The 57364-nt window shown below is 59.7% G+C and carries 52 protein-coding genes and 1 pseudogene (2 of these 53 cut by a window edge); 33 read left to right on the top strand and 20 right to left on the bottom strand.

The window, feature by feature from the left end:
* Positions 1–214, bottom strand: partial view of an aldehyde dehydrogenase gene (locus OHJ17_RS11630; protein WP_004180137.1) — the 5' end (the start) only. It extends 1220 nt beyond the left edge of the window; the window shows 214 of its 1434 coding nt (coding positions 1–214); the start codon lies at positions 212–214; the stop codon falls past the left edge of the window.
* Between the two features lie 269 nt (positions 215–483).
* Between OHJ17_RS11630 and OHJ17_RS11635 the strand changes: the two genes are divergently transcribed.
* Both OHJ17_RS11635 and OHJ17_RS11640 read left to right on the top strand, forming a co-directional pair.
* Positions 484–2082 carry an ABC transporter substrate-binding protein gene (locus tag OHJ17_RS11635; protein WP_002906804.1) on the top strand — a complete coding sequence of 533 codons (1599 nt, stop codon included), beginning with the start codon at positions 484–486 and terminating at the stop codon, positions 2080–2082.
* 16 nt (positions 2083–2098) lie between these two features.
* Positions 2099–2332 (top strand): YdcY family protein, encoded by a 234-nt coding sequence (locus OHJ17_RS11640; protein WP_004180136.1) that lies wholly within the window; start codon positions 2099–2101, stop codon positions 2330–2332.
* Positions 2333–2340: 8 nt separating this feature from the next.
* Here OHJ17_RS11640 and OHJ17_RS11645 read toward each other — a convergent pair whose 3' ends face one another.
* Together OHJ17_RS11645 and OHJ17_RS11650 are read right to left on the bottom strand one after the other, a co-directional pair.
* Positions 2341–2790, bottom strand: coding sequence for a DMT family transporter (locus OHJ17_RS11645; RefSeq protein ID WP_004180135.1), 450 nt, complete (start codon positions 2788–2790; stop codon positions 2341–2343).
* On the bottom strand, positions 2787–3305 hold the full coding sequence (locus OHJ17_RS11650) for a GNAT family N-acetyltransferase (protein ID WP_002906796.1): 519 nt from the start codon (positions 3303–3305) through the stop codon (positions 2787–2789). Before OHJ17_RS11650 ends, OHJ17_RS11645 begins: the two co-directional genes overlap by 4 nt.
* Positions 3306–3467: 162 nt before the next feature.
* On the opposite strand from OHJ17_RS11650, the gene OHJ17_RS11655 reads away from it, so the two are divergent.
* Together OHJ17_RS11655 and OHJ17_RS11660 are read left to right on the top strand one after the other, a co-directional pair.
* Positions 3468–4049, top strand: coding sequence for a helix-turn-helix domain-containing protein (locus OHJ17_RS11655; protein WP_002906794.1), 582 nt, complete (start codon positions 3468–3470; stop codon positions 4047–4049).
* Positions 4050–4114: 65 nt separating this feature from the next.
* A complete protein-coding gene (locus OHJ17_RS11660) occupies positions 4115–5152 on the top strand; it encodes an NADP-dependent oxidoreductase (protein WP_002906792.1) in 1038 nt (345 codons plus the stop codon).
* Positions 5153–5215: 63 nt separating this feature from the next.
* On the opposite strand, the gene rihA is transcribed toward OHJ17_RS11660, so the two are convergent.
* Entirely contained in the window at positions 5216–6151 is a 936-nt protein-coding gene (gene rihA / locus OHJ17_RS11665) for a pyrimidine-specific ribonucleoside hydrolase RihA (protein WP_032433141.1), read from the bottom strand.
* Between rihA and OHJ17_RS11670 the strand changes: the two genes are divergently transcribed.
* The gene (locus OHJ17_RS11670; protein ID WP_020324766.1) at positions 6113–6343 is read left to right on the top strand and encodes a hypothetical protein; all 231 of its coding nucleotides are present in this window, start codon (positions 6113–6115) and stop codon (positions 6341–6343) included. The genes rihA and OHJ17_RS11670 overlap by 39 nt on opposite strands.
* Positions 6344–6432: 89 nt before the next feature.
* Positions 6433–6735: a DUF406 domain-containing protein gene (locus OHJ17_RS11675; RefSeq protein ID WP_032433140.1), complete on the top strand. Its 303-nt coding sequence runs from the start codon at positions 6433–6435 to the stop codon at positions 6733–6735.
* A 97-nt stretch (positions 6736–6832) separates the two neighbouring features.
* Here OHJ17_RS11675 and OHJ17_RS11680 read toward each other — a convergent pair whose 3' ends face one another.
* Complete coding sequence (locus OHJ17_RS11680) at positions 6833–8539, bottom strand: amidohydrolase (protein WP_032433139.1); 1707 nt, start codon at positions 8537–8539, stop codon at positions 6833–6835.
* Between the two features lie 197 nt (positions 8540–8736).
* Positions 8737–10842 (bottom strand): TonB-dependent receptor PqqU, encoded by a 2106-nt coding sequence (gene pqqU / locus OHJ17_RS11685; RefSeq protein WP_002906783.1) that lies wholly within the window; start codon positions 10840–10842, stop codon positions 8737–8739.
* 258 nt (positions 10843–11100) lie between these two features.
* On the opposite strand from pqqU, the gene OHJ17_RS11690 reads away from it, so the two are divergent.
* Both OHJ17_RS11690 and OHJ17_RS11695 read left to right on the top strand, forming a co-directional pair.
* Positions 11101–12162: a 7-bladed beta-propeller protein YncE gene (locus OHJ17_RS11690; RefSeq protein WP_020802162.1), complete on the top strand. Its 1062-nt coding sequence runs from the start codon at positions 11101–11103 to the stop codon at positions 12160–12162.
* 168 nt (positions 12163–12330) lie between these two features.
* Positions 12331–12552: a YgdI/YgdR family lipoprotein gene (locus OHJ17_RS11695; RefSeq protein WP_002906779.1), complete on the top strand. Its 222-nt coding sequence runs from the start codon at positions 12331–12333 to the stop codon at positions 12550–12552.
* A gap of 50 nt (positions 12553–12602) precedes the next feature.
* Here OHJ17_RS11695 and ansP read toward each other — a convergent pair whose 3' ends face one another.
* The gene (gene ansP, locus OHJ17_RS11700) at positions 12603–14057 is read right to left on the bottom strand and encodes an L-asparagine permease (protein WP_014907513.1); all 1455 of its coding nucleotides are present in this window, start codon (positions 14055–14057) and stop codon (positions 12603–12605) included.
* 189 nt (positions 14058–14246) lie between these two features.
* A complete protein-coding gene (locus tag OHJ17_RS11705; protein WP_002906776.1) occupies positions 14247–15134 on the bottom strand; it encodes a LysR family transcriptional regulator in 888 nt (295 codons plus the stop codon).
* A gap of 273 nt (positions 15135–15407) precedes the next feature.
* Here OHJ17_RS11705 and OHJ17_RS11710 point away from each other — a divergent pair, with 273 nt between their 5' ends.
* The 11 genes and pseudogenes from OHJ17_RS11710 (at position 15408) to nadS (ending at position 25036) form a co-directional block, all read left to right on the top strand.
* The gene (locus tag OHJ17_RS11710) at positions 15408–15959 is read left to right on the top strand and encodes a P-loop NTPase family protein (RefSeq protein WP_032433138.1); all 552 of its coding nucleotides are present in this window, start codon (positions 15408–15410) and stop codon (positions 15957–15959) included.
* A 91-nt stretch (positions 15960–16050) separates the two neighbouring features.
* Positions 16051–17058 (top strand): MsnO8 family LLM class oxidoreductase, encoded by a 1008-nt coding sequence (locus OHJ17_RS11715; RefSeq protein WP_012541571.1) that lies wholly within the window; start codon positions 16051–16053, stop codon positions 17056–17058.
* On the top strand, positions 17048–18169 hold the full coding sequence (locus OHJ17_RS11720; protein WP_012968083.1) for a M20 peptidase aminoacylase family protein: 1122 nt from the start codon (positions 17048–17050) through the stop codon (positions 18167–18169). The genes OHJ17_RS11715 and OHJ17_RS11720 overlap by 11 nt, the downstream gene beginning before the upstream one ends.
* Before the next feature lie 24 nt (positions 18170–18193).
* Positions 18194–20457, top strand: a pseudogene (locus OHJ17_RS11725) (NtaA/DmoA family FMN-dependent monooxygenase).
* Positions 20458–20468: 11 nt separating this feature from the next.
* On the top strand, positions 20469–20978 hold the full coding sequence (locus tag OHJ17_RS11730) for a GNAT family N-acetyltransferase (protein WP_020802144.1): 510 nt from the start codon (positions 20469–20471) through the stop codon (positions 20976–20978).
* Between the two features lie 9 nt (positions 20979–20987).
* Positions 20988–21914: an amino acid ABC transporter permease gene (locus tag OHJ17_RS11735; protein WP_032433136.1), complete on the top strand. Its 927-nt coding sequence runs from the start codon at positions 20988–20990 to the stop codon at positions 21912–21914.
* Positions 21898–22677: an amino acid ABC transporter ATP-binding protein gene (locus OHJ17_RS11740; protein ID WP_002906697.1), complete on the top strand. Its 780-nt coding sequence runs from the start codon at positions 21898–21900 to the stop codon at positions 22675–22677. Before OHJ17_RS11735 ends, OHJ17_RS11740 begins: the two co-directional genes overlap by 17 nt.
* A 38-nt stretch (positions 22678–22715) precedes the next feature.
* Entirely contained in the window at positions 22716–23567 is an 852-nt protein-coding gene (locus OHJ17_RS11745; protein WP_072093194.1) for a transporter substrate-binding domain-containing protein, read from the top strand.
* Between the two features lie 77 nt (positions 23568–23644).
* Entirely contained in the window at positions 23645–24262 is a 618-nt protein-coding gene (locus OHJ17_RS11750; RefSeq protein ID WP_004175955.1) for a glutathione S-transferase family protein, read from the top strand.
* Positions 24263–24332: 70 nt separating this feature from the next.
* The gene (gene pptA, locus OHJ17_RS11755; protein WP_002906690.1) at positions 24333–24560 is read left to right on the top strand and encodes a tautomerase PptA; all 228 of its coding nucleotides are present in this window, start codon (positions 24333–24335) and stop codon (positions 24558–24560) included.
* A gap of 179 nt (positions 24561–24739) precedes the next feature.
* The gene (gene nadS, locus OHJ17_RS11760; protein WP_004148529.1) at positions 24740–25036 is read left to right on the top strand and encodes a NadS family protein; all 297 of its coding nucleotides are present in this window, start codon (positions 24740–24742) and stop codon (positions 25034–25036) included.
* A 566-nt stretch (positions 25037–25602) separates the two neighbouring features.
* Here nadS and OHJ17_RS11765 read toward each other — a convergent pair.
* Genes OHJ17_RS11765 through OHJ17_RS11775 form a run of 3 tightly spaced genes read right to left on the bottom strand, consistent with a single transcriptional unit; the run spans position 25603 to position 30237 of the window.
* A complete protein-coding gene (locus OHJ17_RS11765) occupies positions 25603–27219 on the bottom strand; it encodes a carbohydrate porin (RefSeq protein ID WP_032433135.1) in 1617 nt (538 codons plus the stop codon).
* 43 nt (positions 27220–27262) lie between these two features.
* The gene (locus OHJ17_RS11770) at positions 27263–28645 is read right to left on the bottom strand and encodes an MFS transporter (protein ID WP_004151222.1); all 1383 of its coding nucleotides are present in this window, start codon (positions 28643–28645) and stop codon (positions 27263–27265) included.
* A gap of 23 nt (positions 28646–28668) precedes the next feature.
* A complete protein-coding gene (locus tag OHJ17_RS11775) occupies positions 28669–30237 on the bottom strand; it encodes an alpha-L-rhamnosidase-related protein (RefSeq protein ID WP_038434967.1) in 1569 nt (522 codons plus the stop codon).
* Between the two features lie 204 nt (positions 30238–30441).
* Here OHJ17_RS11775 and OHJ17_RS11780 point away from each other — a divergent pair, with 204 nt between their 5' ends.
* Positions 30442–31266, top strand: coding sequence for a helix-turn-helix domain-containing protein (locus OHJ17_RS11780; RefSeq protein ID WP_004180112.1), 825 nt, complete (start codon positions 30442–30444; stop codon positions 31264–31266).
* Positions 31267–31320: 54 nt separating this feature from the next.
* Here OHJ17_RS11780 and OHJ17_RS11785 read toward each other — a convergent pair whose 3' ends face one another.
* Positions 31321–31902, bottom strand: a complete 582-nt coding sequence (locus tag OHJ17_RS11785) for a flavin reductase family protein (RefSeq protein ID WP_004151228.1) — start codon at positions 31900–31902, stop codon at positions 31321–31323.
* A 211-nt stretch (positions 31903–32113) separates the two neighbouring features.
* Between OHJ17_RS11785 and OHJ17_RS11790 the strand changes: the two genes are divergently transcribed.
* The 4 genes from OHJ17_RS11790 (at position 32114) to nhoA (ending at position 36418) form a co-directional block, all read left to right on the top strand.
* Positions 32114–32818, top strand: a complete 705-nt coding sequence (locus OHJ17_RS11790; RefSeq protein ID WP_004189827.1) for an ABC transporter ATP-binding protein — start codon at positions 32114–32116, stop codon at positions 32816–32818.
* On the top strand, positions 32815–33783 hold the full coding sequence (locus tag OHJ17_RS11795) for an ABC transporter substrate-binding protein (RefSeq protein ID WP_004189830.1): 969 nt from the start codon (positions 32815–32817) through the stop codon (positions 33781–33783). Before OHJ17_RS11790 ends, OHJ17_RS11795 begins: the two co-directional genes overlap by 4 nt.
* A 57-nt stretch (positions 33784–33840) precedes the next feature.
* Entirely contained in the window at positions 33841–35496 is a 1656-nt protein-coding gene (locus tag OHJ17_RS11800; RefSeq protein WP_021313430.1) for an ABC transporter permease, read from the top strand.
* A gap of 76 nt (positions 35497–35572) precedes the next feature.
* Positions 35573–36418, top strand: coding sequence for an N-hydroxyarylamine O-acetyltransferase (nhoA, locus tag OHJ17_RS11805; protein WP_032433133.1), 846 nt, complete (start codon positions 35573–35575; stop codon positions 36416–36418).
* A 431-nt stretch (positions 36419–36849) separates the two neighbouring features.
* On the opposite strand, the gene narI is transcribed toward nhoA, so the two are convergent.
* The 6 genes from narI to OHJ17_RS11835 form a co-directional block, all read right to left on the bottom strand.
* On the bottom strand, positions 36850–37530 hold the full coding sequence (narI, locus tag OHJ17_RS11810) for a respiratory nitrate reductase subunit gamma (protein WP_004175972.1): 681 nt from the start codon (positions 37528–37530) through the stop codon (positions 36850–36852).
* Positions 37527–38222 (bottom strand): nitrate reductase molybdenum cofactor assembly chaperone, encoded by a 696-nt coding sequence (gene narW / locus OHJ17_RS11815; protein ID WP_004180106.1) that lies wholly within the window; start codon positions 38220–38222, stop codon positions 37527–37529. Before narW ends, narI begins: the two co-directional genes overlap by 4 nt.
* Positions 38222–39766, bottom strand: a complete 1545-nt coding sequence (gene narH, locus OHJ17_RS11820; RefSeq protein ID WP_032433132.1) for a nitrate reductase subunit beta — start codon at positions 39764–39766, stop codon at positions 38222–38224. The genes narW and narH overlap by 1 nt, the downstream gene beginning before the upstream one ends.
* Positions 39763–43503 carry a nitrate reductase subunit alpha gene (locus OHJ17_RS11825; protein ID WP_032425011.1) on the bottom strand — a complete coding sequence of 1247 codons (3741 nt, stop codon included), beginning with the start codon at positions 43501–43503 and terminating at the stop codon, positions 39763–39765. The genes narH and OHJ17_RS11825 overlap by 4 nt, the downstream gene beginning before the upstream one ends.
* Positions 43504–43617: 114 nt before the next feature.
* On the bottom strand, positions 43618–45000 hold the full coding sequence (locus OHJ17_RS11830) for a NarK family nitrate/nitrite MFS transporter (RefSeq protein WP_032433131.1): 1383 nt from the start codon (positions 44998–45000) through the stop codon (positions 43618–43620).
* Between the two features lie 174 nt (positions 45001–45174).
* Complete coding sequence (locus OHJ17_RS11835; protein ID WP_004888643.1) at positions 45175–45750, bottom strand: TetR family transcriptional regulator; 576 nt, start codon at positions 45748–45750, stop codon at positions 45175–45177.
* A 123-nt stretch (positions 45751–45873) separates the two neighbouring features.
* On the opposite strand from OHJ17_RS11835, the gene kmrA reads away from it, so the two are divergent.
* The gene (kmrA, locus tag OHJ17_RS11840) at positions 45874–47373 is read left to right on the top strand and encodes an efflux MFS transporter KmrA (protein WP_267303270.1); all 1500 of its coding nucleotides are present in this window, start codon (positions 45874–45876) and stop codon (positions 47371–47373) included.
* On the opposite strand, the gene OHJ17_RS11845 is transcribed toward kmrA, so the two are convergent.
* Positions 47368–48258: an IclR family transcriptional regulator domain-containing protein gene (locus tag OHJ17_RS11845; protein WP_009485870.1), complete on the bottom strand. Its 891-nt coding sequence runs from the start codon at positions 48256–48258 to the stop codon at positions 47368–47370. The genes kmrA and OHJ17_RS11845 overlap by 6 nt on opposite strands.
* A gap of 115 nt (positions 48259–48373) precedes the next feature.
* Between OHJ17_RS11845 and OHJ17_RS11850 the strand changes: the two genes are divergently transcribed.
* The 7 genes from OHJ17_RS11850 (at position 48374) to benD (ending at position 54626) form a co-directional block, all read left to right on the top strand.
* A complete protein-coding gene (locus tag OHJ17_RS11850; RefSeq protein WP_020803485.1) occupies positions 48374–49537 on the top strand; it encodes a muconate cycloisomerase family protein in 1164 nt (387 codons plus the stop codon).
* A gap of 19 nt (positions 49538–49556) precedes the next feature.
* Complete coding sequence (gene catC, locus OHJ17_RS11855; RefSeq protein ID WP_002906471.1) at positions 49557–49847, top strand: muconolactone Delta-isomerase; 291 nt, start codon at positions 49557–49559, stop codon at positions 49845–49847.
* Between the two features lie 66 nt (positions 49848–49913).
* On the top strand, positions 49914–50840 hold the full coding sequence (gene catA / locus OHJ17_RS11860; RefSeq protein WP_004175986.1) for a catechol 1,2-dioxygenase: 927 nt from the start codon (positions 49914–49916) through the stop codon (positions 50838–50840).
* 109 nt (positions 50841–50949) lie between these two features.
* A complete protein-coding gene (locus OHJ17_RS11865; RefSeq protein ID WP_004175987.1) occupies positions 50950–52332 on the top strand; it encodes a Rieske 2Fe-2S domain-containing protein in 1383 nt (460 codons plus the stop codon).
* A complete protein-coding gene (gene benB, locus OHJ17_RS11870; RefSeq protein WP_023280145.1) occupies positions 52332–52817 on the top strand; it encodes a benzoate 1,2-dioxygenase small subunit in 486 nt (161 codons plus the stop codon). The genes OHJ17_RS11865 and benB overlap by 1 nt, the downstream gene beginning before the upstream one ends.
* A 9-nt stretch (positions 52818–52826) precedes the next feature.
* Positions 52827–53843, top strand: coding sequence for a benzoate 1,2-dioxygenase electron transfer component BenC (gene benC / locus OHJ17_RS11875; protein ID WP_023280144.1), 1017 nt, complete (start codon positions 52827–52829; stop codon positions 53841–53843).
* A 9-nt stretch (positions 53844–53852) separates the two neighbouring features.
* The gene (benD, locus tag OHJ17_RS11880; RefSeq protein ID WP_004143751.1) at positions 53853–54626 is read left to right on the top strand and encodes a benzoate diol dehydrogenase BenD; all 774 of its coding nucleotides are present in this window, start codon (positions 53853–53855) and stop codon (positions 54624–54626) included.
* Here benD and yddG read toward each other — a convergent pair.
* Positions 54623–55501, bottom strand: coding sequence for an aromatic amino acid DMT transporter YddG (gene yddG, locus OHJ17_RS11885; RefSeq protein WP_002906464.1), 879 nt, complete (start codon positions 55499–55501; stop codon positions 54623–54625). The genes benD and yddG overlap by 4 nt on opposite strands.
* 225 nt (positions 55502–55726) lie before the next feature.
* On the opposite strand from yddG, the gene fdnG reads away from it, so the two are divergent.
* Positions 55727–57364, top strand: partial view of a formate dehydrogenase-N subunit alpha gene (gene fdnG / locus OHJ17_RS11890; RefSeq protein WP_087744780.1) — the 5' portion only. 1410 nt of this gene lie beyond the right edge of the window; the window shows 1638 of its 3048 coding nt (coding positions 1–1638); it begins with the start codon at positions 55727–55729; the stop codon falls past the right edge of the window.

A 57364-nucleotide genomic window follows, 5' to 3' on the forward strand; every position in this document is an offset into this window, starting at 1 on the left:
CGAGCAGTAAGCGACGTCGTTCCGCCGGCGCAGTATCGCGCCACAGCGGAAAGGCGCAGGCCGCGGCTTCGACGCAGCGTTTGCCGTCGGCGAGGCTGGCGGCAGCGGCCACCGAGGCTGCCTCATCGTGGGCCGGGTGGCGTCGGGTAAAGGTGCGGCGGCCTTCGGCATCGTGCCACTGGCCGTTAATGTACAGATTGCAGGTGATTGTCATGGTGGAAACCTCTTGTTCTGCGGTTCCCCCAGTGTACCGGGCGGCACTGACGGGAAGCGTGAGCCGGGCGGTTATCGCACATTTTTTTGCAGGAATTTTGTGTGGCTCACAACATCCCGAAGCCCACTGGCGTAAAAAGCAGCGCAACGTCGATTAAACCAGCAAATTCCACGCGTTTTGCATAAGGTGATAGCCATTGATTATTTGCCGCCGTCAGGCGGCTGTGCTGTTATTACCGTTCTTATAATCAATAATCAGGACTTATAACCATGTCTACAGGGAAAACCACGCTGGCGCTGCTGCTGAGCGCACTGCTGCCGGCCGGCGCCGCCTGGGCCGCAGGCAATGACACTCTGGTCTACTGCTCAGAAGCCTCTCCGGAGTCCTTCAATCCGCAGATCGCCAGCTCCGGTCCGTCGTTCGTCGCCAGCTCGCAGGTACTGTATAACCGTCTGGTGAGCTTTGACCCGGTGAAAAATACGCCGATCCCGTCGCTGGCCACCGAGTGGCACGTCTCTGAGGATGGCAAAACCTGGACCTTTACTCTGCGTCAGGGGGTGAAGTTCAACAGCAACAAATTCTTCAAACCGACCCGCGATTTTAACGCCGACGACGTCCTGTTCTCCGTGCTGCGCCAGATGGATCCTCAGCATCCTTATCACAAGGTGTCGCAGGGGAACTATGAATACTTCCACGACGTGGGCCTCGATAAGCTGATTAAATCGGTGAAAAAGGTGGATGATTACCATGTCCAGTTCGAGCTCAACGAGCCGAACGCGGCGTTTCTTGCCGACTGGGGCATGGACTTCGCCTCTATTCTGTCGGCAGAGTATGGTGAGGCGATGCTGAAGAAAGGAACGCCGGAAAACGTTGATAACTGGCCTGTCGGTACCGGGCCGTATGCGCTGCAGCAGTATAAAGTGGATTCGCAAATCCGCTATATTGCCAATCCCCACTACTGGGAAGGCGAGGTACCGACCAAGCACTTAATCTTCTCCATTACGCCGAACGTCGAGACCCGTCTGGCGAAACTGCAGACCAACGAGTGCCAGATTATTCCCGCGCCGTCGCCGGTACAGTTCCCGGTGATTAAGGGCAATAAAGATCTGGCGCTGCATGCGGTTGAGGCGCTGAACGTCGGCTATCTGGCGTTTAACACCGAGAAAAAACCGTTTGATAATGTGCTGGTGCGCCAGGCGTTAAACTACGCTACCGACAAGCAGGCGATCGTCAAGGCGGTATTCCTCGATTCCGGCAGCGTGGCGAAATCACCGATCCCGTCGACGATGCTCGGGTATAAGAAAGATCTCCCGGACTACGATTACGATCCGCAGAAAGCCAAAGCGCTGCTCAAGCAGGCGGGTCTGGAGCAAGGCGCGGAAGTGACCCTGTGGTCAATGCCGGTCCAGCGCCCCTACAACCCAAACTCAAAACGCATTGCCGAAATGATCCAAAACGACTGGGCGAAAGTGGGGGTGAAAGCCAAAATTGTCAGCTATGAATGGGGCGAATACCTTGCCGGTATGCGTAAAGGGGAGCACGACAGCGCCCTGTATGGCTGGATGTCGGACAACGGCGATCCGGACAACTTTGCTGGCACATTGCTCAGCTGTGATAATATCCAGACCGGCTCCAACGCCGCCCGCTGGTGTGATAAATCCTATGACGCGCTGGTAAAGAAAGCGCTGTTGGTGAGCGATCCGCAGGCGCGGGCCAAACTCTACGAACAGGCGCAGGAGATCTTTTATCAGCAGGCGCCATGGATCACCCTGGCGACCGGTAAAACCTTCTATGCGACGCGCAGCAACGTCAGCGGCTACACCGTCAGCATGATGGGGAGCGATTTTTCCAAAGCGAAGCTGAATTAAGCGAAAGGAGAACAGGATGGCACATCTGGATGAGGTTATCGTCAAAGTCGATGACGCCCTGGCCGAGGGCGTTATCGCGCATATGAATGAGCTGCTAATCGCCCTGAGTGATGATGCGCAACTCAGTCGTGAGGAACGCTATATCCAACAGCAGCGTCTGCGCACCGCCATCGCCCATCATGGGCGACAGCATCAGGAAGAGCAGGACGCGCGCCGCGAGCAGTTGACCAAAGGGGGCGCGATCCTCTGAAGATGCGCTCAGAACTGGCGTCTGGCCACCAGCCAGGCGCCCACCACCAGCATCACCGCCCCGCATAACGGTCCGATCAGCGCCCGCACCGGCACGCCGTGGGCGCGAACTAAATCCATGATCAACCCGCCCACCAGCTGGCTGGCCACCAGTACCGCAATGGTCGTCGCCGCGCCAACGTTTTGATAACCGCTGATGCTGGCGAAGACGAAAAAGGACCCCAGCAGGCCGGGGATCAGCGTCCACCACTTCACGCTCAGGGCCAGCTCCTGAAAGCCGGCGACGCCCTGGCGCAGCAGTAACATCGTCACGAAGATAACGATCCCGACCAGCGAATTGAGCAGCATAGCGATAAGGATCGTCGACGCCGACTGGGTGATGCGCACCATCAGAGTGTTCTGCACTACCAGGCCAACGCCGGCGGCGATCAGGCAGGCGAGAGTGAGCGACGCGTTCATGCTTTGCCGTCTGGGTCCTGACGCGCATCCAGCTGCAGCTGCATAAAGGTCAGATCCAGCCAGCGGCCAAATTTGGTGCCCACCTGCGGCATCTGCCCGGTGGTGATAAAGCCCAGCGTTTCATGCAGATGCAGCGAAGCGTGATTCTGCGACTCGATGCCGGCGACCATCACATGTTTATTCAGCCGTCGCGCTTCGGCGATCAAGGCGACCAGCAGTTTGCGGCCCAACCCTTTCCCCTGATGTTCGGGATGAACGTACACCGAATGCTCCACGGTATGGCGAAAGCCGTCAAACGCCCGCCAGTCGCCAAACGAGGAATAACCGGTAATGACGCCGTCTTCCTCGCTCACCAGTACCGGAAATCCAGCCAGCTGGCGGGCTTCAAACCAGGCGATGCGGTTGTCGGTATCCACAGTTTTATCATTCCAGATGGCGGCGGTATGGACGACGGCATGGTTATAGATCTCGGCGATCGCCGCGCAGTCGTCTTTAATGGCAGGGCGAATGGACATAGCAAACCTCAATTTTTCGTACACTATAGTAGTACAATATTATTACAATAATGAACGCCACGCTGTCATCCGTTTTCAGCATAATTTTAACGGCTAACCCGGGAATAACACGTCTCGGTGGATGGTTGTGTAATGGGGGGGCGCACACTATAGTGTTACGTTATGAATACTATAGAAGACAACCTCAATCAGCGTATCAGCGCGCGCATCCGCATCGAGCGCGAGTCCCGCGGCTGGTCGCTGAACGACCTCGCCGAACGGGCCGGCGCCTCGCGGGCGATGATCCATAAAATCGAGCGCGGCGAAAGCAGCCCGACCGCCTCGATGCTGGGCCGCCTTTCCGGCGCCTTCGGCATCAGTATGTCGACCCTGATCGCCCGCGCGGAAATGCAGGAGGGCAAGCTGCTGCGCTTTGCCAGCCAGCCGGTATGGCGCGACCCGCAAAGCCACTATCTCCGCCGCCACGTTTCGCCGCGCAGCGATTTGCCGATCGATCTGGTGCAGATTGAGCTGCCGCCCGGTAGCGATGTGCCGATGCCCGCCGCGTCCTATGCGCTTGCCCGCCAGCTAATCTGGCTGCAACAGGGCGAGCTGGTGTTTGTCGAAGGCAATACCCGCCATGAGATGCAGGCGGGGGATTGTCTGGAGCTTGGCCCGCCCAACGATTGTCGCTTTATTAATGAATCCGCAGAGACCTGCGTCTATCTGGTGGTTCGCCTTAATCAATCGCCATCCGGCTCTTAATGGTAAAGCACGTTGCGCATAAAGCAGCTAGCCTCAGTACAGTCTGCTAACAAGAGGAGTTTGCTATGACAGATCAACCGCAACGCCATCGCCGCTGGGTGCTGGCTTCCCGCCCCCATGGTGAACCGACGGCAGAGAATTTCCGCCTGGAAGAGAGCGAAGTGCCGACGCCGGGGCCGGGGCAGGTTCTGCTGCGTACCGTTTATTTATCGCTCGACCCGTATATGCGTGGGCGCATGAGCGACGCGCCTTCTTATTCGCCACCGGTGGCCATTGGCGCGGTGATGGTGGGAGGCACCGTGAGTCGCGTGGTCAGCTCAAATCATGCCGATTATCAACCCGGCGACTGGGTGCTGGGCTACAGCGGCTGGCAGGATTATGAACTCTCCGACGGCAGCGGACTGGTGAAGCTGGGTGACAATCCGCAACACCCGTCCTGGTCGCTGGGAGTTCTGGGGATGCCCGGCTTCACCGCCTACATGGGTTTGCTGGACATCGGCCAGCCAAAGGCGGGCGAAACGCTGGTGGTCGCCGCGGCGACCGGGCCGGTTGGCGCCACGGTTGGACAGATCGGCAAAATTAAGGGCTGCCGCACCGTCGGCATCGCTGGCGGCGCGGAAAAATGCCGCTATGCGGTTGAGACGTTAGGCTTTGATCTCTGCCTTGACCATCGTGCGGATGATTTTGCCGAACAGCTGGCCCAGGCTTGCCCGCAGGGTATTGACGTTTATTATGAAAACGTCGGCGGCAAGGTTTTTGACGCGGTGCTGCCGCTGTTGAATACCGCAGCGCGGGTACCCGTCTGCGGGCTGGTGAGCGGCTATAACGCCACCGGGCTGCCGGACGGGCCAGATCGTCTGCCGCTGCTGATGGCGACCATCCTCAAAAAGCGCATCCGGATGCAGGGCTTTATTATCGGCCAGGATTACGGGCATCGGATCGCCGAATTCCAGCAGCAGATGGGGCGCTGGGTGCAGGAGGGGAAAATTAAATATCGCGAACAGCTGATCGACGGTCTGGACCAGGCGCCGCAGGCGCTGATCGGTCTGTTAAAAGGCGAGAACTTCGGTAAGGTAGTGATCCGCGTCGCGGCGGACGACTAGCCTGGCGGGCTTCGACTGCACAGGCCCCTTTTTCCGCCAGGGAAAAGGGGCCTGGCATAGAGGTCAGGCGTAGAAGGCTAACCGCTGGGCGAGCAGATCGACAAAGGCTTCGCGGTCCACATCCAGCATCAGGGTCGTATTGGGCCGATTACCGGTCAGATGGTAGTAATCGACCACCGTCATCCCCTGGGTATATTTGCCTTCCGTTTCTACGCCAACCCAGCGTTCGATCGTGGTAAAGATCTCCGGCTTGAGGAGCCAGGCGATGGTGCAGGGATCGTGCAGCGGCGCGCCGTCGAAGCCCCACTTTTCATCTTTGTGGTAGGCCATAAAGAAGTCGAGCAGTTCGGCGACGATGGTCGACACCGGGTTGCCAATCTGGCGGAATCGCTCGATATCGGCGGGAAGGATTTGCGCCTTATGGGTGACGTCAAGGCCCGCCATGACCACCGGGATCCCGGACTGAAAGACCACTTCCGCGGCCTGCGGATCAACGTAAATATTAAACTCCGCCGCCGGCTGCCAGTTGCCCAGCCCCATGGCGCCCCCCATGATCACGATGCGGGCGATCTTCGCGTGCAGCTCCGGATGGCTGGCGAGCAGCAACGCCACGTTAGTCTGCGGCCCGGTGGCCACCAGGGTCACCGGCTCCTGGCTTTCCCGCAGCACGCTGGCCATCAGTTCGACGGCGGTGCAGTTCTGCGGCGCAAAGGCCGGCTCAGGCAGGCTCGGGCCATCCAGTCCGCTCTCGCCGTGCACGTTATCGGCGATGATCAGATCGCGCATCAACGGCTTCCACGCGCCGCCGGCAACCGGAATGTCCGGCCGGTTCAGCAGCGTCAACATACGCAGCACGTTGCGCAGGGTCTTCTCCGGGGTCTGGTTGCCCGCGGAAGCGGTGACGGCTTTCACCTCCAGCTCCGGCGAGGCGAGGGCGAGGACCAGGGCGATCGCGTCATCATGTCCCGGATCGCAATCAATCATAATCGGCAGTGCCATAGCAGCTCCTTGTTGGCGATGTTCTGTGACCAGACTAACGCTGCGAGTCGAGGCAGACGAGATGGTGTGCAGAATAGTGTGATGGAGACCACGATTGCTGCGAGGGCAACGCGTATCGTTACGCGACCGTCCGTAAACATGGTGCCTCGTTTTGCGGTGGCGCAAGATGGCGCCCGGCGCGGCGCGATATAATAGAAAAATTGCTAATCCTTACGGATATTAATGGTTTGCTTTTCGGCGGGCGGGTTCTTATCCTTAAGAAAACTCAAGAGGTTATTACGATGAAAGATGTAGTAGATAAATGCAGCACCAAAGGCTGCGCCATTGATGTCGGGACGATCATTGATAACGAGGACTGCGTCTACCGGGCCGAGAAGGTGTTCCCAAGCCGCGAAGAAGCGGAATCCACCGTAGCCGCCGTGCGCGAACGTGCTGCCGCCGCAGCGCCGGCCAGTGAACCGCCGCAGGTCGATTACACCATCGTCGCCGCCGCTGGCGACGCGGTGAAACTCGACCTCTCCATCGCCTTCTCCTGCCAGGCAGAAAAGATCATTTTCGAGTTATCCCTGCGAAATCTGCTTTAATTCGCTCCTGTAGCGGAAGCGCGATGCTCTGGCGGGCAGACGCCTTCCGCTGATGCAGCACGCTGCCCGCCCGGCGACCTGAGCCGGGTGAGCGCGGTTAGTCTTGAAAGACGACGTTTCCGCCAACCATGGTCATCACCACGCGGCTGGCGCCAATCTCCTCATGGGCTACGGCGAAGATATCGCGGTCCAGCACCTGAAAATCAGCGACTTTGCCGACCTCTATCGATCCGCGTACCGCTTCTTTCCCTTCCTGATAGGCCGCATTGATGGTGTACATCCGCACGCCGTCCGCCACGCTAATTGCCAGTTCCGGGCGAATAACGTTGCCGCTGGAAGATGATTTGCGGGTGACCGCTGCCTGAACCATTTTGCGCCAGTTCACCAGCGCCATAATGCCATCTGACCCGCCGGCGATGATGACCCCAAGGTCGATGATATCCCGTAGCCCTTTGCAGATTTCCCCCTTGATGCCACAGTAGCGGGCGCGCTGTTCATAGTCATATGCCGGGCCGCCGAGTGAAGGTTGTTCGGAAAGCAGAATGCCGTATTTTGCCGCCATCACGAAATCTTGCCGATCGCCCATTGAGCCGTGCAGCACATAATGCCGTCGGCTCTCCCCCGGATAGCGCTGAATCGCCTGCACGAAGCTGTTAATCGTGACTTTTACCGCCTTATCGCCGACCGCATGGACTGCCACCTGAAAACCGCGCTGGTGAGCCAGCAGAATCATCTGCTGTAGCGCCTCAACTTGTGCTTCCTCGGTCGCCTCGGGGCCACCAAACACCGAGCGTCCGCGATATCCCGGCCGGTCGGCGTAATCCTGATTCATCCACGCTGTGTGCGATGTGGGAACGCCATCGCAGAACAGTTTTATGGTCCGACAGTCCAGCCAGTCCCGGTCGGTGAACTGGGAGAAATCAAAGCTATCCAGATCGCGCTTCAGGGTGGCGCAGGACTGAACGCCCCGCTCGGCGGAGTAAAAGGCGATGGATACCCGGGCGGTGAGTTTTCCTTCATCCTGCAGTTCACGGTAGGCGGCGATGGCGCGATCCCCCGCGGCGCCCACCTCGCGCGTGTTTTCCCCCGGACCCATGGCGCCTTCCGTGTAGCTGGCATACCCTTCGCTGTTCATCAGGCGCTGGGCTGCCATAAGGTTCTCTTTGAGGGCCGCTACGGTCAGACGGGGCATCGTGCCGGATGCGAGATGCAGGGCGGGCAGGTCGATGAAATTGCCGTCCAGTTCGCCACTGGCCGTTCGCCCCAGATGTCCGCCGAGGGGATCAGGGGTGCTGGCGTCAAGACCGGAGAGGGCCAGCGCCCGGCTGTTGACGATGCAGGAGTGACCGTCCCACAGGGCGAGCAGGGTGGGATGATCGGCCGTGACGTCGTCAATATCCCAGCGCGTCAGGGAGCGCTGCTCGGCCGCGCACTCCTTGATTGCGTTTGGATCCAGACCGCAGACGCGGATCCATGCCCCGGCGGGAGTGCGGGCTGCCTGGTCGCGCAGTCTTTCCCGCAGTACTGCCAGGGAACGCACGTCCTGGCAGTTCAGGCAATGCCAGCTGTCAGCGAGCCAGCCGATATGGATATGTGAGTCATGCGCGGCGGGTAAAATGAGTTTGCCGCCAAGGTCAATGACCTGCGTCTGGGGACCAATATGCTGCTGAATCTCCTGGTCTTCACCAACGTTAATAATCCATCCCTGCTTCACGGCGATGGCGCGCTTAAAACTAAAATGTGCGTCCACCGTGGCGACCTTGCCGTTAATCAATACGCAGTCCGCATAAACGACATTATCCATTTATCCCTCCCTGGCTGATAAAAGTGCCGATCAATATAAATAGTAACTATGGTGATTATGTTGTGGCTATCTGACTACGAAGGGGGGGGAGTGTCAAGCGCGGGTGGTTGGCGGGTGTCCGCCTGGCGGTGGAATAGACGGTAAGGAAAAGCGCTTCGCCCGCCGATCGCGAGAGCCATCGGCGGGGAAGGGGCGCGTTATTCGAAGCGCCAGGCGAGGTTCAGGCCGATGCCGTAGTTACGTCCCGGGGCAGGCTCGTAGTAACGCCCGTTAGACTCGTTAACGATGACAGACCCGACGTACTCCCGGTCGAACAGGTTGTCGATGCGACCGAACAGATCCATATCCATCCTGCCGTAGCTCCATTTATAGCCGGTCGTCAGGCCAACCACCGTCCAGGAGGGCGCTTTGGCGGTGTTTTCGTCATTGGCCATGATATCGCTCATATAGCGAATATCGCTCCCGGCGTACCAACCTTGCTCCGGCTGATAGCCAAAGGAGGCGTAGCCCATATTGCGCGCGATCCCCGGAATGCGATTGCCATTGCAGCTGGCGTCGTCGCAGACGTTAGTGCGATAGGTCGCGTCCAGCCAGGTCCAGGCCGCCTTCAGACGCCAGCTCTCGCCAAACTGCTGATCCAGCCCCAGCTCCATCCCCTGACGGCGGGTCTTGCCGGCGTTTTTATAACTGGTGCGCCCGCCGCTGCTGCTGTCGACCACAATCTCATTATCGGTATTGGTCTGGAACAGGGCGGCGGTGAACAGCCCATTGCCGATCCGCGTCTTGCTGCCGATCTCCACCGTGTCGTTGGTGGAGGGTTTCAGGCCGAAGTTGAGGCCGCTCTGGTTATCGGAGCGGTAGGAGAGTTCGTTAATGGTTGGCGTCTCGAAGCCGCGGCCGGCGGAAAGATAGACGTTCCACGCGTCGGTCAGGGCATATTTCAGCGAGCCCGCCGGCAGCCATTTGTGATAGCTGGCATCACCGCTGTCATCGCCATTGCCTGGGGTGATGTAGTAGTCGTTCGAGTCGAACCATACCGAGCTGTAGCGAACCCCGGCATCGAGCGAGAGTTTGTCAGTGAGCTGCCACTGGGTCTGCAGGTAGGGGTCGACGTTCCACATCAGGTTGCGTTCGTTACGGCGCAGCGCGCCCTGTTCGCCATACTGCGGCGCGCCGTTGACCATCACAAAGTTTTCATACCCTTTGCGCCGCTCGCTCATGTTTTCGTAGTCGAGACCGGCGGTGAGCGTGACGGGCACCAGCAGCTCTCCGCGATGGGTCAGCCGGGTATCGATCCCCTGGTAGTGACGGGTAAGGTCGATCACCCCGCCGGCATGGCTCGGCTTCAGCTGCGGCGCGCGCGGGATCGACTGGAACTGAGTGGTTTCACGTTCTCCAGCGTACATCATAACGCTGAGATCGTCCTGGGCACTGAGCTGGCGCTCATAGCGCAGGCCGGCCTGGGTCTGTCGGGTATTCTTGCGGGTATTATACTGGTCGCCGCGCGGCGACTGGCGCGGGTTATCGCGCCATTCATCGGCGGTCAGGCCACCGGCGTCATTGGCTTTGATATCCACGCTATTCAGCAGCAGAGTCAGCTTACTGACGTCGTTGATGCGCACCCCCAGCCGGGCGTTCGCCAGATTTTTGCGCGCGCCGCTGTGATCGCGATAGCCATGGGTGGTGAAGCGATTGGTTGAGACCGTGTAATCCACATCGCCTGCGTGGCTGCCGTCGCCAACGGCGCCAGTGGCTTTCATCCCGTAGTGCCAGGTGCCGAAGCTGCCATAGTAGCTGCTGGCTTCCACGGTGGGCGGCTGGGTGCCGGTCTGGCTGGTGACGTTGATCACCCCGCCGGACGAGTTACCGTACAGGGCAGAGAAGGGGCCGCGCAGCACCTCAATGGTGTCAACGCTGCCGATATCAATATTTGAGGTCTGCCCCTGGCCGTCGGGCATGGTGGCCGGAATGCCATCCACATAGATGCGCAGTCCGCGCACGCCATAGGTTGAGCGCGAGCCAAAGCCGCGAATCGACAGCTGCAGATCCTGGGCATAGTTTTGCCGGTTCTGCACCTGCAGGCCCGGCACGGCGCCCAGCGATTCAGAGAGATTGACGCGCGGCGCGGCCTGGCGCATCTCATCCCCATTCACCACGCTGACGGCGGCGGGGGTATCCAGTTCAGAAACCGTGGTTGGCGCGGCGGTCACCACCATGGTTTGTTCATCAGCGGCCTGGGCTGCGGCAATGAGCGGCAAGAGCAGGGCCGGGAGGGCGGCGTGACGCACGGACAGGATTTTCATCGATAATACTCAAAGACGAACCAAATGGAACATATGTATATATGTTACCTCGTTTGTAAAATATTTGAAAATTATTAACTGCTGCTGGTTAACGGATAGTGCTCGCCAGGCATGAATTTACCGCACAACAACAATTAGCGCTCCACTTTGAGATAAATAATGATTACTATTCGCATTCAAAAATAAGGGTAAAGCCAGGACTTTACCGCCGGAAGCGATGTCGGGTCAGCACATACTGGTTTATCAAAGGGAGTCGTCATGTCATTACGTCATTTTGCCGCGCCGCGTCTGCGCCATTCACTGCTCGTCACTTCTCTGCTGCTGGCAGGCAGCTTTAGCGCCCACGCCGCGGAAGAGATGCTGCGCAAGGCCGTCGGAAAAGGGGCCTACGAAATGGCCTACAGCCAGCAGGAGAATGCGCTGTGGGTCGCCACATCACAGAGTCGTTCGCTGGACAAAGGCGGGGTGGTTTACCGTCTTGACCCCACCACCCTAGACGTGACGCAGATTATTCACAACGATCTGAAGCCGTTCGGCGCCGCTATCAACCATGCCACCGGCACGCTGTGGTTTGGCAATACCGTCGACAGCACTGTCACCGCTATTGACGCCAAAACCGGCGCCGTGAAGGGGCGCCTGGTGCTGGACGAGCGTCAGCGCAGCGAAACCGTGCGTCCGCTGCAGCCGCGCGAGCTGGCGGTCAATGAGCAGACCAACACGGTCTACATTACCGGTCTGGGCAAAGAGAGCGTGATTTGGGTGGTAGATGGCGCGACCCTGAAGCTGAAAACGACCATTACCGGCACCGGGGCAATGGCGACGGGTCTGGCGATCGATCCGCAGGCTAAGCGTCTGTATACCACCAACGCCGACGGCGAACTGCTGACCATCGACAGCGAGAGCAACACGATTGCGTCGCGCAAAAAATTGCAGGATGACGGCAAAGCGCATTTCTATCTTAACCTGAGTCTCGATACCGCCGGCCATCGTGCCTTTATTACCGACAGCAAGCAGCCGGAAGTGCTGGTGGTCGATACCCGCGACGGCAAGGTGCTGGAGAAAATCGCCGCGCCGGAGTCGCTGGCGGTGCTGTTTAACCCCGCGCGCAACGAAGCCTATGTGACGCATCGTAAGGCCGGGGAAGTCAGCGTTATCGACGGCAAGAGCTACAAGGTAGTGAAGACCTTTAAAACGCCGACTCACCCCAACAGCCTGGCGCTCTCCGAGGACGGCAAAACGCTGTACGTTAGCGTGAAACAAGCTTCCAGCCGTGAGAAAGAAGCCACCGCGCCGGACGATGTGATCCGCATCGCCCTGTAAGACCTCAGCGCGACGAAACCGGAAAACGGTGGTCGCGCTCCGCATGCCGCCGGGCCAGGCCCGGCGACTCACCCTCTGTTACAAACGCCTATTGGCCTGACAAACCAGATGGTTATACACTTAACCCTTTCCCGCCACGTGCGGGCAGTGGTAATCAGTGGAGATAAAATGAAAAAGCCATTCATGGTGATTTGCGCCGGCGCGATGCTGGCGCTGCTGGCAGGTTGTTCGTCAAACTACGTTATGACCACGAAGAGCGGTCAAACTATCGTTACCCACGGCAAGCCGCAGCTGGATAAAGAAACGGGGATGACCAGCTATATCGATGAGTCAGGTAATAAGCGGGAAATTAACAGCAGCGATGTGTCGCAGCTGGTTGAAGATAATTAAGTTCTGACCTCCCGGTTTGCCCGCGATGGACAAACCGGGAGTCCTGCCAGTTACTTCCTCAGCGTCGGCGCCGTGCTGTGAATCTCATGCACGCGTTTACGCACACCAAACCAGCCAGCCACCAGCAATACCGCCAGCAGCGGAATTGATCCTATGGTGTAGGTACCGTTCGGATAATCGAAGGCCATCAGCACCAGCACGCTGAACAGGAACAGCAGCGTCAGCCAGGAGGTGAACGGCGCCCCCGGCATTCTGAAGCTGACCTTTGCCGCTTTCCCTTCCTTGATCGCTTTGCGCAGACGCATCTGACACACCACGATAAAGCCCCAGGAGGCAATGATCCCCAGCGAGGCGACGTTGAGTACGATCTCAAATACCTGAGATGGCACCAGATAGTTGAGGAAAACCCCGACTACATATACCCCCAGCGTCGCCAGGATCCCGGCGTAAGGGACGTGGTGACGGCTCATCTTCGACATAAACTTCGGCGCGGAGCCTCCCATCGACATCGAGCGCAGAATACGCCCGGTACTGTAGAGACCCGAGTTAAGGCTGGAGAGGGCCGCGGTTAACACCACGATGTTCATCACGCTGCCGATATATGGCACGCCCAGCTTTGAGAAGAAGGTAACGAACGGGCTCTGTCCGGCCTGGTAGGCGTTCCACGGCAGAAGCAGCACCAGCAACACCACCGAACCGACATAGAACAGACCGATACGCCAGATCACGCTGTTGATGGCCTTCGGCACCATTGTCTCCGGATCCTTACACTCTCCGGCCGCGGTCCCCACCAGCTCGATGGAGGCGAAGGCGAAGACAACCCCCTGCACCAGCACCAGCGCCGGCAGGAGGCCGTGCGGGAAGAAGCCGCCGTTATCGGTGATCAGATGGAAGCCGGTGGCATTGCCGTCCAGCGGCTTACCCGAGCCGAGGAAAATGGTGCCGACCACGAGAAAGGCGACGATCGCCAGCACCTTAACCAGCGCGAACCAGAACTCCATTTCGGCGAACCACTTCACGCCGATCATATTCATGGTGCCGACGATAGCCAGCGCGCCGAGGGCGAAGACCCACTGCGGCACATCGCCAAACGCGCCCCAGTAGTGCATATACAGCGCCACGGCGGTGATATCGACAATCCCGGTCATCGCCCAGTTAACGAAGTACATCCAGCCGGCCACGTAAGCGGCTTTTTCACCGAGGAACTCCCTGGCATAAGAGACGAAGCTGCCGCTCGAGGGGCGGTGGAGGACCAGTTCGCCGAGGGCGCGAAGAATAAAGAAGGAGAAGATGCCGCAGACCAGATAGACCAGGGCGAGCGCTGGCCCTGCCATTTGTAAACGTGCCCCGGCGCCGAGGAACAAACCGGTACCGATGGCGCCGCCGATGGCGATCATCTGTACCTGACGGTTGCCCATCGCTTTGTGATAACCCGCTTCATGTGAGTTAAGCCAGTGGCGTTTTGCAGCATGATGCTCCGCTGCACTTTCGTGTTTCGTATTCATTGATGTATCAGTTTCCTGTCAATGCCCATGTTTGCAGCCGGAATGGAGGACGGCTGGCACATTATGCTGGCTTTCTCATCATTCTGACGTAGGAGATAAGCTCAGACATGGCGCTGAATCCTACACGTAACCTAATAGTTACGCACCTAAAACATTTACCGAGAGCATTTGACAGATTTATCAATGAGATCAGCGTCGCAGAGTTTCCAGTAACAGCGTGAAAGCGCTGGTATGCTGGCGCCGGCTGGGGTAATAGAGATGGTAGCCGGGGAAGGCGGGGGTCCACTCCGCCAGCACCCGCACCAGCCGGCCGCTGGCTAAGGCCTCCGCCACGCAGTCATCCGGCACGTAGGCCAGCCCGAGGCCCGCCTCCGCCGCGTCGATGCGCTGCGGCAGGCTGTTGAGGATCAGCTGTCCCTCCACCCGCACCTGAATCTCCCGGCCATCGCGGGCAAATTCCCAGGCGTAAAGTCCCCCTCGTGTCGGCAGGCGCAGATTGATACAGCGATGTTGGGCAAGATCCCAGGGCGTTTGCGGCGTACCGGCCCGCTGCAGATAGGCCGGCGAACCCACCACCGCCATCCGCATATCCGGGGCGATGCGCACGGCAATCATGTCTTTTGCCACCTGTTCGCCGAGACGCACCCCGGCGTCGAAGCGGTCACCCACGATATCCGTGAGCCCATTATCAACAGTGATTTCGATGTTAATATCAGGATATTGCAGCATAAATGGCTTTAGCGCCGGCCAGAGTACCGCGCTGGCGGCATGCTCCCCGGCGGTAATGCGCAGGTTGCCCGCCGGGCGTTCTCGGGTGTCGCGCAATGCAGCCAGGGCCTGCTCGATCTCTTCCAGATGCGGACCGAGGCGCTGAATCAGTCGCTCGCCCGCTTCGGTCGGCACCACGCTGCGGGTGGTGCGGGTCAACAGCCGGACATCGAGCCGCGTTTCGAGATGGCGCATGGCATGGCTGAGCGCCGACTGCGACACGCCAAGCTGGGCCGCCGCGCGGGTAAAGCTGCGTTCACGCGCCACCACCATAAAGGAGAGCAGATCGTTTACGTTCTCTTTTAGCATAATCTTTCCGGATTGATGAATACTGCTCACAGGTACGCAGAGTGTATGCCCGGCCTGAGGATTGTGCCAGCCTGATGGCCGGACGCAGTGGAGCAGAATGGTTATGGCGGATGATTTATTCCTCTGTGCAGGGCAGGTATTGTAGTAGGCCCAAAAAACGCCAGCGCCAGGTGAACCGACATTCGCTGGCGCGGCATGACCGGGGGGACGGCAGCCTGAAAGATGATTCAAGAGTATCGCCAGGCAGAGTCTGGTAACCGGGGAGAAACAGAGATGAATATCAACGTGGTCGGCACCAGCGGCTCAGGCAAATCCACTTTGGCCCGGCGCCTGGCGCACAGGCTGGAATTACCCTGGATCGAGCTCGATCGCCTGTACTGGCGGCCGAACTGGCAGGGCGCGCCGGATGAGGCATTTTTCGCCGCCATTGCCGCCGCGACGGCCACGCCGGGCTGGGTGCTGGATGGCAATTACAATCGCAGCCGCAGCGTTAAATGGCGTGCGGTGGATTTGGTGATCTGGGTAGATTATGGTTTCTGGCGCACGCTGCGCCAGGCGGTATGGCGGGCGGCGAGCCGGGCGTGGCGGCATCAGGAGCTGTGGCCGGGCACGGGCAACCGCGAGAGCTTTCGCCGTTCGTTCTGCAGCCGGGAATCCATTATCCTCTGGACGCTGAAAACCTGGCGGCAGAATCGCCGACGCTATCTGGCCGACATGCAGGATCCGCAATATCGTCATATTCGCTTCGTCCGGGTGCGCAGTCCGCGGCAGGCTGAGGCGCTGCTCCGCGAGCTGGAAGCGCAGCGGCCAGGCGGGCATATCTAATTTTCAGCAGTACACATGTGAATTAATTGTTTCTCAATAGTTAGCTGAGATTTTAATAATGCAGGCACGTACTTTCATATGAGCCTGCGAAATGTCTTATCGAATCAGTATCCTGGATAAAAGTCCGCTTGCCGCCGGGGAAACCGCCGCGCAGGCGCTGGCGCGTACATTAACGCTGGCGCAACACGCCGAAGCCTGGGGTTATCACCGCTTCTGGGTCGCCGAACACCACAATACCGATCAGCTGGCGAGCCCCTCGCCGGAGCTGGTTATCGCCTGGCTGCTGGGCCACACCCGGCGCATTCGTCTTGGGTCCGGCGGCGTCATGCTCCAGCACTATAGCCCCTATAAGGTCGCGGAAAACTTTAACCTGCTGGCTGCCCTCGCGCCGGGTCGCATCGATCTCGGGGTGGGCAAGGCGCCTGGCGGCCTGCCGCTCTCCACCCGCGCCCTGCAGCAGGGCCTGCATCAGGAGGAGAAAGGGACCTTTGCCGATCAGCTGGCGCAGCTGGATAACTGGCTGTCACTGACTGAGCCAGGGGGAGAGGAGAGCCTGCGCGCCACGCCGATCCCGCCGCGCCGGGCCGACGGATTTCTGCTCGGCGCCAGCCTGGAGAGTGCGGAACTGGCCGCCCGTCTTGACTGGAACTTCGTGTTTGCGGCCCATCTCAATGGCGACAGCGCGCTGCGCCGCACGGTGATCAACCGCTGGCGCGAGCTCAGCCCGCGTGAGGCGATCGTCGCCGTGCAGGTGGTGGTGGCTGACGATCCGGCCACCGCCGCCGCGCTGGCGCAGCAGGTCGAGGTGTGGGGCGTCGAGCTGGAGAACGGCCAGCGGGTGACCGTCGGCAGTGAGGCTCAGGCCGTCGCCTTTGCCCGCCAGGCTGGCAGCCGGCCAACACGCATCCACCGCCGCGAATCTTCACTGATCTCCGGTACTCCCGAACAGGTTAAAGCCCGGCTTGACGCGCTGCAGGCGGAAGATCAGCTGGATGAACTCATCATTGATACCCCCATTAGCGACGGGCCAGCGCGCCTGCACTCCCTGCGCCTGCTGGCGCAGGCTCACTACGGCAAGGAGGTGCTGAATGTCCTTTGAACAACAACTGATTAGCTGGCGGCGCGAGCTGCACCAGAACCCGGAGCTCTCCCTGCAGGAGGTAGCCACCACCGCGCGGATCCGCGACTGGCTGCAGAGCGGCGGGCTGACTCTGCTGCCCTTCGATCTGAAAACCGGGCTGGTCGCCGAAGTCGGCAGCGGCGACAAGGTGATTGCCCTGCGGGCGGACATCGACGCGTTGCCCATCGAGGAGGCGACCGGTCTGCCTTACCGCTCGCAAAATGAAGGGGTGATGCATGCCTGCGGCCATGATATTCACACCAGCGTGATGCTGGGGGCGGCGCTGCTGCTGAAGGAGCGGGAAGCGGAACTCCCGGGGCGGGTGCGGATCCTGTTTCAGCCGGCGGAGGAAAATTTTGGCGGCGCGAAAACCCTGATCCGCGCCGGGGCGCTGGAGGACGTGTCGGCGATCTTTGGCATGCACAATGAGCCCGGCCTGCCGGTGGGCGAATTTGCCACCCGCGGCGGCGCGTTCTACGCCAACGTCGACCGCTTCGTCTTCAAAGTGACCGGGAAGGGGGCGCATGCCGCCCGCCCACATGAAGGAAAGGATGCGATCCTGCTGGCCAGCCAACTGGTGACGGTGCTGCAGAGCGTGGCCAGTCGGGAAGTGAACACCCTCGACTCGGTGGTGCTCAGCGTGACGCGGATCCAGGGAGGCAATACCTGGAACGTGCTGCCGGAGAGCGTCGAGCTGGAAGGGACGCTGCGCACTCACAGCAGTGAAGTGCAGCAGCGGGTCAAGGCCCGGGTCAGCGAGATCGCGGCCGGTTTCGCCAGCGCCTTTGGCGCACAGATTGACGTCTTCTGGTATGCCGGCCCGACGGCGCTGGTCAATGACGCCCGCTGGGCCGACTTCGCCAGCGACGTGGCGGCCCAGGCCGGGTACCGCACCCATCACGCCGATCTGCATCTCGGTGGCGAAGATTTTGCGGTCTATCTTCAGCATATTCCCGGGGCGTTCGTCAGCATCGGCAGCGCCAGCGAATATGGTCTGCACCATCCGGCATTTAATCCGGACGAACGGCTTATTGCGCCCGCAGCGCACTATTTCGCCCAGCTGGCGGAACAGGCATTACAACATATTTAATGGATGACAGGGGAAGGGGGAACTATGTCTGAAAATCGACAATTGCGTCTGGGAACGATATTACATGGCGCATCGGGAAATATGTCCGCCTGGCGTCATCCGGCGGCGCAGGCGGACGCCAGTATTAATTTTAACTTTGTCACGCAGACGGCGTTAAAAGCGGAAGAGGGGAAGCTGGATTTTATTTTTGTCGCCGACGGGTTATATATCAATGAAAAATCGATTCCCCATTTTTTAAATCGCTTCGAACCTTTAACGGTACTTTCCGCGCTGGCCGCGGTCACCCGGCGTCTGGGACTGGTGGGGACCTTATCCACTTCGTACAGCGAGCCGTTTACTACCGCCCGCCAGTTCGCCAGCCTTGACCATTTAAGCCAGGGACGGGCGGGGTGGAATGTCGTCACTTCGCCGCTGGAAGGGTCGGCGAAAAACTTCTCCCGGGCCCAGCATCCGGATCATGCGCTGCGCTATCGCATTGCCGATGAATATCTGCAGGTGGTGAAAGGCTTATGGGATTCATGGGAAGAGGACGCCTTTGTGCGCAATAAGGAGACTGGCCAGTTCTTTGATAAAAATAAACTGCATACGCTCGATCACCATGGCGATTTCTTTAAAGTGGCCGGGCCGCTAAATATTGCCCGCACGCCACAGGGACGGCCGATTATTTTCCAGGCCGGCGCGTCGGACGACGGCAAGAAATTAGCCGCACGCCACGCCGATGCCATTTTTACCCATCAGGAATCGCTGGCCGAGGCGCAGGCATTTTATCAGGATGTTAAAAGCCAACTCAGCGCATATCAGCGCACCCCGGACCAACTGCATATCTTCCAGGGCGTCAGCGTCATCGTCGGGGATGACGCCGAGGATTCGGAACGTCAGTACCAGACTACGGCGGCGCTGGTTTCCATCGAGGATGCGCTGAATTATCTGGGGCGGTATTTCGAACATCATGATTTTTCGCAGTATCCGCTTGATGAACCGTTCCCGGATATTGGCGACCTCGGACAAAACAGCTTCCGCAGCACCACCGACGAGATTAAACGTCACGCCCGCGAGCGGGGATTAACCCTGCGCCAGGTGGCCCTGGAGGCAGCGAGTCCGCGTCCGCGTTTTACCGGCACCGCCAGCGATGTCGCCGATGGCCTGCAATTGTGGTTCGAACAGCACGCGGCGGACGGTTTCATTATTCAGGGCGGCACGCCGGAAACCTTCCCGCGCTTTGTGGATGAGGTGGTTCCGCTGTTACAGGCGCGCGGCCTGTTCCGTCGCGACTATCCGGGCACCACCCTGCGGGAAAGTCTGGGTCTGGCGCTACCTGCTAATCAATTCCAAAAATAATAAAAGAGAATCACGCTATGCAGAAAACAACACTCTTGCTGGCCGTCGCGTTGGCATTTAGCGCCTCGTCGTGGGCCCAGGACGTCAAGATCAATGGCACCGGGGTGAGCCTGGAGGCCAACAAAACGCCGATTCACACAGCGAAAAATCCACAGGCCATTGCGCTGTTGCCGAAAGATCTGCATCTGGCGGTGCCGGGGAAATTCACCGTCGCGGTGGCAGCCCTGAACTCACCGCCGCTGACGGTCTTCGCCGATGACAACAAAACCCTGCTCGGCAGCGAGACGGATATCGCCCGGCTGGTGGCGGAGAGCCTCGGGCTGGAAGTAAACGTGGTTCCCACTTCATGGGAAGACTGGCCGCTGGGGGTCACCTCCGGCAAATATGATGCCGCGATCAGCAATATTACCGTCACCAAAGAGCGCAAAGAGAAGTTCGATTTCGCCACCTACCGTAAAGATTCGCTGGGCTTCTACGTCAAAAGCACCAGTCCGCTGAACAAAATTGACAAGGCGGAGGACATCGCCGGGCTGAAGATTATCGTCGGCTCCGGTACTAACCAGGAGGCGATCCTGCTGGCGTGGAACGCGGAGAACGTCAAGAAGGGGCTGAAGCCGTTTACCCCGGTCTACACCAAGGATGACGCCGCCCAGACGCTGGCCCTGCAGACCGGGCGCGCCGACGCCTACTTCGGCCCCAATGTGATAGGCGCGTGGAAGGCGGCGCTGACTGGTAAAACCAAACTGGTGGGCAGCGTCGATGGCGGCTGGCCGAAAGCGGCGCACATCGCGGTAACGCTGAAAAAAGACAGCGGGCTGGTGAATGCCGTCCAGGCGGCGCTGAACGGGGCTATCGCCAGCGGGGACTACGCCAAAGTGCTTAACCGCTGGGGCGAAGGGGTGGAAAGCATTCCGCAATCGGAAATCAATCCGCCCGGACTGGGCGACTGACAGGAGGCGCGATGAGCGAAGCATTCCGCGATATTTCTCCGGAGGCTCCGGAGCTGCAGCCGATTATTAGCGGGCTGTTTGCCGAATATGCCGCCCGCTACGGCGACTATTTTTCCCGCGATGCGGAAGTGGAGTTAAGTGAGTGGTATGTGCCGCCGCAGGGGCTGTTTATTGTCCTTGAGCGTGAGGGCGAAATTATCGCCACCGGCGCGTATAAGCCGAAGGATCGCCACACCGCAGAGATCAAACGTATCTGGACGCACCGCCGTCTGCGCCAGCAGGGGCTGGCGGCGAAGGTGGTCCAGGAGCTGGAGCGACGGGCGGTGCTGGCCGGGTACAGCCATATCTACCTGACCACCGGTTTCCGTCAGCCGGAGGCGGTAAAGCTCTATCTCAGCCAGGGGTATGAGGCGCAGTTTGACCTCACGCGAGACCCGGAAGAGTACAGTCAGCCGCCGTACGATGGCCGGCTGCGGTTCACTAAAGCGCTGGTGGTGAGCGCCTACAGCCACAGCGCCTGAGGAGGCATTATGCATTCATCTGAAACGATCAAAGTGGTGCCGGCGCGCTATCCGCTGCGGGTGGTCGGGGCTCTGGTCGCCCTGCTGGTGCTGGCGGTGGTGATCCAGTCGGTGGCCTTTAACCCGCGCTGGGAGTGGGGCGTCTTCGCCCGCTGGTTCTTCGACCCGGTGATCCTCGAGGGGCTGGGGCAAACTCTGCTCCTGACCCTGCTCGGCACGGTGCTGAGCGTGATCTTCGGCGGCCTGCTGGCGCTGGCCCGTTTGTCCTCATCGTGGCTGCTCAGCAGTCTCGCCTGGGGCTATATCTGGCTGTTTCGCTCGCTGCCGCTGATTGTGGTGCTGATCATTCTCTATAACTTTTCCTATCTCTACGACACCCTGTCGCTGGGGATCCCGTTTACCGGCGTCACCTGGGTCAGCTATCAGACCATTAACGTGCTGGGGCAATTCTCCACGGCGGTGGTGGGCCTGACCCTGGTGCAGAGCGCCTATACCGCGGAGATTATTCGCGGCGGCTTTCTCGGCGTCGACCACGGGCAGTATGAAGCCGCCGCCGCGCTGGGGCTACCCGCCTGGCGGCGCACGCTGCGCATTATTCTGCCGCAGGCGCTGCGCACCATCCTGCCATCCGGCTTCAACGAGATCATCAGTCTGGCCAAGGGAACGGCGATGGTGTACGTCCTGGCGATGCCGGAACTGTTCTACACCATCCAGATGATCTACAACCGTACCCAGGAGGTGATCCCGCTGTTGATGGTCGGCGCCGCCTGGTATCTGGCGATCACCAGCGTCCTCTCCGCCATTCAGTATCTGGTGGAACGGGGCCTGGCGCGCAGCGAGCGCCGCTCGGCGGTAAACAGCGCCCGCAGCAGCCGAACCACTCAACCCGCACGTCAACCACAGCCCCAGGAGGCCGTTCATGCCCAGCTCTCATAATGGCCATATCTCTATCACCGGGGTCAGCAAATACTATGGCCGCCACAAGGCGCTGGACGATGTGTCGCTGGAGATCCCCCCGGGCACGGTGACGGTGATCCTCGGCCCTTCCGGCTCGGGCAAGTCCACGCTGCTGCGCACCATAAATCACCTCGAACGGGTCGATGAGGGATTTATTCAGATTGATGGCGACTATATCGGTTATCGCCGCAAAGGCGACAAGCTGTATGAGATGAAAGAAAAGGAAATTCTTCGCCAGCGGATCAACGTCGGCTACGTGTTCCAGAACTTTAACCTGTTTCCGCACCTGACGGTGCTGGAGAACCTGATTGAGGCGCCGATCGCCCACCAGCAGGTCACGCGCAAAGAGGCCATTGCCCGCGCCTATGAGCTACTGGACGTCGTCGGACTGCGCAATAAAGCCGACGCCTGGTCGCGGCATCTCTCCGGCGGCCAGCAGCAGCGTATCGCCATTGCCCGGGCGCTGGCGCTGAACCCGCGGGTGATCCTGTTTGATGAGCCCACTTCGGCGCTGGATCCCGAGCTGGTGGGCGAGGTGCTGGATGTGATCAAGAAGCTGGCGCGATCGGGCACCACCCTGGTGGTGGTCACCCATGAGATTGGCTTTGCCCGCGAGGTGGCCGACCAGGTGGTGTTTATGGTCGACGGCAGGATCGTCGAGCAGGGCAGCAGCGACGAGGTGCTCAACCATCCGCAGCATCCGCGTACCCGGCAGTTTTTATCCAGGGTGCTGCCGTCATGAACAGAGCGCTAATGACCCTTGTTCTCAGCGCTTTTGCCATGAGCGCTCACGCGGCGCTGGATCTGCGCGCCAATGAGCAGCCATTGCCGGTCACCCGCGACCCGCAGGCGATAGCGAAAATTCCGCCGGGCTATCGCTTCGTCGAGCCGGGGACGCTAACGGTGGCGATCTCGGCGCTCAATTCGCCGCCGCTGGCCCTGCTGGCCAGCGACAACCGCACGCGGATCGGTAGCGACCCGGATATAGCCCGCCTGCTGGCCGGAAGCCTTGGCCTGAAGCTCAGGCTGGTGCCCACCGCGTGGGAGGACTGGCCGCTGGGCATCGCCTCCGGCCGCTACGATGTGGCGCTGATCAATATCGCTGTGACCGAGAAGCGCAAAGAGAAGTTCGATTTTGCGACTTACCGGGTGGACTCCCTGGCCTTCTCGGTGAAATCCACCAGCGATATCGCCGCGGTAAACGGACCCGCCGATCTCGCGGGGCGCAAAGTGATCGTCGGGTCCGGCACCAATCAGGAGCGGATCCTGCTGGGCTGGAACGAGGACAACCGCGCCGCCGGACGGCCGCAGGCCCAGCCGGTCTACCTGACCGATGATGCCTCCGGCAACCTCTATATCCAGTCCGGGCGGGCGGATATCTTTTTCGGCCCGCAGTCGGTGGCAGCCTATAAAGCGGCGCTTAACGGCCAGACCCGGGTGGTGGGCCTGGGGCCGAAAAAAGCGTGGGTGGCGACAACCACCAAAAAAGGCAACGGTCTGGTCTATGCCCTGCAGGCGGCTCTCGACGGGGCGATTGCCCGCGGTGAATATCAGCAGGTGCTGGCGCGTTGGGGGGAGCAGGGCGAAGCGGTGGCGCAGTCGGTGGTCAACCCGCCGGGGATAACCTACTAACCCCCAGTGGCATGGTGTGCCGGGTGGGTGAGCGGCAAATTTCTGCCTACACTTAGGCTTTACCCTGGAGGCAGACCATGATAACCGTTTATGGCGTGCCGGGATGGGGCTCGACGATTAGCGAGCTGATGCTCTCCCTGGCCGATATTCCCTACGAGGTGGTTGACGTGGAGGGCTTTGACCAGCCCGGTCCGGCGCGCGAGCGTCTGCGACAGATTAATCCGCTGTGCCAGGTGCCCACCCTGAGGCTGGCCGACGGGAGCATCATGACCGAAACCGCCGCCATCGCGCTGATGATCCTCGACCAGCGTCCCGATCTGGCCCCCGCGCCGGGGACGCCACAGCGTCCGCAGTTTCAGCGCCTGCTGGTCTGGCTGGTGGCCAATGTCTATCCTACCTTTACCTATGCCGATTACCCGGAACGCTGGGCGCCCGCCGCCGCGGAGCAGCTGGTGGAGAATTGTCGCCAGTACCGGAAAAATCTCTATCTCTGGTTCGAACAGCAGCTGGCCGCCGGGCCGTGGGCGCTGGGCGCGTCGGTAACGTTGCTGGATTGCTATATCGCGGCGATGTACCGCTGGGGACCCCGCCAGGCGTGGTTTGACGACCACGCGCCAAAATTCGCCGCCATCGCCCGGGCGGTCTGTCAGCGACCGGAGCTGGCCGCGGCGCTACGCCGTAACAAGCTGATTTAACGCACGCGATGCCAACCAGAACGGCCATTCTGTGGTAGCGTTATGGCTCTGATCACAAGGAGTCTTTGCTATGCCGCATGTTGATATTAAATGTTTTCCCCGTGAACTGACTGATGAACAAAAAACCGCGCTGGCCGCCGACATCACTGAGGTGCTGATCCGCCATCTGAACAGCAAAGAGAGCGCCGTCAGCGTCGCACTCACTCAGGTTGAGCCGGACGCGTGGCAGGCCGTGTGGGACAGTGAGATCGCCCCGCAGATGGCGCAGTTGATTAAGAAGCCGGGTTATAGCATGTAACCCGACACCCGGAGGCGATGCTGCGCATTTGTCCGGGCTACGCGCTCTCAGCGGTCTGCAGTTCCGTAGCCCGGGCAAGGCGCTTTGCGCCGCCCCCGGGGAGGGGCTTCTCCGGCGACGCACTGAGAGAAACAGCATGTTCATCTATCCTAAGCGCCAGAGAGCCAACCGAGGTGGGTATGAAAGACGAATTGTTTGCCGATCTGCTGGCGAGTGCAGAAGAAATGGTCAGGATCGAGAAAGGTGAACAAATGCCGATGGAGCAGCACGTTCATACCTTCAGCGAAATTGACGTGAAAGCGATACGTGAAGCCACAGGTTTAAAACAGCAGGACTTTGCAGCGGCCGTTGGCGTTAGCTACGAGTTGGTTAAAAGCTGGGAAACGAAACGACGTCACCCAACCGGTGCAGCCAGAAAACTGCTTTTATTGCTTCAGGGTAATCCATTGATTATCAACTTGTTGAAGGTTGTTTGAAAGATTATTCTTCGCAAGAAAAATGGCAGAGTTTGCCCTCTTTCGTAACCGGGGCCTTTAAAAAGGAGTGCATTACGTATGGAAACCAACGATTCTATTTTGAAAGAAATCAAGAAATACAGCGCTCATATTGATAGGTTTAGAGCGCGAGCAAACACTCATGGTATCTGGTTGTTTATTGCTACCCTTGGATGCTGGGGGGTAACTGAGCCCAGTATTCGGATATTAGCGTTCGTTATGCTTTTCTTTATTTTTTTTGTTTCTTCTACACGGTAGCTTTCCAGGTGAAAAGCGAACGTTTAAAAAGATTCACGATGATATAAAAAATAAAATAGTTGATAATTTAACACCAGAGCAACAGCAAGAAAGGTTTCACGATCTTCTCATCGTTGAGAAAAAACGAAAGTCACTTGTTGGAATTATAAAAAAAACCTTTATCTTTTTAGCCTGTTATGGTTTTTATTTTATGAGTTTATATTACTTCATACAGCACTGGCATAGTGACAAAGTAACAGCGTGTATTTAAATCAACCCGTCCTGGCATTTGAGCCGGACGGGCCGTTTGATTAAAACCAAATCTCCGTCTGCACGCCGAAGTTCCATGTCCCACCGGCGGTAAAGCCTTTGCTGCCGAAATCGTCATTTATCGCGTAGCGATCCAGCGCTTTATCCCAGTTCATCCAGGTGGCAAAGAAGCGGATTTCCGGCCGCGCCTTGATATCCAGCACATCGCCCACTTTAAAGGTGGGGGCGAAGGTCAGCTTGTAGAAATCACCGCGCACCGCCTGATACTGATAAACGTTGTCATTATAGCGATAGCTGCGCCCGTTCGGATTGAGATCCATATACTGCCACGAGGCCTCATACAGCAGGGCGAAGTGAGCGGAGATCCCCTGTGATACCCGCAGGTTAAACGTCGCCCAGTCGTAGCGGTCGCCGTCGCGATAGCGGTCTTCGCTATGCTGGGCTATCACCGACGGCGCCAGCTGCCAGTTTTTCCCCAACGGCAGGATGCCATACGACGCAAAGCGCAGGGAGGCCGCGTTCTCGGTCAGATCGCCATCGCTCCCCGGCTGACGCGCTTCGGCGCCCAGCCCGACGCCGTATTGCAGGGCGCTTTCAGACACCCCCGGCGCCAGGCCGTAGAACTGCTGTTTGTCGTGCAGGGCCAGCATCGCGTAGTAGCCGTTTTTGGCGGTGTTATCGCTGCGCAGGGCATAGCTCCCGGTGGTCGAGGTATTATCTTTCAGGTCATCGTTGCCCTGGGCGGTCATCACCGTGGTCATCAGTTGCCAGTTGCCGTAAAAATGGTTGGCGGTGAACAGCAGATTCTGGATGTCATTATCCGCGTAATTATCGCTGCCAAGGTCGCCGAAGTTACGTGCATACACCGAATAGTCGCCGCGCAGGCCGCTTCCCCAGTCGACATCATTGATCCCGCCGCCGGTACCGCCGAGGAACATGATGTCGCTATCGGTAAAGTGGATATCGAAGTTATCCCGATCGAAGCGCTTGCCGGCCCAAATTGAGGCGCGTTTTAACGGACCGGTGAATTCGGCAAAGTTACCCATCTCGACGTACAGCTGACGAATGTTCAGATGGTGGCTGTCGTTATCCTGAACCCACGGATCCGGGTTGGTGGCCCCGTCGGCGAGCATGGTCTTGAAGCGCGCCCATGAGCCATCGTTGAAGGTGAGCTTTTTGCCAAAGCTCAGCTCGGCGTAATTATCTTTTTCGTTACCGAGACGACCGACATGGGCATCGCCGTTGAGCGAACTGGCCGGGGAGACGCCCGGCCCGCCGCGGGCGCCTTTACCATGGCTGTTGACTAACATCCCGGAACGGGCGTAGGCGTTAAAGGTAAACCCATCGTCCGGGACGCGCTTCGCCAGCTGCTCGCTCAGTTGCTGATTAGTGGCCTGCTGTTTTTGTTCGCGAGCCGTGGTCTTCTGGCTGAGCGCCTGCACCTGCTGCTCCGCCGCCGCGGCGCGCTGCTCGGCGGCGGCAGTTTGCTGTTCTGCCCGCTGCGCGCGGCGGCTGGCCTCGCTGGCCTGCTGTTCAGCGAGATTGAGGCGCGCTTCCAGCTGCGCCAGCCGTTGCTCCACGCTCAAGCCGGCGGCGCTGACGCTGATGAGCGGAAAAAGGGCGCAGCAAACCGCTGCGCTAATCACATAGATACGCATAAAAATCCTTAATTTATCCAGAGGTTAAATCAGCGGGGGCGCCTTACATGGCGGGGGATTCTCCGGCGGTCGGGGCCGGGGCTGGCGAGGCGCCGCGTCCGGCATCAAGGTCGGCACGAATCTGCTCATACTGATCGTCGAGGCGGTAGAAGCGGCCCATCCACAGCATCGAGGCGAGGATCAATAGCGCCGGAATGTATAGATAGCAGGCCTTGATGGCCAACAGGGCGCTGTCGCTCTGCGTGTGGTTGGCGATATAGCCGCTGGAGGAGAGCAGCACGCCGGTGATAGCCCCGGCACCAGCCATCGCCACCTTGCCGAGAAAACCGTTTATCGAGGTCAGGATCCCTGCGGTATTAATCCCGGTTTTCCACACGCCGTAATCCACCGGGTCGGCCTGCATCGAGAAATAGATAGCCGTGCGTTGGCCGGCGCCGAGGGAGAGGATCACGGCCCCGACGATCAGTCCCAGAACGTGGGCGCCAGACACCATCATAATCCCCATCCCGAGCAGATTGACCGCGCTGGCCACCAGATAGACATGACGTTTTTTCATGCGTCGGGCCAGCAGCGGGACGGTGAGGGTGCCGAGCAGGGGAACGAAGGTGGAGATCCCGGCGATAACCGCCGTCAGCTCGGTATTCCCGACGTAATAATGGAAGAAGTACACCAGGGCTCCGGTCTGAAAGAAAAAGGCACCCCACATCAGAAAGATATTGCTGGCGAAGACCCACCACGGACGATTGGCGCGCAGACTAATCCAGGCGCGTTTCAGGGTCATGCGCTCCCCGGTAAGGGTGATCTTTTCTTCGACGTTGCGAAAGCTCACCAGCAGGAAAAAGGCCGCCAGTACGCCAAAAATCACCGCGGTATAGAGGAATCCCTGCTGCTGGTTGCCTTTGCCTAGCATGCCGACCAGCGGCAGCGTAGCCACGGCGACGATGGTGGCGCCAAGGGAGCCCAGCAAAATGCGCACCGCCGACAGCGTGGTGCGTTCTGCGGAATCACTGGTTAAAAACGGCAGCATGGCGCAGAACGGAATATTCACCAGGGTGTAGAGGAACGACAGACACAGATAGGTGACAAAGGCGTACAGCAGTTTGCCGGTGGTGCCGAAATCCGGCACATAAAAGGCCAGAATACACAGCAGGCCAAAAGGCAGGGCGCCGATCAGCAGCCAGGGGCGGCAGCGCCCCCAGCGGGTGGTGGTATTGTCGATCACCAGCCCCATCAGCACGTCGGCCACGCCGTCTACCAGCCGGGTGACCAGGAACATCAGGCCGACATAATAGGCCGGGAGACCCATGACGTCGGTGTAAAAGAACATCAGATACAGAGAGATCATCTGCCACACAAGGTTGCAGGAGAGATCGGCAATGCCATAGCCAAGGCGCTGCCGCCACAGGGTAAACGTTGTTTCTGCCATAAATCACTCGCTTATCGTTGTTGTTAAAGTCCGTACTGGCGAATAAACCAGGCCGGGGTACAGCTCCACGCATGGCAGTAACTGTTGATAAGCTTACTGCCATACGGGGAAAAGTCAGGATGTTGGGGGTCGAAAATTTCCCAGAAGGTGTCGGCGCCGTAGGCGACCATCGCCCCCCAGTAGGCTTTGATCTCCGCCACCGCCTCCTCGCGCAGGCCGGACTGTAGCAGGGCAACAATGTGATGATGACGCAGGTACGGGGTGTTCATGGCAATGGCGGGCGGCTGCTGCTGCAGGCGGCGCATCAGCGCCTGACGCTGCCCGGCGGTGCCAACTTCCGCCAGCACCAGCCAGATCTGCGACGCCCATGAGACCTGACGCACGGCGCCGCTGATAAACACCTGCCGCTCGTTGTCCCACAGGTGGTGGAGGGCGGCCTCCTTCAGCTGCCAGAGCGCGGCAGTGTAGTCGGGTACCCGCTGCGGTTCAAAACGCTGCGCCAGCCAGAGGGCGCGCTGCAGACAGTAGATGAGCACCCCCTGCGCCGACGCCTGTTTATTCAGCTCCGCCTGCCAGTCGATAAATACCCACCAGTCATCGCTGTCGCGCACCAGCCCCTGCGAATCGCAGCGGGTCAGCGCCAGCTCGATTTGCCGCCGCGCCGTGGGCCACAGCTCACCGACGGTTTCCGTGTCGCCGGTGCTTTGCAGGTAGTTATAAAGCACGTCGACAAAAAACAATGAGTAATCAAACAGAAAGGTGTCATCGGCGCGTACTTCTGGCTGAACAAAGACATTGGCGGAAACCATGCCATCTTCCCGGGTATGGCCGGCAAAGAGATACAGGCAGCGGCGGACCAGATCGTGGTGGCCGAAGGTCACGTCATTCACCTGCGCCTGCAGGCGCAGGTCGCCCAGCCACAGCCGACGGTCGCGTTTCGGCCCATCTTCAAACACCTCCTGCATGCAGTTTTTCAGGGTAAGAACGGCAACGTCATCAATGGCTTTCAACTGCGGATCGGCGATGACCGCCGGGTGCGGGCTGCCGGCAGAGGTGACGGTTTCCAGAGCGATCTCATCGAACTGCAGACGAAACTTGCGCGACAGCGCTTTGACCTCCACCTTCAGGTAGCGCAGGCAATAGCGACGTGGCAGAGCGACCCGGGCGGGCAGGACGTCAAGCCACAGATCCTGCTGCTGCAACCAGCTGCTGCTCAGCCATCCCTGGTATTCGCTGAACGGCTCACAGACTTCGCTCAGCGTCTCGCCGAAGGTGAAGTGCAGATGGGCCGGGGCATCGGGCGGGCTGCCGACGCTGCGGCAGCTGAACTGCAGGTAGCCAACAAAATGGCTGCCAAAATCAATAATGATGCTGTCGCCGACGTTGAGCGGTTGCTGATAAAACTGCTCCGGCGTGCAGACGGTATTCCCCCGCCAGCCGTTCAGCGCTCCTGGTTCAGCGACGGCCTCGACGATGGCCTGCGGCGTCTGGCGCAGGCGTTGCAGCGCGGGCGTCAGGTCGGCCGCACGCTGTAAAAAGCGCGGATGACGGATCATCGCCACGCTGGAATTGTATTGAATTGCTTGTGACATACTGCGTCCTCTCCGTTAGGTTAGGCGCAGCATAGGCCGTCGTCCGGCGCGGCTACCACTCTGGCAATGCCAAACCGTCAGTGAAAATAGCAGGAATAATGAGGTGGGGGCGCTGGCGATCACAAATCCGCACATCGGGCGCGTGCCGAGGGCCGGAATAGATTATCGTGCCCCTGCGCCATAGGTTGTTCAGGATTTGCTGTAATGATGACACTGACCGTTGAGTATTATTTCACCCATCCCCAGGATAAGCTCGGCATGTACGCCAGTGACCCGGAGGATAATAGCCAGGAGCATGGCCATGAATTTGCCGAACTGGTGATCGTCGAGGAGGGGCATGGGTTACACGTTATTAATGGTCGCCCGCTGTATATCCAACAGGGAGACGTATTTTACGTCCAGCCTGGCGATGTGCATTATTATGATGAGCTGGGGACGCTGAAGCTGATTAATGTCTTAATTAATCCGGCGGTGGCCTTTGGCTATTTACAGCAGATGGAGGGATTGCTGCAGCAATTATCCGCGCAGCGCGCCGCCTGCTATGGCTGGCTGGCGCCGGAGACTCGCAGCTATTGCCGGGAACTGGTGGAAAAGATATTTTCCCCGGCGCTGAGGGCGGCGGATAATACCCCGCTACGGGAGTCTCTCTTTTTCCAGCTGGTGACCACCATTCTCACAGCCGAGTCGGAAGCCGAATATAGCAGCACTCGCTATAAACTGCATAAATTACTCACCTGGCTTCAGGAGCACTGTTTCGAAGAACATAACTGGCAGCAGCTGGCGGAGCAATTTCATCTCACCACCCGCACCGCGTTTCGCCATATTAAAGAGGCCACCGGATTAACCCCGGATAATTATCTGAAACGTCTGCGACTGGTCTCCGCGCGGGTCAAATTACGCGAAACGGAGATGACCATTACCGAAGTGGCTTATCTGTGCGGCTTCGCCAACAGCAACCACTTTACCACCCTGTATAAAAAAGTATTTGGCCTGACCCCCAGCGCCGATCGCCGCCGCCCACCGGGTTAAAAGGGGGCCGCAGGCCGGGCAGGGGAAAAACCTGCCGCCCGCGGCAAGTCATGCTTATTCGTCGAGGGAGTTTGCCCGCACATGACGGCCGCTGGCGACAAAATTGCCGGTGCCCAGATGATGCAGGGTATTGAGCTTATCGTCGTCGAATTGCCAGCGTCCGGTGACGAACGCGCGCTCATCGGCGGCGGCAGAGACCACCTCCCCGAACAGGGTGTCGTACTGGGTCTGGGCCGCCGTCGCCGGCAGCAACCGGCACTCCATCCATGCCAGACATTTCTCCTCGATCAGCGGCAGCCCCAGCTCCGGACCGGTTACTACCGGGATCCCCCAGGCATTGAATTTGTCCTCATCGCGGCCGCTGACGCTGCCGACGGCGTAGGTCCAGCTGGCGGCTGCGACGCCGGGAACCACAATGCCGAAGGTGCCATTGCGCTCGATGATCTCCCGCGTCCAGGTGCTTTTATCCACCACGATAGCCACCCGCGGCGGGGCGAATTCCACCGGCATTGACCAGGCGGCGGCCATTACGTTGCGCCGGTCGGACGGGGCATCGTAGCTGGTGATCAAAATGGTTGGGCCGTGGTTGAGCAGGCGGCTGGCGTACTGCAGTTCAACGTGGCGAAAGCGGCTCATAGGCGTTCCTTGAATAATGGGTCGGTTGGCAGGTAACACGTTAAGCCGCAATGAAAATGTAATCAATACGTCATCTCGTCTGACTATAGTCGCCAGCACTAAGTCCCAAAGAGGATCACAATATGTTGGCTCCCCTGATGCTATCCCAGGTGAGCGTGCCCCGTCGGATGTCGACCGCCGGGCTGGTCTCGCTGTCCCGAAAGGGAGGGCGATGATGCGCACGCTGACCCCTATCACCCTGCAGGAGGTCTCTTTCGCCTTCGCAGAGACCCCTATTCTTGACCGCTTCACGTTGCATATCGAACCCGGCCGCATCGTGGCGCTACTGGGCCCTTCCGGCTGCGGCAAAAGCACGCTGCTGCGTCTGCTGGCCGGGCTGAGCGTGCCGGCCAGCGGCGAAATCCGCTTTGGCGACAGGCTGGTCGCCCGCGCAGGATGGGGATTGCCCCCGGAGCAGCGCGATATCGGCATGGTTTTTCAGGATTATGCCCTCTGGCCGCATATGAGCGTGGCGCAGAACGTCGCCTTTCCGCTGCGCATGCGCGGCGTCTCCCGCAGCGAACGCGAGCGCCGGGTCAGCGAGGCGCTGGCGCGGGTAGGCCTCAACGGCTTTGCCGAACGTAAGCCTTCAGGCCTCTCCGGCGGTCAGCAGCAGCGGGTGGCGCTGGCGCGGGCGATCGTCGCCGCGCCGCGGGTGCTGCTGTTTGATGAACCGCTCTCCAACCTGGACAGCGAACTACGCGAATCGCTGTGTGGCGAAATGAGCCGCCTGCTGCGACAGCTCGGCATCACCGCCCTGTATGTCACCCATGACCGACGTGAAGCCGAGCTGTTAGCCGACCAGATTGTCTATTTATCCGCGGGCCGCGTGGCCGCTGTCCGCGCCGTTACGCCAACCTCAGGGGAAGTTGCATGAACACCGTTATGACCGTTAAGAAAGGAGTGGTACTCGCGATGGCTCTCTCCGCCATGATGCTCTCCAGCGCCCATGCGCTGACCGTTTACACCGCCGGACCCGGCTCGCTGGCGAAAAGCCTGGCCAGCGGTTTTGAACAACAGACCGGGGTGAAGGTGACCGTTTTTCAGGCCACCACCGGCAAAGTGATGGCCCGACTGGAGGCCGAGCAGGCCAACCCGCAGGCGGATGTACTGATCTCCGCCTCATGGGATACCGCCGAAGATCTGCACCAGCGGGGCTGGTTGTTGCCTTTTGCGAGCGCCAACGCCGACCAGGTACCGGCGAACCTGAAATCGGCGGACTATATTGCCCAGGGCGTCTCCGCCCTGGGCATTGTCTGGAACAGTAAAAGCGGCACCCCGGAACCGAAAGAGTGGCGGGATCTCACCCAGCCGGCGTTTAAAGACAAGGTGACAACCCCCGACCCGGCGCTCTCCGGCGCGTCGCTGGATTTGCTGATCGGGCTGCAAAACAGCATGGGCGACCAGGCCTGGCAACTGTTTGACGATCTGAAAAAGAACGGCATGGTGGTCAGCGGACCCAACGCCCAGGCGGTGACGCCGGTGATGCAGGGAGCGAAAGCGGCGGTGTTTGGCGCGGTGGATTATGTCTCCTACGGCAATATTCAGCAGGGCGAGTCGCTGAAGGTGATCTTCCCGGCCAGCGGAACGGTGATTGCCCCGCGCCCGATGATGATCCTCAAAACCAGCCAGCATCCCGGCGAGGCTAAAGCCTTTATCGATTACGTGCTGTCGCCGGAAGGTCAGGCGAAGGTCGCCGACGCCTGGCTGATGCCCGCCCGCCGCGACGTGGCGGCTAAACGTCCGCTACTGGACGCGCTGAAGGTGCTGCCCACCACCAGCGAGGGCAGCAGCGAGCGGGGCGCCGTGCTCGCCCGCTTCAGTCAGCTGTACGCGCAGTAATTGATCCCGTTTCTCCGGCGCTGGCCGCCGGAGGACCCTCAGCTTCAGGAACCGGTTGTGAAACAAACATTCCTTTCCGGCGCGACCCTTGCCGCCCTGGTGATGCTGGTCGCGTTACCGTTAGTGTTTATTGTGCTGCAGGCGATTTTTCCCCATTTTAGCGCCGGTTCGCTCGGGGACGCCTTTGGCGGCATCCCGGCGCTGCTGGCCGATCCTCAGCTGCCGGCGATGCTCGGCGGTACGCTGTGGATCGCCGCCGGCGTGGCGCTGGTCAGCGTAATGATTGGCCTGCCGCTCGGCATCCTGCGCGGTATGTTTTCGCTGCCGCTGCCCCGGCTGTGGGATCTCCTGTTTTTGATCCCCTTTCTGACGCCGCCCTATATCTCGGCGCTCTCCTGGATGCTGGCCCTGCAAAGCCAGGGCTATCTGCAGCAGCTGACCGGCTGGCAACTGAACGATCTGCTGTTCAGCCGCAGCGGGATCGTGCTGGTGATGACCTTTAATATATTTCCGGTGGTCTACTTTGCCGTCTCCCGCAGCCTGCTGGCGAGCGGGACCCGGCTGGCGGTGGTCGCCCGCGTCCATGGCGCCAGCGCCTGGCGCGCCTTCTGGCACGTGACGCTACCGATGCTCTCTCCGGCGCTGGCGGCGGGGATGCTGCTGGCGTTTACCCTCGCTATCGAGGAGTTTGGCGTACCGGCGGCGCTGGGCAGCCGGGCGGGAGTGGTGATGCTGACGGTCGGTATTGAGAAAAAGCTGGCCGACTGGCCGGTGGATCTCCCTGGCGCCGCGCTATTGTCGCTGCTGCTGATGGCGGTGGCGTTGTTCGCCTGGTGGCTGCAAAGGCGGCTGGTGGGGGAGAAAGAGGTCACCAGCGTCACCGGTAAGCCGGGGGAGAACCACGGGGCATCGCTGGGCTGGATGATGCTGCCCGCCGTGCTGGCGATGGCGGCCGTCGGCGGCCTGGCGGTCGGCGTCCCCGCCGTCTCGATGATGCTCACCAGCGTGATGGGCACGCTCTCCGGTGGCGTGAGTGTTGAGAATGTCACACTGCGTCATTTCGCGGCGCTGTTTGACCAGCAGGGAGATGCCCTGTCGGCCCTCGGCACCAGCCTGTCGCTGGCCCTGGGTTCGGCGCTAATCGTCGGCGCGCTGGGCCTGCTGGCCGCCTGGCTGGTGATGGTGCAGAAGATTAAAGGGCGCGGGATGGTGGACGCGCTGTCGCTGATGCCGGCGGCGCTGCCGGGCGTGGTGGTGGGGGTCGGTTTGATCCTGCTGTGGAATCAGCCCTTCTGGCCGCGCTCGCCCTATAACACGCTGTGGATGCTGCTGCTCTCCTATTGCTGCCTGCTGTTGCCCTGGCCGGTGCGCTATGTCGGCAGCGCGCTGCGCCAGCTGGGCCCGAACCTTGAGCCCGCCGCCAGGGTGCATGGGGCGTCGCCACTGCAGGCGCTGCGGTTGATTGTCCTGCCGCTGGTCTTTCCGGCGCTGCTTGCGGCGATGCTGATGGTGTTCGCGGTGGCCTCCCGGGAGCTGGTGACCTCGCTGCTGCTCTCTCCGGCCGGTACGCAAACCGTGGCGGTGTTTATCTGGCGCCAGTTCGAACAGGGTTCCGTCGGTCAGGGCATGGCGATGGCCAGCCTGACGTTGTTGACCGGTCTGGTCTTGATGCTGACGGCGCTGGCGCTGATGCAGCGCCGCACGTGCGGTTAACGCTAAGCGCACAAAAAAGACGGTCGGCGCGGAAAAATAGGCTATAAATGTCGGACACCTACAGCTGGAGGCCCTGATGAGTCCCTTTTTACGCGCCTATTTTTCCCGTCTGAGCTGGACGGGTGAGCCTGATGTTTCCATTGATACCCTGCGGGAACTGCATCTGCAGCATAACAGCGCCATCCCCTTTGAAAACCTCGACGTCCTGCTGCCGCGTGAAATCCACCTTGACGATGGGGCGCTGGAAGAGAAGCTGATCGCCGCCCGCCGCGGGGGGTATTGTTTTGAACAGAATGGCCTGCTGGAGCGCGCGCTGCGCGAGATAGGCTTTAACGTCCGCAGCCTGCTGGGCCGCGTGGTGCTGGCCAACCCGCCGCAGATGCCGCCGCGTACTCACCGTCTGTTGCTGGTGGAGGTGGCGGGGGAGCGCTGGATCGCCGACGTCGGCTTCGGCGGCCAGACGCTGACCGCGCCGATCAAACTGCTGGCCGATATCCCACAGCAAACGCCGCACGGCAGCTATCGTCTGGTGCATGAAGGGGATGAGTGGACGCTGCAGTTCAACCATCACGAACACTGGCAGTCGATGTACCATTTCGATTTAGGCCGCCAGTATGCGTCTGATTATGTGATGGGCAACTTCTGGTCGGCGAACTGGCCGCAGTCCCACTTCCGTCACCATCTGCTGATGTGTCGTCATCTGCCGGACGGTGGCAAAATGACCCTCACCAACTTCCACTTTACCCACTGGGAGAATAACCATGTGGTGGAGAAGATCGATTTTGCCGATGTCTCCGCGCTGTATGAAGGGCTGCAGACCCGCTTCGGCCTGGGGGTGGACGATCCTAAACATGGCTTCAGCGAAGCGGCGCTGGCGGCGGTGATGGCGGCGTTCGATACCCATCCGGAAGCCGGGAAGTAAATCTCCTCATGCCCGGTGGCGCTGCGCTTACGCGGGCCTGCGAGGTATGAGCCTGTAAGAGGACCCTGTAGGCCGGGCAAGGCGTAGCCGCCACCCGGCGAAATTACAGGTACCGTGTCTGATATCTTGCCCGGCGGCGCTGCGCTTGCGCGGGCCTGCGAGGTTTGAGCCTGTGAGAGGACCCTGTAGGCCGGGTAAGGCGACAGCCGCCACCCGGCGAAATTACAGGTACCGTGTTTGATATCTTGCCCGGCGGCGCTGCGCCTGCGCGGGCCTGCGAGGTATGAGCCTGTGAGAGGCCCCTGTAGGCCGGATAAGGCGTAGCCGCCATCCGGCATAAAGCCTGGAGTCAGGTACGATAAATACCCGGATTTGGCGCGGAGGCCTCGTCCGGGCTACCGGTAAGGATGAATGGTAAACGCCGCCAGCGCTCAGCGCCGGGAGCGTACCACCTGGTAACGCCGGGTGAAATATTCCACCGGCGCGCTCCAGACGTGAACCAGCCGGGTGAAGGGGAAGATCAGAAAGATGGTCATTCCGAGCACCAGGTGGACGCGGTAAATCCATGCGACACCGTCCAGATGCGCCGAGGCGCCGCCGTGGAAGGTGACCACCGCCTGCGCCCAGTCCACCAGCTTGAGCATTTCGCTGCCGTCCGGATGCTGGGCGGAGAAGGGGATGGTTGTCAGCCCCAGCGCGCACTGAATCAGCAGAATGCACAGGATCAAAATATCCGCGGTCGTGGAGGTGGCGCGAATTCGCGGGTTGGTCAGGCGGCGCATCAGCAGGCCGATACCGCCTACCAGGGTCAGCACGCCGCAGATGCCGCCAAGGATCATGGCCATCAGCTGCTTCTGGGACATCGGCAGGAACCACGAGTAGACCCAGTGTGGGGTCAGCATGCCAAAGAGATGGCCAAAGAAGATGCCGAGAATGCCGATATGAAATAAGTTCGACCATAGCACCATCCCGCGCTTATCCAGCATCTGGCTGGATGAGGCGCGCCAGGTATACTGCCCGTAATCGTAGCGCAGCCAGCTGCCCACCAGAAAGACGGTGCCGCACAGGTAAGGGTAGATATCGTAAAAGAAGACGTTCAGATACTGGATCATTTCGGGCCTCCGGCGCGGATGTCAACGTACTGCGGCGCCACATCCTGACTAAAGCGTCGTTGATAAGCTTGCATCGACGAGCTATCGCAAGCGGTCGCATTATCTTCGATAAACTTCACCTGCTCTTCTTCCCACACGGCGTCCAGCGCCTGACGGGTATCGTCGCGCTTTTCTCCCGCCACCTGTTTTGTGACACTGTCACTGGTGAGCGGGCTTTTAGCCAGCGCCAGCAGAGCGTCAAACAGCTGGTAGTACGGGCAGGCTCGCTGCTTAAGACGGCCGCCGATCAGCGCCAGAATCGGCGCGATATTCTGCAGCCCCTCCCGAGCCTCCGCGGGAGGTAGAATACTGAGATACTCCAGATACAGCGGCAGATGGTCGGGCAGCTCGCGACAATCGATCTGCAGACCCGCCTGCTGATACTGATTCATCAGGTCGACCATCGCCTGGCCGCGGTCGCGGGATTCGGCATGCACATGTTCAAACAGCAGCAGCGAGGTGGCGCGCCCGCGCTCGAACACCTCGCACCATTCGGCCTGGCGATCCAACAGCGGAGCCGTCAGCAGCTCACTGACAAACGGCGTCAGGGAAGGGACATCGGCCCTGACCAGCGCCAGGGCGTCGTCGCGGTTCTCCCACAGTAACTCGTCGGGGTACTCCAGCAGCAGACCGATCACTTTCAGGATCCGCATCACTCGCCCTCCCCATGCTTACGCACGCCGCTGACGTCGATGGCGTCGATCCGCCGGCTGTTAAACAGGTTGAATTTCGTATCTGACCCGTGGCAGCCATCGCCGAAGGTAAAGCCGCAGCCGTTACGTTCCGGAAAGGCATCCTCCGCCAGTTCGCGATGGCTGGTGGGGATCACGAAGCGGTCTTCGTAGTTGGCGATCGCCAGATAGCGATACATCTCTTCGACCTGCTCAACGCTGAGGTCCACCTCTTCAATGGCGCGGGTATCGGTGACGCCCTCGACGGTTTGCGAACGCTTGTAGTGGCGCATCGCCATCATCCGTTTCAGCGCGCGCAAGACCGGTCCGGTATCGCCGGCGCTCAGCAGATTCGCCAGGTATTGCACCGGGATGCGCAGACTCTCAACCGCCGGCAGGATGTTGCCGTTGCTCGGTAAGCCGCCGGCGTCGGCAACCGACTGGATCGGCGACAGGGGTGGCACGTACCAGACCATCGGCAGGGTGCGATACTCCGGATGCAGCGGCAGGGCCAGCTTCCAGTCCATCGCCAGCTTATAGACCGGCGACTTCTGCGCCGCCTCAATGACGTTGTGCGGGATGCCTTGCTTTAGCGCTTCCTCGATGACCGCTGGATCGTTTGGATTAAGGAACACCTCGCACTGGCGCTCATAGAGGTCGGTTTCATGTTCGGTACTGGCCGCCTCTTCAATACGGTCGGCGTCATACAGCAGTACGCCAAGATAGCGGATGCGCCCGACGCAGGTTTCTGAGCAGACCGTTGGCTGCCCGGACTCAATGCGCGGATAGCAGAAGATGCATTTTTCCGACTTACCGCTCTTCCAGTTAAAGTAGATTTTTTTGTACGGGCAGCCGCTGATGCACATCCGCCAGCCGCGGCATTTATCCTGATCGATCAGTACGATGCCATCTTCCTCACGCTTGTAGATGGCGCCGCTCGGGCAGGTGGCCACGCAGCTCGGGTTGAGGCAGTGCTCGCACAGGCGCGGAAGATACATCATGAAGGTATTTTCGAACTGGCCGTACATCTCTTTTTGCATGGCTTCGAAGTTACGGTCGCGGGCGCGTTTCTCGAATTCGCCGCCGAGCAGCTCCTCCCAGTTCGGGCCCCAGCTAATCTTATCCATACGCTCGCCGCTGATCAGCGAGCGCGGGCGGGCGGTCGGCAGATATTTGCCCTCAGGCGCGTTGTGCAGGTGCTGGTAGTCGTAGGTAAAGGGTTCGTAGTAATCGTCGATCGCTGGCAGCACCGGGTTGGCGAAAATCTTCGATAACACGCTGACCCGATTGCCGAGGCGGGGCGTCAGCTTACCGCTAATGCCGCGGATCCAGCCGCCTTGCCACTGATCCTGGTCCTCCCAGTTTTTGGGGTAGCCAATGCCCGGTTTGGTCTCCACGTTATTGAACCACGCGTACTCCATGCCTTCGCGGCTGCTCCAGACGTTTTTACAGGTGACCGAGCAGGTGTGACAGCCGATGCATTTGTCCAGATTCAGCACCATTCCAACCTGAGAACGGATTTTCATTTTTTCGCCTCCTGTACCTGATCGCGACCTTCGTCATCCAGCCAGGCAATATTCTTCATTTTGCGGATCATGATGAACTCGTCGCGGTTCGATCCGACGGTGCCGTAGTAGTTAAAGCCATAGGCCAGCTGGGCGTAGCCGCCAATCATGTGCGTTGGCTTCGGACAGACGCGGGTTACTGAGTTATGAATGCCGCCGCGACGACCGGTCACTTCCGAACCCGGGATATTCATAATCCGTTCCTGAGCGTGGTACATCATGGTCATCCCCGGCGGCACCCGCTGGCTCACCACCGCCCGCGCGGTGAGAGCCCCGTTGGCGTTGAACGCTTCAATCCAGTCGTTATCTTCAATGCCCAGCTCTTTCGCGTCGGTTTCGCTAAGCCAGACGATCGGCCCGCCGCGCGACAGCGTCAGCATCAGCAGGTTTTCGCTATAGGTGGAGTGGATCCCCCACTTCTGGTGCGGCGTCAGGAAATTCAGCGCTTTTTCCGGAAAGCCGTTTGGCGGCACGGCCTTCATCTGGCTGACGCTGCGGGTATCAATGGGCGGGCGATAGGCTACCAGGCTTTCGCCGAAGGCGCGCATCCACGGATGGTCCTGATACAACTGCTGGCGGCCGGAGAGGGTGCGCCATGGGATCAGCTCATGCACGTTGGTATAACCGGCATTGTAGGAGACGTGCTCGCTTTCCAGTCCGGACCACGTCGGGCTGGAGATAATTTTGCGCGGCTGCGCCTGAATATCGCGAAAGCGGATCTTCTCATCCTCTTTATTGAGCGCCAGATGGGTATGATCGCGGCCGGTAAACTCTCCCAGCGCCTGCCAGGCTTTCACCGCCACCTGGCCGTTGGTTTCCGGGGCGAGGCTAAGAATAACTTCGGAGGCGTCAATGGCGCTGTCGATCCGCGGCCGGCCTTTGGCCGGACCGTCGGGCTTGACGTAGTTAAGCTTGCCGAGGAAATCGACTTCGCTTTGCGTATTCCACGAAATGCCTTTCCCGCCGTTGCCAAGCTTATCGAGCAGCGGGCCGAGAGAGGTGAAGCGTTCCCAGGTGGCAGGATAGTCGCGTTCCACCAGGGCAATCGACGGTGCGGTTTTCCCGGGGATCAGATCGCATTCGCCCTTGCGCCAGTCAAGCACCTCGAACGGCTGCGACAGTTCGCCGGGGGAATCATGCTGCAGCGGGACCAGCACCACATCGGTCTCTTTGCCAAGATGGCCGACGCAGACCTGCGAGAAGGATTTAGCGATATCCTTGTAGATCTCCCAGTCGCTTTTCGCCTCCCAGGCCGGGTCGACGGCGGCGGAGAGCGGGTGGATAAACGGGTGCATATCCGAGGTGTTCATATCGTCTTTTTCATACCAGGTGGCGGTCGGCAGGACAATATCGGAGAAGAGACAGGTACTGGACATGCGGAAATCGAGGGTCACCAGCAGGTCGAGTTTGCCCTCAATCGCCGCGGTCTGCCACTCGACTTCCTCAGGTTTTACCTCATCGCTGGCGCCCAGTTCATCACCCTGAATACCGCTGTCGGTCCCGAGCAGGTATTTCAACATGTACTCATGCCCCTTACCGGACGATCCCAGCAGGTTTGAGCGCCAGATAAACAGGTTGCGCGGATGGTTTTTGCCGCTATCCGGCTGCTCGGCGGCAAAGCGAATATCGCCTGATTTTAACGACTGGACGGTGAACTCCGCGGGGGAGAGCCCGGCGGCCTCGGCCTGCTGCTTAATGGTCAGCGGGTTGATGTTGAGCTGGGGCGCAGAAGGTAACCAGCCCATCCGTTCCGCACGGACGTTGAAGTCGATAAGGCTGCCGCTAAATTTGCTGGCGTCGGCCAGCGGCGACAGCAGCTCCTGCGCGGTCAGTTTTTCGTAGCGCCACTGGCTGGCGTGGTTGTAGAAATAAGAGGTACTGTTCATCTGCCGCGGCGGACGACTCCAGTCCAGGGCGAACGCCAGCGGCAGCCAGCCGGTCTGTGGGCGCAGTTTCTCCTGACCGACATAGTGCGACCAGCCGCCGCCGCTCTGGCCGACGCAGCCGCAAAATACCAGCAGATTAATCATCCCGCGGTAGTTCATATCCATGTGGTACCAGTGGTTCACCCCGGCGCCGAGGATAATCATTGAGCGGCCGTGGGTCTTATGCGCCGTATCGGCAAACTCGCGGGCGATTTGTTCGATATGTTGACGCGGTACGCCGGTGATCTGCTCCGCCCATGCCGGGGTATAGGCTTTGACCTCGGCGAAATCCTTCGCCGCATTGACATCGTCAAGCCCGCGATCCAGACCGTAGTTGGCCAGAATCAGGTCATAGACGCTGACCACCAGGCCGCTTTCGCCACTGGCCAGCGTCAGCTGTTTAGCCGGTAGCGGGTGAAGGGTCACCGGTGACTGCGCTACGCTGCGAAAATGCGGGTTTTCGTTGCCGCCAAAGTAGGGGAAGCCCACCGACACCACGCTGTCGCGAATATCCAGCAGCGACAGCTTAAGCTCGACATCTTTGCCGTCTGCCCGTTGTTCGAGATTCCATTTGCCTTTTTCGCCCCAGCGAAAGCCGATGGAGCCGTTCGGCGCCACCAGTTCGCCGTCGCTGTTATAGGCCACGGTTTTCCATTCCGGGTTATTACTTTCCCCGAGACCGTCAAGCAGGTCGGAAGCACGCAGCATACGGCCCGGCGTATAGCTGCCGTCGTCGCGCGGCTCGAGTATCACCAGCATCGGCATGTCGGTGTAGGTCCGGCAGTAGTTGAGAAAGTAATCGCTCGGGTTATCGAGGTGGAAGGCTTTGAGGATCACATGGCCCATGGCCATCGCCAGCGCGCTGTCGGTGCCTTGCTTCGGCGCCAGCCACTGGTCGCAGAGCTTAGCGACTTCCGAATAGTCCGGCGTGATGGCGATAGTTTTGGTGCCCTTGTAGCGCACTTCGGTAAAGAAGTGGGCGTCCGGGGTTCGGGTCTGCGGCACGTTGGAGCCCCAGGCAATAATGTAGCTGGAGTTGTACCAGTCGGCGGATTCCGGCACGTCGGTCTGTTCGCCCCAGGTCATCGGCGAGGCGGGGGGCAGATCGCAGTACCAGTCATAAAAGCTCAGGCAGGTGCCGCCAATCAACGATAAATAGCGAGTGCCCGCGGCGTAGGAGACCATCGACATCGCCGGGATCGGCGAGAAGCCGGCGACGCGGTCCGGGCCATAGTGTTTGATGGTCCAGACGTTGGCGGCGGCGATGAGCTGGTTCAGCTCTTTCCAGCTGGAGCGGACAAAACCGCCTTTGCCGCGCGCCGCTTTATAGCTGCGGGTTTTTGCCGGATCCTGCATGATGCTATCCCATGCCAGCACCGGGTCGGGATGCTTCGCCAGGGCTTCGCGCCACAGCTCAATCAGTCGTTTACGCGCCAGCGGGTACTTCAGGCGGTTGGCGCTGTAGAGATACCAGGAGTAGCTGGCGCCGCGCGGGCAGCCGCGCGGTTCGTGATTTGGCAGATCCGGCCGGGTGCGCGGATAATCGGTCTGCTGGGTTTCCCAGGTAACGAGACCGTTTTTGACGTAAATTTTCCAGCTGCAGGAGCCGGTGCAGTTCACACCGTGCGTGGAGCGGACAATTTTGTCGAACTGCCAGCGTTGACGGTAGCTATCTTCCCAGTCACGGTTGTTGTTATAGACCTGGCCGTGGCCGTTGGCAAAGGTCTCGCCCTTCTGCTTAAAGTAGCGAAAGCGATCCAGAAGTTTACTCATGACATTTCTCCTGCTCCGATGATGTCCGGCATCGTGCCACCCGGCCGGATGAGCGAACGAACTCGTAAGGCCGGATAAGGCGTAAGCCGCTATCCGGCAGATAAATCGTTATGGTTAAGCGGGTTTACGGCGGCCGTAGACCAGCCAGGTCACCAGCACGCAAACCACATAGAAGACAAAAAAGACTTTCATCGCGCCAACCGGTGAGCCGGTCATCGCCAGCGAGGTGCCGAAGGCTTTCGGAATAAAGAAGCCGCCGATGGCGCCGATCGCCGAGATAAAGCCCAGCGCGGCAGCGGTATCGGTCACCGCCTCGTGCTGCGCTTCTTCATCGCTGCCGCCGCGCTGTTTTACGCTGTCGATGGTGAGCTGGCGGAAGATGACGGCGATCATCTGGAAGGTGGAGCCGCTTCCCAGACCGGCGGTTAAAAAGAGCCCCATAAACACCACGTAGAAAGCGAGAAAGCTGCCGGAGCCGCTGCCTGGCAGGGTCAGAAACAGCAGGCCGGTAAACAGCGCCATCAGGACGAAGTTAACCAGCGTCACCCGCACGCCGCCGAGACGGTCGGAGATGATCCCGCCGAACGAGCGCGCCAGCGCGCCGATGAACGGTCCAAAGAAGGCGAGCTTGAGGATATCGACCGTGGGAAACTGGGTTTTCGCCAGCATGGCAAAGCCGGCGGAAAAGCCGATGAACGAGCCAAACGTCGCCAGATAGAGCAGGCTTAACAGCCACATATGCGGTCGCTTGAGCACGGGAAGCTGATCGCGAATCGAGGCCTTTGAACCGGCGATATCGTTCATGCCGAACCATGCCGCGACGGTGGCGAGCAGCAGCAGCGGTACCCAGACGAGCGCCGCATTACTCAGGGTGATTGTCGAACCATCGGGCTGGGTGACGCCATGGACGCCGAGAAAGGTGAAGAGCGGCAGGAAGATGACCGCCGGGGCGACCATCTGCATTACGCTTACGCCCAGATTGCCAAGGCCGCCGTTGACTCCCAGCGCGCTGCCCTGTTTCGCTTTGGGGAAAAAGAAACTGATATTTCCCATGCTGGAAGCAAAATTCGCTCCGGCAAAACCGCACAGCAGCGCAATAATAATAAATACCCAGAACGGAGTAGTAATATTCTGGATTGCCACCCCTAACCAAATACAAGGCACGATCAGGATAACGGTACTTAATACGGTCCAGTAGCGCCCGCCAAAAAGGGGTACCATAAAGGAGTAGGGGACCCGTAATATCGCGCCGGAAAGTGAAGGCAGGGCGGTTAATAAAAAAAGCTGGTCGGTGGTGAAATGAAAACCGACCTTATTGAGATTGACCGCTACGGCGCTGAATAACATCCATACGCAGAAAGCAAGCAGCAGGCAGGTCACTGATATCCATAGATTTCTTCGCGCAATGGCTTGGCCTTTATTTTCCCAGAACGCCTTGTTTTCAGGCCGCCAGTTGTTCAAAAGGTAATGATTATCTTTATCATTCTGCACCGACATATTGCCCTCTACTTGCCCGGAAAGGAGTAAATAAATAAGGTCAACAGCTGAATACAAGGGGATAGTGAATAACGCTTAATTTGCGTTATCTATGAAGCGTAGATAAAAAAAACGTGCTGACAGAGAGCACGTGGTAAGCGTAGCGGAATTAATTGTTACTAAATGTAAATATGCCTAAAACAACTCCAGCGTAATCATCTTATTTACATAGCGGCTAAACGCCGCCTCATCCAGGGCCTGCGCGTCCAGCGCATAAATCCCGTCGAGGCCGCACACCAGGGCGATAAAGCGCCAGGCGATATCCGCCGCAGGCTCAGCCGACCGAAATTCGCCGCTGGCGAGGCCCTGCTCGATGATGGCGACGGTCTCGGCATGCCACATATTCATGGTCAGCAGGTAGGCCGCTTTGATGTCCGGATCGCTGTCGGCCAGCACCTGGCCTTCGCGCCACAGGCGGATATAGGGTTCCAGTCGGCCATCCTCGCTGCCGATCATCGAGAACAAGCGCTCGCGCCAGCTGGCGTCCTCAGCCACCAGCGGCATGTCGAGCATCTCGCGGATCAGGCGGATGAAAACCTGCGCTTTCAGCTCGCCGATGGAGGTGAAGTGGTGGTGCAGCTGCCCGGCGGCCACCTGGGCTTCGCGGGCGATCTGCCGCACGGTCATGGCGGCAAAGCCGCCGCGCAGCGCCAGGCGCATGGCGGCCTGCATAATCCCTTCCCGTCGCGCATCACGTTGTAAATAGTGCATAGAACCCCACTGTCATCTGGCTTTGGCCGAGTGTAACAAAAAGTTGGACATGTGTTCAACAATCCGGCAGGATCGCCATCCTGGACGTGTGTCCAATATTCAATATTGATTGAGGTACAAGCTATGTCACGGCAATGGATGACGCTGATGGCGATTTTGCTGGTTTATATTCCGGTGGCGATTGACGCTACGGTGTTGCATGTGGCCGCGCCGACCCTCAGCGTGGCGCTGGGTAGCAGCGGCAATGAGCTGTTGTGGATCATTGATATCTACTCATTAGTGATGGCCGGCATGGTGCTGCCGATGGGCGCCCTTGGCGATAAGATCGGCTTTAAGCGCCTGCTGCTGCTCGGCAGCGCCATTTTTGGCATCGCCTCGCTGTGCGCCGCGCTGTCGCCGACGGCCATGACGCTGATTGCCTCACGCGCTTTGCTGGCGGTGGGGGCGGCGATGATCGTCCCGGCGACGCTGGCCGGGATCCGCAGCACCTTTGCCGAGGCCAGCCAGCGCAATATGGCGCTGGGGCTGTGGGCAGCGGTCGGCTCCGGCGGCGCAGCCTTCGGCCCGCTGGTGGGCGGGATCCTGCTGGAGCATTTCTACTGGGGGTCGGTGTTCCTGATCAATGTGCCGATCGTGCTGGTGGTTATCGCGATTAATGCGAAAGTGGTGCCGCGCCAGCCCGCGCGCCGCGAACAGCCGCTCAATCTACTGCAGGCGCTCGTTTTGATTGCCGCGATCCTGATGCTGGTGTTTAGCGCGAAATCGGCGCTGAAGGGCCAGCTGGCGCTGTGGCTCACCGCGCTGGTGGCGCTCGGCGGGGCGGCGATGTTAACCTGGTTTATCCGCAAGCAGCTGTCGGCGGCCCGCCCGATGGTGGATATGCGCCTGCTCACCCATCGCATAATCTTAAGCGGGGTGATGATGGCGATGACGGCCCTGATTACCCTGGTCGGTTTTGAGCTGCTGATGGCCCAGGAGCTGCAGTTTGTGCACCAGAAAACGCCGTTCGAGGCGGGGATATTTATGCTGCCGGTAATGGTGGCCAGCGGCTTCAGCGGCCCGATTGCCGGCCTGCTGGTGTCGCGGCTTGGGCTGCGCGAGGTGGCGACCGGCGGGATGCTGCTCAGCGCCTTCAGCTTTCTCGGCCTGGCGTTGACCGATTTCAGTACCCAGCAGTGGCTGGCCTGGGGGCTGATGACGCTGCTGGGCTTTAGCGTGGCCAGCGCGCTGCTGGCCTCCAGTTCCGCGATTATGGCGGCAGCGCCGAAGGAGAAAGCGGCGGCCGCGGGGGCGATTGAAACCATGGCCTATGAGCTGGGCGCCGGTCTCGGCATAGCGCTGTTCGGCCTGATCCTGACCCGCAGCTACAGCGCCTCTATTGCGCTGCCGTCTGGCCTGAGTGGCACCATGGCGCAGCAGGCGGCGTCATCGATTGGCGAGGCGGTGAGTCTGTCCCAGGCGCTGCCCGCCGGGGTGGCGCAGGCGCTGATGGCGGCGGCGAAGACGGCTTTTATTCAGGCTCATAGCCTGGTGCTGGCGACGGCGGGTGTATTGCTTCTGCTGCTGGCCGCCGGGATCTGGCGCAGCCTCGCCACCGTGGCGAAACCGCAGTCGGCGCTATAGCTGCAGCGACAGATCCATCGCCGCGCGCCGTAGCGGGGCGAGAGCCTTCTCTTTTAACGCCGCGGCGCTGACCGTCGCGGCAGGTACCCCGACATTCAGGGCGGCCACCACCTGACCGTGACGCGACAGCACGGGTACCGCCAGCGAGCACAAGCCTACCTCGATCTGCCGGTCGGCGAGGGCATAGCCCTGCATGCGCACCCGGGCGATCTCTGCACGTAAACCGGACAAATCGCACAGGGTATGCGGAGTGTAGCGAATAAGCGTAACTCGTGACAACGTCACTTCCAGCTGTTCCTCCGGCAGCGCGCTCAGCAACACCCGCCCCATCGACGTGGCCCACGCCGGCAGGCGGCTGCCGCGCCCCAGATCGATGCTCAGTAAATTATTGACCGCCGCGCGGGCAATATAGAGCACGTTATCCCCGTCGAGCGTGGCCGCCGAACAGGATTCGCCGAGCGCTTTGCCAAGATTATCCAGCGCCGTCTGCGCCACCTTGGCCAGCGGCGTGCCTGCCAGATAGGCGTGGCCGACGGCCAGCACCCGGGGGAGCAGTTCATAGCTACGGCCATCCGGACTGTGCACCATGCCCAGCGCGGCGAGGGTATACAAACAGCGGCGTACCGCCGCGCGCGAGATTTGCGTTTTCTGGCTGAGCTGGGAAATGGTCAGCCGCTGGCGCTGGGGGGTGAAGGCGTTAAGGACCTCAAGCCCGCGGGCCAGAGACAGCATAAAGTTAGGGTCGTGCTCGGCCTGCCTGGCGCTCAGCGTATTGGGGATATTGTCGCTCATCGCATCCTTCTCCGTTGCAGCGTAAAGCTCACGGCAGATCACTATACCTTGCGCAAAATGGGGCGCGCTGAATTGTGCCGGTTTTACCACCATGATCACATTAATAACCGTCTTTTAACAAACGCGTCGATAATCGCACAACATTTCGATTATCGCCGTTGACCATCCGCCAGGCTGAACCCTATTGTCAATGGCACAGACCCCCGTTATGGATGTGGGTACAAAAAGTTATATATCTCATCAGGAACAGAAAATGACTGCCACCGTAGAGCAAATCGAGAGCTGGATTGTGGATGTCCCGACCATCCGGCCGCATAAATTGTCGATGACCACCATGGGCTGCCAGTCGCTGGTGATTGTGCGCCTTACCCGTTCCGACGGCATCTGCGGCATCGGCGAAGCCACCACCATCGGCGGCTTGAGCTATGGCGTTGAGAGCCCCGAGGCCATCTCGTCGGCGATCACCCATTATCTGACGCCGCTGTTGAAAGGGCAGTCGGCCGATAACCTGAATGCGCTGACCGCCCGTATGAACGGCGCCATTAAAGGCAACACCTTTGCGAAGTCCGCCATCGAAACCGCGCTGCTCGACGCCCAGGGCAAAGCCTTAGGTCTGCCGGTATCAGCCCTGCTCGGCGGCGCGCTGCAAACGGCGTTGCCGGTGCTGTGGACCTTAGCCAGCGGCGATACCGCGAAAGATATCGCTGAAGGAGAAAAACTGTTGGCCGAAGGCCGCCACCGGGCGTTCAAACTGAAGATCGGCGCGCGTGAACTCGCCACCGACCTGCGTCATACCCGCGCCATCGTTGAAGCGTTAGGCGACCGCGCCAGCATCCGTGTCGACGTCAATCAGGCCTGGGACGCTGCCACCGGCGCGAAAGGCTGCCGCGAACTGGCGGCGATGGGCGTCGATCTTATCGAACAGCCGGTCAGCGCCCACGATAATGCCGCCCTGGTGCGGCTAAGCCAGCAAATTGAAACCGCGATCCTCGCGGATGAAGCGGTCGCGACCGCTTACGATGGTTATCAGCTGGCGCAGCAGGGCTTTACCGGCGCTTACGCGCTGAAAATCGCCAAAGCCGGGGGGCCGAACAGCGTGCTGGCGCTGGCCCGCGTCGCGCAGGCGGCAGGGATTGGCCTGTACGGCGGCACCATGCTGGAAGGCACCGTAGGGACCGTGGCTTCTCTGCACGCCTGGTCGACGCTGCCGCTGCAGTGGGGTACCGAGATGTTCGGCCCGCTGTTGCTGAAAGACGATATTGTCAGCGTGCCGCTCACCTTTGCCGACGGTCAGGTGGCGCTGCCGCAAACGCCGGGCCTTGGCGTCGAGCTGGATGAAGACAAACTGCATTTTTATACCCGCCAGCCGTAGCGGGGAACAGGAGAAAAAAATGTTATTTAAAGTGGAGATGACCGTCAATATTCCGCCTGGCTTTCCCGCCAACGAGGCGGAGGAAATAAAACAACGCGAAAAAGCCTATTCGCAACAATTACAGCGGGAAGGCAAATGGCGGCATATCTGGCGCGTTGCCGGCCTTTATGCCAACGTCAGTATTTTCGATGTTCAAGATGCCGAAGAATTGCATCAAATATTAATGGGATTGCCGCTATATCCCTTTATGGCGATAAAAGTGGAAGCCCTCTGTCGTCATCCGTCATCAATTCGCGATGACGATCGCTAATAATAATATCTGACCTCACGCCGGTATTACCGGCGTATACCCTGCAAAATATAAGAGAGAATCAGTATGAGTAATGTATTCGTACAACAACCAGCTATTCAGAAATTATTACGCGACAGTGCCGGATTAGATGTTGCCGGCGGCGATGAACGTTTTAAGGCGATTATTCATCGTTTGCTGGAAAATATCTGCACGCTCATCGACGACTATAACGTTACGGAAGAAGAGTTCTGGCACGCGGTAAACTATTTGCACGAGCTGGGCGGGCGTCAGGAGGCGGCGCTGCTGGCGGCGGGACTGGGACTGGAGCATTTCCTCGATCTGCGCCAGGACGCCATCGACGCGGCAGCGCATCGGGAAACCGGCACCCCGCGCACCATCGAAGGGCCGCTGTACGTGGCTAATGCGCCGCTGGCCGAGGGTCACGCCCGCATGGATGACGGCGCCGACGCCGGAGAAGTGATGTGGCTGCACGGTGAAGTCAAAGACACCGAAGGCCGGCCAGTGGCCAACGCTATTGTTGATATCTGGCACGCCAACACCCTCGGAAATTATTCCTTCTTCGACCCAGGCCAGAGTGAGTACAACCTGCGCCGGCGGATCCGCACCGGCGCCGATGGCCGCTACAGCGTGCGCAGCATCATGCCCTCCGGCTACGGCTGCCCGCCGGATGGCCCAACCCAGAAACTGCTGGACAGACTGGGTCGCCACGGTAACCGTCCGGCGCACATTCACTTTTTCGTCTCCGCGCCGGGTCATAAACATCTGACCAGCCAGATTAACCTCAATGGCGATAAATACCTGTGGGACGATTTTGCCTTTGCCACCCGCGACGGCCTGATTGCCGATCCGGTAAAAGTGACCGACCGCGAGATCATCGCGCAGCGCAATCTTGAGGGAGAGCACACCGAGGTTTGTTTTGATTTCACCCTGTGTAAAGCGCTGAGCGCCGACGAAGAGCAGCGCGGGATCCGCGTGCGCGCCAAAGAGTAAGCGGCATTATCGGCCCCGGGCACGCTACTGCCCGGGCCAGATATTGCACTCGAAAACGAAGAATTCACCCTGTTTCTTTCATCCTGAATCCTGCAGGAGGGACCGACTCATGCAAAAAACGCTCTCGACGCTCAAAGACAAAATCAATAATGCCTTAGTTGTCGACCGTGAAAATCATATTTACCGCTGCCATCGCTCTATATTTACCGACCCGCAGCTGTTTGAATTTGAAATGAAGCATATTTTCGAAGGTAACTGGGTATTTCTCGCTCATGAAAGTCAAATTCCCCAGCCGGGTGATTATTATACCCTGACGCTGGGACGGCAGCCGGTTATTATTACCCGCGATAAAAAGAATGAGCTGCACGCGCTAATTAACAGCTGCGCCCACCGCGGCGCCATGTTATGTCGACGCAAAACCGGGAATAAAAATTCGTTTACCTGTCCGTTTCACGGCTGGACCTTCAGCAATAACGGCAAATTATTAAAAGCCAAAGATGAGAGCACCGGCGGCTATCCGCCGAGCTTTAAACAAGACGGCTCCCACGACCTGCAAAAATTGCCGCGTTTTCAGTCTTACCGCGGTTTCTTATTCGGTAGCCTCAAGGCCGACGTGCAGCCGCTGGAGGCCTATCTCGGGGAAACCTGCAAGATTATCGACCTGATCGTCGACCAGGCGCCGGAGGGGCTCGAGGTACTTAAGGGTTCGTCGAGCTATGTATATGAGGGCAACTGGAAACTGGGCGCGGAAAACGGCGCCGATGGCTATCACGTCAGCGTGGTCCACTGGAACTACGCCTCAACCATGTCACGCCGCAACTATGAAGCGGAAGGGACGCACGCGGTGGATGCCAACGGTTGGTCAAAAAGCCTCGGCGGCGGCTATGGATTTGATAACGGCCATATGCTGTTGTGGACCCGGGCGCTCAACCCGGAAGTGCGCCCGGTCTATGCCCACCGCGAACGGCTGCAGGCGGAATTTGGCGAACGCCGTGCCGACCAGATGGTCAACGAAACCCGCAACCTGTGCCTGTACCCCAATGTCTACCTGATGGATCAGTTCTCGACGCAAATCCGCGTAATCCGCCCCATTGCGGTGGATAAAACCGAAGTCACCATCTGGTGCTTTGCGCCGAAAGGGGAATCCGACCAGGCCAGAGCGCTGCGAATCCGCCAGTACGAGGATTTCTTTAACGTCAGTGGGATGGGGACGCCGGACGACCTCGAAGAGTTCAGCGCCTGTCAGCGCGGCTATCTCGGCGAAAATCTGCCATGGAGCGACCTCAGCCGCGGCGCGCTGCGCTGGGTCGATGGCGCGGATGAGCATGCGCAACATGCCGGCTTTTCGCCGCGGTTAAGCGGGGTGAAATCGGAGGACGAAGCGCTGTACATCGCCCATCACCACCACTGGCAGACGCTGATGCTGGCGGCCATTGAACAGGAACAACAGCGTTACGACCAGTCCATTACCCAGCGCGTGGAGGTGGCCTGATGCTTAACCTCGAACAGGTTCGCCAGTTTCTTTACTACGAAGCCCGTCTGCTGGACGATCGTCAGTGGGACGAATGGCTCAGCTGCTACAGCCCGCAGGTGGTCTACTGGATGCCGGCATGGGGCGACGATGACCAACTGACCCGCGACCCGCAAAAAGAAATTTCGCTTATCTACTACCCCAACCGCGAAGGGCTGGAGGATCGCGTCTACCGCATTAAAACCGAGCGCTCCGGCGCCAGTACGCCAGAGCCGCGCACCACCCACATCATCAGCAACGTTGAGCTGCTGGGCGAAAGCGACGAGGGTCTGGAGTTGCGCTACAGCTGGGTCACCTGGAGCCATCGCTATCAGCACACGGATGCCTATTTTGGCTCTACCTGCTGCACGCTAATCGAACAGGACGGCAGACCGCAGATCGTCCGCAAAACCGTGCGCCTGAATAACGATTATATCCGTCAGGTGATTGACGTTTACCACATTTAAGAGGCGCTTATGACCTTCAATATTGCTCTTAATTTTGAGGACGGCGTAACCCGTTTTATTCAGTGCAATGCCGGAGAGAAAGTCCTGGATGCCGCCTATCGCCAGAAGGTGAATCTGCCGATGGACTGCTCGGACGGCGTTTGCGGTACCTGCAAATGCCACTGCGCCAGCGGTGAGTACGACCTGGGCGAAGATTATCTCGACGAGGCGTTAAGCGACGACGAAGCGCAGAATCGCCAGGTGCTGACCTGTCAGATGGTCCCGACCAGCGACTGCGTGATCGATGTGCCGGTGGCCGCCGCGCAGTGTAAAACCACGTTGGCGAACATTGGGGCGCAGGTACGACAGGTGAATTTACTGTCCGATACCGCCATCGAACTGGTGGTCGCCCTCGATGAGCCGCTGGCCTTCCTGCCGGGGCAGTACGTCAACATTCAGGTGCCGGGTACGCCTCATGTCCGCGCCTACTCATTTAGCTCGCAACCGGGTTCCCTCGAAGGGCGTTTTCTGATCCGTAACGTGCCTGGCGGGATGATGAGCCAGTGGTTAACCCAGCGGGCGCGGCCCGGCGATCGTCTTACCCTCAGCGGCCCGATGGGCAGCTTCTATCTGCGCCACGGCGAACGTCCGCTGCTGATGCTGGCGGGCGGTACCGGCCTGGCGCCGCTGCTCTCCATGCTCCATACCCTGCAGACACAGGGCAGCCAGCGTCCGGTGATGCTGCTGTACGGTGTTACTCGTGACTGCGATCTGGTGAAAACCGACGCGCTGGATACCTTTACTCAACAGTTGACGGGGTATCGTTGGCTACCGGTGGTGGCCGATGAAAACAGCACTTGCCCGCAGCGCGGCTTTGTCACCGACCATCTCGACGACGCGATGCTGAACAACGGCGACGTGGACATCTATCTCTGCGGCCCGCCGCCGATGGTTAACGCGGTTGCCACGGCGTTGCGCGACCGCGGGATCACCCCGGCGGGGTTCTGGTATGAGAAATTTATCGCCAGCCAGAGCGCGGCGGCATAAGGAGGCAAAATGCGTTTTACCGATAAAGTCGTCGTCATCACCGGCGCGGCGCAGGGCATTGGCCGCCAGACGGCGGAGCAGGCGGCTGCAGAAGGCGCGGCTCTGCTGCTCATCGATCGCTCGTCATACGTCCATGAGCTGGCGGCGACGCTGGCGCAATCCGGCTGTCTGGTGCTGGCGCTGGAGGCGGATCTGGAAGCGTGGGAAAGTACCGAGCAGGCGTTTGCCGCCGGGGTCGCTCATTTTGGCCGTATCGACGTGCTGATCAACAACGTTGGGGGCACCATCTGGGCGCGCCCCTTTGCCGAATATCAGCCGGAGCAGATTGAGAAAGAGATCCGCCGCTCGCTGTTCCCCACGCTGTGGGGCTGCCGCGCGGCGCTGCCATGGATGCTGAAGCAGGGCAAAGGCAGCATCGTCAACATTTCGTCGGTGGCGACGGCGGGAGTGAATCGGGTGCCGTACTCGGCGGCGAAAGGCGGCGTTAACGCGCTGACCCGCTCGATTGCCATGGAGTACAGCGGCAGCGGTATTCGGATTAACGCCGTGGCCCCGGGCGGGACCGAGGCGCCGCCGCGCCTGACGCCGCGTAACGAAGAGCAGCCGAGCGAGCAGGAAAAGGCGTGGTATCAGCAGGTCGTCGATCAGACGGTGGCGAGCAGTCTGCTGCACCGGTACGGCACGCTGGCGGAACAGGCGAATGCGATCCTGTTTCTCGCCAGCGATGAGGCCAGCTATATCACCGGCGTGACGCTGCCGGTAGCCGGAGGCGATCTCGGCTAACGGCGGGTGGCGTACCAGCAGAGCAGGGAGCCGAGACATACCATCCCGGCCCCCTGCCAGAAGGACCACGACAGGGTCGCACTCAGCAGGATCGCCGCCAGCGCAGAGGAGAGCACCGGCGTGAAGTAGGAGGCCGCCGCCAGCAGGCTGACGTTGCCGTGCAGGATGCCAACGTTCCACGCCGCGTAGGCCAGCCCCAGCGCCACGGAGACCGTCATCAGCTTAATGACCACCGGCCAGCTAAACAGCATCGGCGGCTGGTCGCTGGCGAGAAATTTCAGCCATAGCGTCAGGGCGGTTAACAGGACGAACAGCGTAATGGCGTTTTTACCGCGGGCATATTTGGCCGTCACCGTGCAGTAGGCGGCCCAGATAAACGCCCCGACAAAGGCCAGCAGATAGCTAAGCGGGCTGGAAATGACGTTACTGATAATCTCATCGGGCTGTAGCCCATGCTCACCGCCCAACACCCAGCCAACGCCCAGCAGGGCGAGAATCAGGCCGGGGATCACCAGCCAGCTGCTTTTCTGGCCATTAAAGAGAATGGCGAATAAAATCGTCAGGCTGGGCCACAGGTAATTGACCATTCCCACCTCAATGGCCTGCTGGCGGCTGGCGGCATAGCCCAGCGACAGCGCGAGGCAGATTTCATAGCTGACAAACAGCACGCTGCCGGCCAGCAGATAGCGACGCGGGATCTGGCGCAGGTTGGGAAAGCCGACGGTAAAGATCAGCAGCAGGCCGCTAAGGCTGTAAATCATCGCCGCGCCGCCGACCGCTCCCAGTCCTTCGCTGACGCCGCGAATCAATCCGACCATCGTGCTCCATAAGATAATGGCGGCGAAGCCGATCGTCGTGGCTCTCTTTTTCTCCATGCTTTTCCTGATGGTTACGCAAATGCAGCCGGCATATATATCATCTTTTTATCGGTGAGGGGCGAAATTTTCCGCCGTTGCTAACCCTTAGGGATTAGCGAAAATGGCCAGGGCTGGCGATTAAGGGGGCGAAGGTTTTCCTCCTTGATTTGACGCAAATTTTCCCGGGATTTTGCTGTTAGTTTCCTCCGCGCGATGAATCAACATCCTGCATGGAGGAATGCAATGGACGTCAGCCGCAGAAAGTTCTTTAAGATCTGCGCAGGCGGTATGGCCGGAACTACCGCCGCCGCCCTGGGCTTTGCCCCTAAAATGGCGCTGGCTCAGGCACGCAATTTCAAATTGCTGCGTGCGAAAGAGATCCGCAACACCTGCACTTACTGCTCCGTGGGCTGCGGGCTATTAATGTATAGCCTCGGCGACGGTGCGAAAAACGCCAAAGAAGCGATCTACCATATCGAAGGGGACCCGGACCATCCGGTGAGCCGCGGCGCGCTGTGCCCGAAAGGGGCAGGCCTGCTGGACTATGTCCACAGCGAAAACCGTCTGCGTTATCCGCAATACCGCGCCCCGGGCTCGGATAAATGGCAGCGCATCTCCTGGGATGAAGCCTTTAACCGCATCGCCCGACTGATGAAAGCCGACCGCGACGCCAACTTTATTGAAAAGAATGAACAGGGCGTGACGGTTAACCGCTGGCTTTCCACCGGCATGCTGTGCGCCTCGGCGGCAAGCAATGAGACCGGCATGCTAACGCAAAAATTTGTGCGATCGCTGGGTATGCTGGCGGTAGACAACCAGGCGCGCGTCTGACACGGACCAACGGTAGCAAGTCTTGCTCCAACATTTGGTCGCGGTGCGATGACCAACCACTGGGTGGATATCAAAAACGCCGACGTCGTGGTGGTGATGGGCGGTAACGCCGCCGAAGCCCATCCGGTGGGTTTCCGCTGGGCGATGGAGGCGAAAAACAATAACGACGCCACGCTGATCGTCGTCGACCCGCGCTTTACGCGCACCGCGTCGGTGGCCGATATCTATGCGCCGATTCGTTCCGGTACCGACATTACCTTCCTGTCGGGCGTGCTGCTGTACCTGATCGAAAACAATAAGATCAATGCCGAGTACGTTAAGCATTACACCAATGCCAGCCTGCTGGTGCGGGATGATTTTGCCTTCGAAGAGGGGCTGTTCAGCGGCTACGATGCGGAAAAACGCCAGTACGATAAATCGTCCTGGAACTACCAGTTCGATGAAAACGGCTACGCCAAACGCGATGAAACGCTCACCCACCCGCGCTGCGTGTGGAACCTGCTGAAGCAGCACGTTTCCCGTTACACGCCCGAGGTGGTCGAAAACATCTGCGGTACGCCGAAAGCGGACTTCCTTAAAGTGTGCGATGTGCTGGCCTCAACCAGCGCCGCGGACCGCACCACCACCTTCCTGTATGCCCTGGGCTGGACGCAGCACACCGTCGGCGCGCAGAACATCCGCACCATGGCGATGATCCAGCTGCTGCTCGGCAATATGGGGATGGCCGGCGGCGGCGTCAACGCCCTGCGCGGCCACTCTAATATTCAGGGGCTGACCGATTTGGGCCTGCTGTCGACCAGTCTGCCGGGCTATTTGACGCTTCCATCGGACAAACAGACCGATCTGCATAGCTACCTCAGCGCCAACACGCCGAAGGCGACCCTGCCCGAGCAGGTGAACTACTGGAGCAACTACCCGAAATTCTTCGTTAGCCTGATGAAATCCTTCTACGGCGAGGCGGCGCAAAAAGAGAACGACTGGGGCTTTGAGTGGTTACCGAAGTGGGACCAGGCTTACGACGTTATCAAATACTTCAACATGATGGATAAC

The organism is Klebsiella sp. KP20-425-1 (genome assembly GCF_025813515.1).
Lineage (GTDB): Bacteria > Pseudomonadota > Gammaproteobacteria > Enterobacterales > Enterobacteriaceae > Klebsiella > Klebsiella pneumoniae.

Excerpts from the sequence above, each read along its gene's own strand:
- OHJ17_RS11635 (WP_002906804.1), top strand. The coding sequence starts at position 484 with ATGTCTACAGGGAAAACCACGCTGGCGCTGCTGCTGAGCGCACTGCTG.
- OHJ17_RS11640 (WP_004180136.1), top strand. The coding sequence starts at position 2,099 with ATGGCACATCTGGATGAGGTTATCGTCAAAGTCGATGACGCCCTGGCC.
- OHJ17_RS11645 (WP_004180135.1), bottom strand. The coding sequence starts at position 2,790 with ATGAACGCGTCGCTCACTCTCGCCTGCCTGATCGCCGCCGGCGTTGGC.
- OHJ17_RS11650 (WP_002906796.1), bottom strand. The coding sequence starts at position 3,305 with ATGTCCATTCGCCCTGCCATTAAAGACGACTGCGCGGCGATCGCCGAG.
- OHJ17_RS11655 (WP_002906794.1), top strand. The coding sequence starts at position 3,468 with ATGAATACTATAGAAGACAACCTCAATCAGCGTATCAGCGCGCGCATC.
- OHJ17_RS11660 (WP_002906792.1), top strand. The coding sequence starts at position 4,115 with ATGACAGATCAACCGCAACGCCATCGCCGCTGGGTGCTGGCTTCCCGC.
- OHJ17_RS11670 (WP_020324766.1), top strand. The coding sequence starts at position 6,113 with ATGTCCCGGATCGCAATCAATCATAATCGGCAGTGCCATAGCAGCTCC.
- rihA (WP_032433141.1), bottom strand. The coding sequence starts at position 6,151 with ATGGCACTGCCGATTATGATTGATTGCGATCCGGGACATGATGACGCG.
- OHJ17_RS11675 (WP_032433140.1), top strand. The coding sequence starts at position 6,433 with ATGAAAGATGTAGTAGATAAATGCAGCACCAAAGGCTGCGCCATTGAT.
- OHJ17_RS11680 (WP_032433139.1), bottom strand. The coding sequence starts at position 8,539 with ATGGATAATGTCGTTTATGCGGACTGCGTATTGATTAACGGCAAGGTC.
- pqqU (WP_002906783.1), bottom strand. The coding sequence starts at position 10,842 with ATGAAAATCCTGTCCGTGCGTCACGCCGCCCTCCCGGCCCTGCTCTTG.
- OHJ17_RS11690 (WP_020802162.1), top strand. The coding sequence starts at position 11,101 with ATGTCATTACGTCATTTTGCCGCGCCGCGTCTGCGCCATTCACTGCTC.
- OHJ17_RS11695 (WP_002906779.1), top strand. The coding sequence starts at position 12,331 with ATGAAAAAGCCATTCATGGTGATTTGCGCCGGCGCGATGCTGGCGCTG.
- ansP (WP_014907513.1), bottom strand. The coding sequence starts at position 14,057 with ATGAATACGAAACACGAAAGTGCAGCGGAGCATCATGCTGCAAAACGC.
- OHJ17_RS11705 (WP_002906776.1), bottom strand. The coding sequence starts at position 15,134 with ATGCTAAAAGAGAACGTAAACGATCTGCTCTCCTTTATGGTGGTGGCG.
- OHJ17_RS11710 (WP_032433138.1), top strand. The coding sequence starts at position 15,408 with ATGAATATCAACGTGGTCGGCACCAGCGGCTCAGGCAAATCCACTTTG.
- OHJ17_RS11715 (WP_012541571.1), top strand. The coding sequence starts at position 16,051 with ATGTCTTATCGAATCAGTATCCTGGATAAAAGTCCGCTTGCCGCCGGG.
- OHJ17_RS11720 (WP_012968083.1), top strand. The coding sequence starts at position 17,048 with ATGTCCTTTGAACAACAACTGATTAGCTGGCGGCGCGAGCTGCACCAG.
- OHJ17_RS11730 (WP_020802144.1), top strand. The coding sequence starts at position 20,469 with ATGAGCGAAGCATTCCGCGATATTTCTCCGGAGGCTCCGGAGCTGCAG.
- OHJ17_RS11735 (WP_032433136.1), top strand. The coding sequence starts at position 20,988 with ATGCATTCATCTGAAACGATCAAAGTGGTGCCGGCGCGCTATCCGCTG.
- OHJ17_RS11740 (WP_002906697.1), top strand. The coding sequence starts at position 21,898 with ATGCCCAGCTCTCATAATGGCCATATCTCTATCACCGGGGTCAGCAAA.
- OHJ17_RS11745 (WP_072093194.1), top strand. The coding sequence starts at position 22,716 with ATGAGCGCTCACGCGGCGCTGGATCTGCGCGCCAATGAGCAGCCATTG.
- OHJ17_RS11750 (WP_004175955.1), top strand. The coding sequence starts at position 23,645 with ATGATAACCGTTTATGGCGTGCCGGGATGGGGCTCGACGATTAGCGAG.
- pptA (WP_002906690.1), top strand. The coding sequence starts at position 24,333 with ATGCCGCATGTTGATATTAAATGTTTTCCCCGTGAACTGACTGATGAA.
- nadS (WP_004148529.1), top strand. The coding sequence starts at position 24,740 with ATGAAAGACGAATTGTTTGCCGATCTGCTGGCGAGTGCAGAAGAAATG.
- OHJ17_RS11765 (WP_032433135.1), bottom strand. The coding sequence starts at position 27,219 with ATGCGTATCTATGTGATTAGCGCAGCGGTTTGCTGCGCCCTTTTTCCG.
- OHJ17_RS11770 (WP_004151222.1), bottom strand. The coding sequence starts at position 28,645 with ATGGCAGAAACAACGTTTACCCTGTGGCGGCAGCGCCTTGGCTATGGC.
- OHJ17_RS11775 (WP_038434967.1), bottom strand. The coding sequence starts at position 30,237 with ATGTCACAAGCAATTCAATACAATTCCAGCGTGGCGATGATCCGTCAT.
- OHJ17_RS11780 (WP_004180112.1), top strand. The coding sequence starts at position 30,442 with ATGATGACACTGACCGTTGAGTATTATTTCACCCATCCCCAGGATAAG.
- OHJ17_RS11785 (WP_004151228.1), bottom strand. The coding sequence starts at position 31,902 with ATGAGCCGCTTTCGCCACGTTGAACTGCAGTACGCCAGCCGCCTGCTC.
- OHJ17_RS11790 (WP_004189827.1), top strand. The coding sequence starts at position 32,114 with ATGATGCGCACGCTGACCCCTATCACCCTGCAGGAGGTCTCTTTCGCC.
- OHJ17_RS11795 (WP_004189830.1), top strand. The coding sequence starts at position 32,815 with ATGAACACCGTTATGACCGTTAAGAAAGGAGTGGTACTCGCGATGGCT.
- nhoA (WP_032433133.1), top strand. The coding sequence starts at position 35,573 with ATGAGTCCCTTTTTACGCGCCTATTTTTCCCGTCTGAGCTGGACGGGT.
- narI (WP_004175972.1), bottom strand. The coding sequence starts at position 37,530 with ATGATCCAGTATCTGAACGTCTTCTTTTACGATATCTACCCTTACCTG.
- narW (WP_004180106.1), bottom strand. The coding sequence starts at position 38,222 with ATGCGGATCCTGAAAGTGATCGGTCTGCTGCTGGAGTACCCCGACGAG.
- narH (WP_032433132.1), bottom strand. The coding sequence starts at position 39,766 with ATGAAAATCCGTTCTCAGGTTGGAATGGTGCTGAATCTGGACAAATGC.
- OHJ17_RS11825 (WP_032425011.1), bottom strand. The coding sequence starts at position 43,503 with ATGAGTAAACTTCTGGATCGCTTTCGCTACTTTAAGCAGAAGGGCGAG.
- OHJ17_RS11830 (WP_032433131.1), bottom strand. The coding sequence starts at position 45,000 with ATGTCGGTGCAGAATGATAAAGATAATCATTACCTTTTGAACAACTGG.
- OHJ17_RS11835 (WP_004888643.1), bottom strand. The coding sequence starts at position 45,750 with ATGCACTATTTACAACGTGATGCGCGACGGGAAGGGATTATGCAGGCC.
- kmrA (WP_267303270.1), top strand. The coding sequence starts at position 45,874 with ATGTCACGGCAATGGATGACGCTGATGGCGATTTTGCTGGTTTATATT.
- OHJ17_RS11845 (WP_009485870.1), bottom strand. The coding sequence starts at position 48,258 with ATGGTGGTAAAACCGGCACAATTCAGCGCGCCCCATTTTGCGCAAGGT.
- OHJ17_RS11850 (WP_020803485.1), top strand. The coding sequence starts at position 48,374 with ATGGATGTGGGTACAAAAAGTTATATATCTCATCAGGAACAGAAAATG.
- catC (WP_002906471.1), top strand. The coding sequence starts at position 49,557 with ATGTTATTTAAAGTGGAGATGACCGTCAATATTCCGCCTGGCTTTCCC.
- catA (WP_004175986.1), top strand. The coding sequence starts at position 49,914 with ATGAGTAATGTATTCGTACAACAACCAGCTATTCAGAAATTATTACGC.
- OHJ17_RS11865 (WP_004175987.1), top strand. The coding sequence starts at position 50,950 with ATGCAAAAAACGCTCTCGACGCTCAAAGACAAAATCAATAATGCCTTA.
- benB (WP_023280145.1), top strand. The coding sequence starts at position 52,332 with ATGCTTAACCTCGAACAGGTTCGCCAGTTTCTTTACTACGAAGCCCGT.
- benC (WP_023280144.1), top strand. The coding sequence starts at position 52,827 with ATGACCTTCAATATTGCTCTTAATTTTGAGGACGGCGTAACCCGTTTT.
- benD (WP_004143751.1), top strand. The coding sequence starts at position 53,853 with ATGCGTTTTACCGATAAAGTCGTCGTCATCACCGGCGCGGCGCAGGGC.
- yddG (WP_002906464.1), bottom strand. The coding sequence starts at position 55,501 with ATGGAGAAAAAGAGAGCCACGACGATCGGCTTCGCCGCCATTATCTTA.